Annotated in this window: 58 protein-coding genes and 1 pseudogene; 37 read left to right on the top strand and 22 right to left on the bottom strand. The window is 70.5% G+C overall.

Translation table 11 applies throughout. The annotated features are described in order from the left end of the window. Positions 1-245 precede the first annotated feature (245 nt). The 11 genes and pseudogenes from OHT21_RS42285 (at position 246) to OHT21_RS42235 (ending at position 16,186) form a co-directional block, all read left to right on the top strand. Complete coding sequence (locus OHT21_RS42285) at positions 246-1,748, top strand: ABC transporter substrate-binding protein (RefSeq protein WP_328773540.1); 1,503 nt, start codon at positions 246-248, stop codon at positions 1,746-1,748. Between the two features lie 15 nt (positions 1,749-1,763). After that, entirely contained in the window at positions 1,764-2,690 is a 927-nt protein-coding gene (locus tag OHT21_RS42280) for an ABC transporter permease (RefSeq protein WP_328773539.1), read from the top strand. Between the two features lie 14 nt (positions 2,691-2,704). Continuing rightward, positions 2,705-3,616, top strand: a pseudogene (locus OHT21_RS42275) (ABC transporter permease); the annotation flags it as partial. A 351-nt stretch (positions 3,617-3,967) separates the two neighbouring features. Beyond that, a complete protein-coding gene (locus tag OHT21_RS42270; protein WP_443050699.1) occupies positions 3,968-5,053 on the top strand; it encodes an ABC transporter ATP-binding protein in 1,086 nt (361 codons plus the stop codon). Then, entirely contained in the window at positions 5,046-6,071 is a 1,026-nt protein-coding gene (locus OHT21_RS42265; RefSeq protein WP_328773538.1) for an ABC transporter ATP-binding protein, read from the top strand. The genes OHT21_RS42270 and OHT21_RS42265 overlap by 8 nt, the downstream gene beginning before the upstream one ends. Before the next feature lie 264 nt (positions 6,072-6,335). Further along, positions 6,336-7,517, top strand: a complete 1,182-nt coding sequence (locus OHT21_RS42260; RefSeq protein ID WP_328773537.1) for a S1 family peptidase — start codon at positions 6,336-6,338, stop codon at positions 7,515-7,517. A 201-nt stretch (positions 7,518-7,718) separates the two neighbouring features. Beyond that, positions 7,719-9,395 (top strand): FAD-dependent oxidoreductase, encoded by a 1,677-nt coding sequence (locus OHT21_RS42255; RefSeq protein ID WP_328773536.1) that lies wholly within the window; start codon positions 7,719-7,721, stop codon positions 9,393-9,395. Further along, positions 9,392-10,912 carry an ATP-binding protein gene (locus OHT21_RS42250; RefSeq protein ID WP_328773535.1) on the top strand — a complete coding sequence of 507 codons (1,521 nt, stop codon included), beginning with the start codon at positions 9,392-9,394 and terminating at the stop codon, positions 10,910-10,912. Before OHT21_RS42255 ends, OHT21_RS42250 begins: the two co-directional genes overlap by 4 nt. Then, positions 10,909-11,259, top strand: coding sequence for a UBP-type zinc finger domain-containing protein (locus OHT21_RS42245; protein WP_328773534.1), 351 nt, complete (start codon positions 10,909-10,911; stop codon positions 11,257-11,259). The genes OHT21_RS42250 and OHT21_RS42245 overlap by 4 nt, the downstream gene beginning before the upstream one ends. A 20-nt stretch (positions 11,260-11,279) precedes the next feature. Then, a complete protein-coding gene (locus OHT21_RS42240; protein ID WP_328773533.1) occupies positions 11,280-13,142 on the top strand; it encodes a glycoside hydrolase family 15 protein in 1,863 nt (620 codons plus the stop codon). A gap of 56 nt (positions 13,143-13,198) precedes the next feature. Further along, positions 13,199-16,186, top strand: a complete 2,988-nt coding sequence (locus OHT21_RS42235; protein ID WP_328773532.1) for a helix-turn-helix transcriptional regulator — start codon at positions 13,199-13,201, stop codon at positions 16,184-16,186. Positions 16,187-16,224: 38 nt separating this feature from the next. Here OHT21_RS42235 and OHT21_RS42230 read toward each other — a convergent pair whose 3' ends face one another. Together OHT21_RS42230 and OHT21_RS42225 are read right to left on the bottom strand one after the other, a co-directional pair. Beyond that, positions 16,225-16,836, bottom strand: a complete 612-nt coding sequence (locus OHT21_RS42230; protein ID WP_328773531.1) for a DUF6624 domain-containing protein — start codon at positions 16,834-16,836, stop codon at positions 16,225-16,227. Further along, positions 16,833-17,096 carry a hypothetical protein gene (locus OHT21_RS42225; protein ID WP_328773530.1) on the bottom strand — a complete coding sequence of 88 codons (264 nt, stop codon included), beginning with the start codon at positions 17,094-17,096 and terminating at the stop codon, positions 16,833-16,835. Before OHT21_RS42225 ends, OHT21_RS42230 begins: the two co-directional genes overlap by 4 nt. Positions 17,097-17,393: 297 nt before the next feature. Between OHT21_RS42225 and OHT21_RS42220 the strand changes: the two genes are divergently transcribed. The 4 genes from OHT21_RS42220 to OHT21_RS42205 all read left to right on the top strand — a co-directional run bounded on the left by OHT21_RS42220 (position 17,394) and on the right by OHT21_RS42205 (position 19,936). After that, positions 17,394-18,221, top strand: coding sequence for a helix-turn-helix domain-containing protein (locus OHT21_RS42220; protein WP_328774432.1), 828 nt, complete (start codon positions 17,394-17,396; stop codon positions 18,219-18,221). Then, the gene (locus OHT21_RS42215) at positions 18,218-18,463 is read left to right on the top strand and encodes a DUF397 domain-containing protein (RefSeq protein WP_328773529.1); all 246 of its coding nucleotides are present in this window, start codon (positions 18,218-18,220) and stop codon (positions 18,461-18,463) included. Before OHT21_RS42220 ends, OHT21_RS42215 begins: the two co-directional genes overlap by 4 nt. A gap of 86 nt (positions 18,464-18,549) precedes the next feature. Beyond that, complete coding sequence (locus OHT21_RS42210) at positions 18,550-19,092, top strand: hypothetical protein (protein WP_328773528.1); 543 nt, start codon at positions 18,550-18,552, stop codon at positions 19,090-19,092. A gap of 34 nt (positions 19,093-19,126) precedes the next feature. Beyond that, positions 19,127-19,936, top strand: coding sequence for an SAM-dependent methyltransferase (locus OHT21_RS42205; protein ID WP_328773527.1), 810 nt, complete (start codon positions 19,127-19,129; stop codon positions 19,934-19,936). A gap of 20 nt (positions 19,937-19,956) precedes the next feature. On the opposite strand, the gene OHT21_RS42200 is transcribed toward OHT21_RS42205, so the two are convergent. The 5 genes from OHT21_RS42200 to OHT21_RS42180 all read right to left on the bottom strand — a co-directional run bounded on the left by OHT21_RS42200 (position 19,957) and on the right by OHT21_RS42180 (position 24,160). Further along, on the bottom strand, positions 19,957-20,727 hold the full coding sequence (locus tag OHT21_RS42200; RefSeq protein ID WP_328773526.1) for a BBE domain-containing protein: 771 nt from the start codon (positions 20,725-20,727) through the stop codon (positions 19,957-19,959). Continuing rightward, positions 20,724-20,990 carry an ATP-binding protein gene (locus OHT21_RS42195; protein WP_328773525.1) on the bottom strand — a complete coding sequence of 89 codons (267 nt, stop codon included), beginning with the start codon at positions 20,988-20,990 and terminating at the stop codon, positions 20,724-20,726. The genes OHT21_RS42200 and OHT21_RS42195 overlap by 4 nt, the downstream gene beginning before the upstream one ends. Before the next feature lie 148 nt (positions 20,991-21,138). After that, the gene (locus OHT21_RS42190) at positions 21,139-21,921 is read right to left on the bottom strand and encodes a pectate lyase (RefSeq protein WP_328773524.1); all 783 of its coding nucleotides are present in this window, start codon (positions 21,919-21,921) and stop codon (positions 21,139-21,141) included. A 91-nt stretch (positions 21,922-22,012) separates the two neighbouring features. Continuing rightward, the gene (locus OHT21_RS42185) at positions 22,013-22,993 is read right to left on the bottom strand and encodes a pectate lyase family protein (protein ID WP_328773523.1); all 981 of its coding nucleotides are present in this window, start codon (positions 22,991-22,993) and stop codon (positions 22,013-22,015) included. Positions 22,994-23,281: 288 nt separating this feature from the next. Next, the gene (locus OHT21_RS42180; protein ID WP_328773522.1) at positions 23,282-24,160 is read right to left on the bottom strand and encodes a peptidoglycan-binding domain-containing protein; all 879 of its coding nucleotides are present in this window, start codon (positions 24,158-24,160) and stop codon (positions 23,282-23,284) included. 138 nt (positions 24,161-24,298) lie between these two features. On the opposite strand from OHT21_RS42180, the gene OHT21_RS42175 reads away from it, so the two are divergent. Further along, positions 24,299-25,300: a zinc-binding alcohol dehydrogenase family protein gene (locus OHT21_RS42175; RefSeq protein ID WP_328774431.1), complete on the top strand. Its 1,002-nt coding sequence runs from the start codon at positions 24,299-24,301 to the stop codon at positions 25,298-25,300. A gap of 10 nt (positions 25,301-25,310) precedes the next feature. Here OHT21_RS42175 and OHT21_RS42170 read toward each other — a convergent pair whose 3' ends face one another. Next, the gene (locus OHT21_RS42170; protein WP_328773521.1) at positions 25,311-25,745 is read right to left on the bottom strand and encodes a VOC family protein; all 435 of its coding nucleotides are present in this window, start codon (positions 25,743-25,745) and stop codon (positions 25,311-25,313) included. 90 nt (positions 25,746-25,835) lie between these two features. Next, complete coding sequence (locus tag OHT21_RS42165) at positions 25,836-26,228, bottom strand: PPOX class F420-dependent oxidoreductase (RefSeq protein ID WP_328773520.1); 393 nt, start codon at positions 26,226-26,228, stop codon at positions 25,836-25,838. Between the two features lie 110 nt (positions 26,229-26,338). Between OHT21_RS42165 and OHT21_RS42160 the strand changes: the two genes are divergently transcribed. The 3 genes from OHT21_RS42160 (at position 26,339) to OHT21_RS42150 (ending at position 29,259) form a co-directional block, all read left to right on the top strand. Beyond that, a complete protein-coding gene (locus tag OHT21_RS42160; protein ID WP_328773519.1) occupies positions 26,339-26,872 on the top strand; it encodes a hypothetical protein in 534 nt (177 codons plus the stop codon). Positions 26,873-27,038: 166 nt separating this feature from the next. Continuing rightward, on the top strand, positions 27,039-28,442 hold the full coding sequence (locus tag OHT21_RS42155; protein WP_328773518.1) for an MBL fold metallo-hydrolase: 1,404 nt from the start codon (positions 27,039-27,041) through the stop codon (positions 28,440-28,442). Positions 28,443-28,506: 64 nt separating this feature from the next. Next, positions 28,507-29,259 carry a sulfite exporter TauE/SafE family protein gene (locus tag OHT21_RS42150; protein WP_328773517.1) on the top strand — a complete coding sequence of 251 codons (753 nt, stop codon included), beginning with the start codon at positions 28,507-28,509 and terminating at the stop codon, positions 29,257-29,259. Between the two features lie 134 nt (positions 29,260-29,393). Here the strand turns inward: OHT21_RS42150 and OHT21_RS42145 are convergent, their stop codons facing one another. Then, positions 29,394-29,675 (bottom strand): metal-sensitive transcriptional regulator, encoded by a 282-nt coding sequence (locus tag OHT21_RS42145; RefSeq protein WP_328773516.1) that lies wholly within the window; start codon positions 29,673-29,675, stop codon positions 29,394-29,396. A 93-nt stretch (positions 29,676-29,768) separates the two neighbouring features. On the opposite strand from OHT21_RS42145, the gene OHT21_RS42140 reads away from it, so the two are divergent. Further along, positions 29,769-30,335, top strand: coding sequence for a rhodanese-like domain-containing protein (locus OHT21_RS42140; RefSeq protein ID WP_328773515.1), 567 nt, complete (start codon positions 29,769-29,771; stop codon positions 30,333-30,335). A gap of 93 nt (positions 30,336-30,428) precedes the next feature. Beyond that, on the top strand, positions 30,429-31,463 hold the full coding sequence (locus tag OHT21_RS42135; protein WP_328773514.1) for an iron-containing redox enzyme family protein: 1,035 nt from the start codon (positions 30,429-30,431) through the stop codon (positions 31,461-31,463). 87 nt (positions 31,464-31,550) lie between these two features. On the opposite strand, the gene OHT21_RS42130 is transcribed toward OHT21_RS42135, so the two are convergent. The 5 genes from OHT21_RS42130 to OHT21_RS42110 form a co-directional block, all read right to left on the bottom strand. Beyond that, positions 31,551-31,766, bottom strand: a complete 216-nt coding sequence (locus OHT21_RS42130; RefSeq protein WP_328773513.1) for a CDGSH iron-sulfur domain-containing protein — start codon at positions 31,764-31,766, stop codon at positions 31,551-31,553. Beyond that, positions 31,741-32,403 carry a HemK2/MTQ2 family protein methyltransferase gene (locus tag OHT21_RS42125; protein ID WP_328773512.1) on the bottom strand — a complete coding sequence of 221 codons (663 nt, stop codon included), beginning with the start codon at positions 32,401-32,403 and terminating at the stop codon, positions 31,741-31,743. Before OHT21_RS42125 ends, OHT21_RS42130 begins: the two co-directional genes overlap by 26 nt. A gap of 36 nt (positions 32,404-32,439) precedes the next feature. Continuing rightward, positions 32,440-33,111: a dienelactone hydrolase family protein gene (locus OHT21_RS42120; RefSeq protein WP_328774430.1), complete on the bottom strand. Its 672-nt coding sequence runs from the start codon at positions 33,109-33,111 to the stop codon at positions 32,440-32,442. Between the two features lie 44 nt (positions 33,112-33,155). Continuing rightward, positions 33,156-34,301 carry a baeRF2 domain-containing protein gene (locus tag OHT21_RS42115; RefSeq protein ID WP_328773511.1) on the bottom strand — a complete coding sequence of 382 codons (1,146 nt, stop codon included), beginning with the start codon at positions 34,299-34,301 and terminating at the stop codon, positions 33,156-33,158. Between the two features lie 516 nt (positions 34,302-34,817). Beyond that, entirely contained in the window at positions 34,818-35,447 is a 630-nt protein-coding gene (locus OHT21_RS42110) for an NADPH-dependent F420 reductase (RefSeq protein WP_328773510.1), read from the bottom strand. A gap of 348 nt (positions 35,448-35,795) precedes the next feature. Here OHT21_RS42110 and OHT21_RS42105 point away from each other — a divergent pair, with 348 nt between their 5' ends. Both OHT21_RS42105 and OHT21_RS42100 read left to right on the top strand, forming a co-directional pair. Then, a complete protein-coding gene (locus tag OHT21_RS42105) occupies positions 35,796-36,491 on the top strand; it encodes a DUF4142 domain-containing protein (protein ID WP_328773509.1) in 696 nt (231 codons plus the stop codon). A 152-nt stretch (positions 36,492-36,643) separates the two neighbouring features. Then, on the top strand, positions 36,644-37,396 hold the full coding sequence (locus OHT21_RS42100; RefSeq protein WP_328773508.1) for a YqjF family protein: 753 nt from the start codon (positions 36,644-36,646) through the stop codon (positions 37,394-37,396). Between the two features lie 3 nt (positions 37,397-37,399). Here the strand turns inward: OHT21_RS42100 and OHT21_RS42095 are convergent, their stop codons facing one another. Then, positions 37,400-38,401 carry an alpha/beta fold hydrolase gene (locus OHT21_RS42095; RefSeq protein ID WP_328773507.1) on the bottom strand — a complete coding sequence of 334 codons (1,002 nt, stop codon included), beginning with the start codon at positions 38,399-38,401 and terminating at the stop codon, positions 37,400-37,402. 396 nt (positions 38,402-38,797) lie between these two features. Here OHT21_RS42095 and OHT21_RS42090 point away from each other — a divergent pair, with 396 nt between their 5' ends. The 3 genes from OHT21_RS42090 (at position 38,798) to OHT21_RS42080 (ending at position 42,390) form a co-directional block, all read left to right on the top strand. After that, on the top strand, positions 38,798-40,213 hold the full coding sequence (locus tag OHT21_RS42090; RefSeq protein ID WP_328773506.1) for a S1 family peptidase: 1,416 nt from the start codon (positions 38,798-38,800) through the stop codon (positions 40,211-40,213). Positions 40,214-40,248: 35 nt separating this feature from the next. Further along, the gene (locus OHT21_RS42085; RefSeq protein WP_328773505.1) at positions 40,249-41,457 is read left to right on the top strand and encodes a damage-control phosphatase ARMT1 family protein; all 1,209 of its coding nucleotides are present in this window, start codon (positions 40,249-40,251) and stop codon (positions 41,455-41,457) included. A gap of 108 nt (positions 41,458-41,565) precedes the next feature. Next, entirely contained in the window at positions 41,566-42,390 is an 825-nt protein-coding gene (locus OHT21_RS42080; protein WP_328773504.1) for an ankyrin repeat domain-containing protein, read from the top strand. 12 nt (positions 42,391-42,402) lie between these two features. On the opposite strand, the gene OHT21_RS42075 is transcribed toward OHT21_RS42080, so the two are convergent. Then, positions 42,403-43,578 carry a helix-turn-helix domain-containing protein gene (locus OHT21_RS42075; RefSeq protein WP_328773503.1) on the bottom strand — a complete coding sequence of 392 codons (1,176 nt, stop codon included), beginning with the start codon at positions 43,576-43,578 and terminating at the stop codon, positions 42,403-42,405. Between the two features lie 258 nt (positions 43,579-43,836). Here OHT21_RS42075 and OHT21_RS42070 point away from each other — a divergent pair, with 258 nt between their 5' ends. Then, a complete protein-coding gene (locus OHT21_RS42070) occupies positions 43,837-44,889 on the top strand; it encodes a helix-turn-helix domain-containing protein (protein ID WP_328773502.1) in 1,053 nt (350 codons plus the stop codon). Positions 44,890-44,959: 70 nt separating this feature from the next. Next, the gene (locus OHT21_RS42065; protein ID WP_328773501.1) at positions 44,960-45,841 is read left to right on the top strand and encodes a poly(ethylene terephthalate) hydrolase family protein; all 882 of its coding nucleotides are present in this window, start codon (positions 44,960-44,962) and stop codon (positions 45,839-45,841) included. A gap of 5 nt (positions 45,842-45,846) precedes the next feature. Here OHT21_RS42065 and OHT21_RS42060 read toward each other — a convergent pair whose 3' ends face one another. From OHT21_RS42060 to OHT21_RS42050, 3 genes are all read right to left on the bottom strand, one after another. Next, positions 45,847-46,851, bottom strand: coding sequence for an endonuclease/exonuclease/phosphatase family protein (locus tag OHT21_RS42060; protein WP_328773500.1), 1,005 nt, complete (start codon positions 46,849-46,851; stop codon positions 45,847-45,849). Positions 46,852-47,050: 199 nt separating this feature from the next. Beyond that, complete coding sequence (locus tag OHT21_RS42055) at positions 47,051-47,242, bottom strand: antitoxin (protein ID WP_328773499.1); 192 nt, start codon at positions 47,240-47,242, stop codon at positions 47,051-47,053. 83 nt (positions 47,243-47,325) lie between these two features. After that, positions 47,326-48,003: a ribonuclease H family protein gene (locus OHT21_RS42050; RefSeq protein ID WP_328773498.1), complete on the bottom strand. Its 678-nt coding sequence runs from the start codon at positions 48,001-48,003 to the stop codon at positions 47,326-47,328. A 136-nt stretch (positions 48,004-48,139) separates the two neighbouring features. Here OHT21_RS42050 and OHT21_RS42045 point away from each other — a divergent pair, with 136 nt between their 5' ends. The 6 genes from OHT21_RS42045 (at position 48,140) to OHT21_RS42020 (ending at position 52,132) form a co-directional block, all read left to right on the top strand. Further along, positions 48,140-49,063, top strand: coding sequence for a MurR/RpiR family transcriptional regulator (locus OHT21_RS42045; RefSeq protein ID WP_328773497.1), 924 nt, complete (start codon positions 48,140-48,142; stop codon positions 49,061-49,063). A 195-nt stretch (positions 49,064-49,258) separates the two neighbouring features. Continuing rightward, positions 49,259-49,642 (top strand): hypothetical protein, encoded by a 384-nt coding sequence (locus tag OHT21_RS42040; RefSeq protein ID WP_328774429.1) that lies wholly within the window; start codon positions 49,259-49,261, stop codon positions 49,640-49,642. Between the two features lie 150 nt (positions 49,643-49,792). Next, positions 49,793-50,458 carry a TetR family transcriptional regulator gene (locus tag OHT21_RS42035; protein ID WP_328774428.1) on the top strand — a complete coding sequence of 222 codons (666 nt, stop codon included), beginning with the start codon at positions 49,793-49,795 and terminating at the stop codon, positions 50,456-50,458. Between the two features lie 144 nt (positions 50,459-50,602). Continuing rightward, positions 50,603-51,010: a Zn-ribbon domain-containing OB-fold protein gene (locus OHT21_RS42030; RefSeq protein ID WP_328773496.1), complete on the top strand. Its 408-nt coding sequence runs from the start codon at positions 50,603-50,605 to the stop codon at positions 51,008-51,010. A gap of 79 nt (positions 51,011-51,089) precedes the next feature. After that, a complete protein-coding gene (locus OHT21_RS42025; RefSeq protein WP_328773495.1) occupies positions 51,090-51,599 on the top strand; it encodes a mycothiol transferase in 510 nt (169 codons plus the stop codon). Positions 51,600-51,709: 110 nt separating this feature from the next. Next, positions 51,710-52,132: a DUF2267 domain-containing protein gene (locus OHT21_RS42020; RefSeq protein ID WP_328773494.1), complete on the top strand. Its 423-nt coding sequence runs from the start codon at positions 51,710-51,712 to the stop codon at positions 52,130-52,132. A 179-nt stretch (positions 52,133-52,311) separates the two neighbouring features. Here OHT21_RS42020 and OHT21_RS42015 read toward each other — a convergent pair whose 3' ends face one another. Continuing rightward, on the bottom strand, positions 52,312-52,671 hold the full coding sequence (locus OHT21_RS42015; RefSeq protein ID WP_328773493.1) for an STAS domain-containing protein: 360 nt from the start codon (positions 52,669-52,671) through the stop codon (positions 52,312-52,314). A gap of 215 nt (positions 52,672-52,886) precedes the next feature. Between OHT21_RS42015 and OHT21_RS42010 the strand changes: the two genes are divergently transcribed. From OHT21_RS42010 to OHT21_RS42000, 3 genes are all read left to right on the top strand, one after another. Beyond that, on the top strand, positions 52,887-53,531 hold the full coding sequence (locus tag OHT21_RS42010; protein WP_328773492.1) for a phosphoribosyltransferase: 645 nt from the start codon (positions 52,887-52,889) through the stop codon (positions 53,529-53,531). Next, on the top strand, positions 53,528-54,454 hold the full coding sequence (locus OHT21_RS42005) for a polysaccharide pyruvyl transferase family protein (RefSeq protein WP_328773491.1): 927 nt from the start codon (positions 53,528-53,530) through the stop codon (positions 54,452-54,454). Before OHT21_RS42010 ends, OHT21_RS42005 begins: the two co-directional genes overlap by 4 nt. A 77-nt stretch (positions 54,455-54,531) precedes the next feature. Continuing rightward, complete coding sequence (locus tag OHT21_RS42000) at positions 54,532-54,840, top strand: DUF3040 domain-containing protein (RefSeq protein ID WP_328773490.1); 309 nt, start codon at positions 54,532-54,534, stop codon at positions 54,838-54,840. A gap of 57 nt (positions 54,841-54,897) precedes the next feature. Here the strand turns inward: OHT21_RS42000 and OHT21_RS41995 are convergent, their stop codons facing one another. Then, a complete protein-coding gene (locus OHT21_RS41995; protein ID WP_328773489.1) occupies positions 54,898-55,350 on the bottom strand; it encodes a YbhB/YbcL family Raf kinase inhibitor-like protein in 453 nt (150 codons plus the stop codon). Between the last annotated feature and the right edge of the window lie 87 nt (positions 55,351-55,437).

Below are 55,437 nucleotides of genomic sequence, written 5' to 3'. Positions count from 1 at the left end.
ACCCCAGCGTTCACAGCCAACAGACCCCTGAGAAACGCCTGTTCGCCGACGAGTTCAGTCTCTTTCCGCCACATGTCTTGACGCGTTCGGCGCGGTCGACCTCATAATGGCGCGTCCACATATCTAAACGTCGTTTCTTCTTGTGGACACAGCGCGAACAGCACGGAGGATCAGTGACCGGTCCAGGCTTATTACGTACGCGTTCGGCGGCTCGTTCTCGCCGGGGGCGGGCGGCGGGTGCGTTCATGTCCGTATGCGTGCTGCTGCTCGCCGCCTCGGGGTGTTCGGTGGCGGGTGCCGACCCCATCGGTGAAGGCCCGGACACGTTGCGTGTCGTCCTGCCCGAGGAGCCGCCGACCCTCGAGCCCTGCGATGCCTCGCTCACCGCGACGGGACGGGTGACGCGGGCCAACATCACGGAGGCGCTGACCGAGCGCGAGCCGTCCACCGGGCAACTGGAACAGGCGCTGGCCACCAAGTGGACCCGTACCTCGGCCACTTCATGGACTTTCACGCTGCGCGAGGGCGTCACCTTCCATGACGGCACACCGTTCACGGCCGAAGCAGCCGCGTTCTCGATCAAGCGCGCCACGGACTCGGACATCGACTGCAACGTCGACGGCTATATCTTCACCGACAGCGAGGTCACGGCAACTCCCGTCGATGACACGACACTTGAGGTCAAGACGGCGAAGCCGGACCCGATCCTTCCGCTGCGCCTGTCCTTCGTCGAGATCGTGCCGACGAACACGAACCCGAGTGCCAGGGTGCGCGAGCCGGTCGGCACCGGCCCGTACCGGGTCGACGAATGGAGCCAGGGCCGCTTCCTTCGCCTGAAGCGCTACCCCGGCTACTGGGGCAAGGCCCCCGAGTACGCCGCGGCGAAGTACGTATGGCGGGCGGAGGGCAGCGTACGCGCGGCCATGGTCACCAACGACGAGGCGGATGTCGCGATCGGGCTCGCTCCCGAGGACGGCGCGGGCGACCGGGCGGTGGAGTTCGCCACCAACGAGGTCTCGTTCCTGCGAATGGACGCCGACAGGCCACCGCTCGACGACATCCGGATCCGCCGGGCCATCAACTACGCCATCGACCGCGAAGGCCTGGTCACGGCGGTCTTCGCGGGCCGACCGAGCGGCCAGCTCGTCGCGAAGGGCGTCACCGGACACAACCCCCGGGTGCGGCCATGGCCGTACGACCCGGAGCGCGCGAAGAAACTCGTGGCCGAGGCCCGCGCCGACGGAGTCCCGACCGACCGGACCATCACGATCATCGGCCGCAACGCGATCTACCCGAAGGCCGCCGAGGCGATGGAGGTCGTCCAGGACGGTCTACTCAAGGCCGGGCTGAAGGTCGAGATCAAGATGCTCGACGTCAACGCCTGGCTGGAGTACCTGCTGCGGCCCTTCCCCAAGGACATCGGTCCCACCCTCCTCCAGGCGCAGCACGGCAACCAGGCGGGGGACGCCGCGTTCACGATGGGGCAGATCTACGGCAGCAAGGGCGCGCAGAGCAGTTACGGCACCCCGGAGCTGGACGCGTTGATCGACGAGGCCCAGCTCGCCGGGGGCGAGGCGAGGCAGAAGGCGTTCGCGGACACCTTCGCGTACCAGAACGACGAGGTCGTACGGGACGCCGTCATGGCCAACATGACCGGCATCATGGCCCTTTCCCCGAACGTCCGTTACGAGCCCGACTCGGCCACCAATGACGAGATGCGGCTCGCCGACATGCACCGTACGGACTGAGGGAGGGGCACGCCCATGCTCACCATGCTGCGCCGTCGCGCGGTCTCCAGCGTGATCCCCTTGCTGGTCGTGGTTCTCGGGGTGTTCTTCCTCGCTCGCCTCACCGGGGACCCCGCCAATCTGTATCTGCCGCTCAGCGCGACGCCCGAGCAGCGGGCCGAGTTCGCGGCCCGCAACGGGCTCGACGACCCTCTGGTCGCCCAGTTCGGCGACTACCTCGGCCAGGTCTTCCACCTGGACTTCGGTGAATCGCTGCGCACCGCTCAGCCGGCGGGTGAGGCGGTGCTGCGGGCCTTCCCCGCCACGCTTCAGCTGGCCGGCTGGACGATGCTGCTCGCCATCCTGGGCGCCGTGGTGATCGGCAGCCTGGCGGCGTACCGGCCCAACTCGGCGACCGACCGGTTCGCGAGCTTCCTCTCCTCCACGGCCGCCAGCGTCCCCGACTTCTGGTTCGCGATCATGGGCGTGCTGGTGTTCGCGGTGACGCTCGGCTGGCTGCCGACCTCCGGCACGAGCGGCGCGGCGGCGTGGGTGCTGCCCGTGGTGACGCTGCTGATCCGCCCGTTCGGGGTGCTGGTGCAGGTGGTACGCGGCGCCATGGTCTCCGCGCTGTCCGCCCCGTACGTCAAGGTGGCTCGCAGCAAGGGCGCGAGCGAGCCGCGGGTGGTCTTCGGGCACGCCCTGCGCAATGCGGCGGCACCGGCGCTCACCGTCGCGGGCGACCTCGCCGTCGGGCTGGTCAACGGGGCCGTCGTCGTCGAGACGATCTTCGGCTGGCCCGGCATCGGCAAGCTCATGATCGACTCGGTGCTGCAGCGCGACTTCGCGGTCCTGCAGGCCGCAGTGCTGCTGACCGCGCTGGTGATCTTCGCGCTCAACATCCTGGTGGACATCTGTCACGCGCTCCTCGACCCACGGGTCCGGCAGCAGGCGGCGGCGTGAGTCAAGGAGGTGACATGCTCCCGAAGGACGACGTGCTCCGGATGGACGCGGACAAGGGGCAGGACAGGGACAAGGGTGCGGAGAGTGGTCCGGGTTCCGGGACCGGCCGCGTGGCGGGGTTATGGAGGAAATGGCCGGCTCTGCTGCTCCAGGACCGGTTCGCCTTCGCGGCGGCGCTGGTTCTACTGCTGGTCGCGCTGTGCGCCGTACTGGGCCCGCTCCTGATCGGGGACCTGGCGACGCGTCAGAACCTGCGTGACCCCGGCCGGTCACCGTTCAGCCTCGATGACGGCTGGGCGTACGTACTCGGCAGCGACTCCCTCGGCCGCCCTGTCGCCGCGCGGCTGATCGCCGCGGCCGGGACGACCTTGTCGGTGGCCGTACCCGCTGTTGTGTGTTCCCTCGTCGTCGGCTCGGTGTGGGGCATGTGGGCGGGTTTTCACGGGGGTTGGCGCGAGAACGTGTCCCTGCGGATCGCCGATGTGATCCTCAGCTTCCCCTCGCTGCTGCTGGCCGTGGTCGTGTTGTACGTGTTCTCGCCGAGCGCCGCGAACATCGTGCTGGTTCTGGCCGTCGCCCGGATCCCCGTATATCTGCGCACAGCGCGCGCCGAGGCCGCCGAACTCCGCAGCCGGCTGTTCATCGACGCGGCCCGCACCTTCGGCACCAGCGGCTGGGCCACCATCCGGCGCCATGTCGCACCCAGCGTGCTGCCCACGCTGCTCACCGTCGCCGCCCTCGACTTCTGCTTCGTGATGCTGACCGAGTCCTCGCTGAGCTTCCTGGGGATCGGCATCCAGCCGCCGGACGTGAGCTGGGGTCTGATGGTGGCCCAGGGCCGCCAGGAGTTGCAGAGCTCCTGGTGGATCGCGGTCTTCCCCGGCCTGGCCATCGTCATCACGACGGTCTCGGCAACCATCCTCGCCGCCTGGGCCCGCCTCGCCACCGACCCGGGGCAACGGTGGCGGCGGGGGCTGCGGGTTGGAGGACGGCGCCTGCGGCGTCCTCGCCCGGCTCCCGTCGGCGGCACGGGTACGCGGCCCGGTCCGGGGGTCGAGCACGGCGCGACCGCGCCGGGGACGACAGACGAACCGATCCCGGCTGTCCCGGGGACGACAGACGCAGCGACCCCGGCCCTCCCGGGGACGAGGGCCGAACCGACCCTCGCCACCACAGGGGCAACGGGCCAACCGGCGCCGACCGCCCCGCCGACAGGAACCGAACCGACCCCCGCCCCGCCAGGAACGGAAGTCGAGCCGACCTCGGCCGTGCCGGGGATGAGGGCAGAACCGGCCCTCGCCTCTCCGGGGACGACGGCCGAATCGGTCCCCACCCCCGAAGTGGCAAAGGCTGAATCCACCGTCGGTGCCGTGCCGCCCTCAACTCAACCCGCCACCCTGGCCGTTGACGACCTGTCGGTCGACATCCGCACCTCCGCCGGGCCCATCCCCGTCGTGCACGGCGTGAGTTTCGCCGTGCGCTCCGGCGAGACGCTGGCCCTCCTGGGCGAGTCCGGGTGCGGCAAGAGCATGACCGCGCACGCGGTCGCGGGGCTGCTCGATCCGGCCGCAGAAGTCGTGGGTGGGCAGGTGCGGTTGGAGGGTGAGGACGTGCTCGCGCTGGGCGCGCGGGCGCGGCGTCGGCTCGCCGGGCCGGGGCTCGCCATCGTCTTTCAGGACGCGCTCAGCGCACTCAACCCCGTTCACACCGTCGGCGCGCAACTCGCGGAACCGTTCCGTATCCACGAGCGGCTGTCGCGGCGCGCCGCGCGAGCCAAAGCCGTCGAGCTCATGGAACGCGTCGGCATCCCGGAGGCACGGTCGCGCGCGGACGCGTACCCGCACCAGTTCTCCGGAGGCATGCGCCAGCGACTGCTGATCGCGATGGCCGTCGCGCTGCGGCCGAAGGTGCTGCTCGCCGACGAGCCGACGACGGCGTTGGACGTCACCGTGCAGGCCCAGATCATGGACCTCCTGCAGGAGTTGCGCAGCGAGCAGCAGATGGCTCTGGTCCTCATCACGCACGACCTCGGGCTCGTGGCCGAGCACGCGGACCGGGTCGCCGTCATGTACGCGGGTACGGTCGTGGAGACCGGACCGGTGGCCGAAGTGTTCGCCAAGCCCAACCACCCTTACACCCGAGGCCTGTTGGAGTCGGTACCGGCCGAGCAGCACAAGGGCTCTCGGCTGAGCTCCATCCCCGGAGGCCCGCCCGACCCACGCGCCGTGCCCTCCGGCTGCGCCTTCCGTACGCGCTGTCCGATGGCCCGCGACCTGTGCGCCACCCACCGGCCCACGCTGTCCGCAACCGGAGCCGACCGCGCCGCCGCCTGCCACTTCGGGAAGGAGCTGGCCGATGCCTGAGTCCGGGACACTGCTGGAGGCCACCGGCCTGGCCAAGAGCTTCAGGGTGCCGCGCACCGCGAAGGGCAGCACCAGACTGCGCGCGGTCGACGGGGTGGACCTCACCCTGGGGCGCGGTGAGACCCTCGGCCTCGTCGGCGAGTCCGGCTGCGGCAAGTCCACGCTGGCCAGGATGCTGCTGATGCTGGAGCGTCCCGACGAGGGCACCGTGCGTTTCGAGGGCGTGGACCCGTTCTCGTTGTCGGGTGCGGAGCTGCTCGCCTGGCGCCGCAAGGTGCAGATGGTCTTCCAGGACCCGTTCGGCTCGCTCAACCCCCGCCTGTGCGCGGCGGATCTGATCGGCGAGCCCTGGCACACCCACCGCGACCTCGTGCCTGCCCCGAAGCGTGCGGCGCGCGTCGCCGAGTTGCTGGAGATGGTCGGGCTGCGCGCGTCCGACGCACGCCGCTACCCACAGGAGTTCTCCGGAGGCCAACGGCAGCGGATCGGGATCGCCCGCGCCCTGGCACTGGAGCCCGAGGTCATCGTCTGCGACGAGCCGGTCTCCGCACTGGACCTGTCGGTACAGGCCCAGGTGCTCAACCTCCTGGGCGATCTGCGGGACGAGTTGGGCCTGTCGTACGTGTTCATCTCGCACGACCTGTCCGTGGTGCGCCACGTCGCCGACCGCGTCGCCGTGATGTATCTGGGCAGGATCGTGGAGACGGGCCCGGCGGAGGAGGTCTTTGAGCAGCCGCGCCACCCTTATACGGCTGCGCTGTTGTCGGCGGCCCCATCCCCGGTGACCGGGGGCAAGGCGAAGAGGCAGCGCATCCTGCTCAGCGGCGAGATCCCGTCACCGGCCGACCCACCGTCCGGGTGCCGGTTCAGGACCCGGTGCTGGCGCGCGGAGGACGTATGCGCCGAGCTCGTTCCGACGCCGACGCCGACGCCCGCGGCACCGGACCATACGGCGGCCTGCCACTTCCCCCTGGAGGAGGCCGCGCTCACGGGAGATCACCGGGCGAGCGCCTCCTGAGCCGTGATATCGGTCCGGTCCGCCAAAGACCGCTCCGGAGTCCGGCCCACTGAAGACTTCTCCGGAGTCGGGCCCCCTGAGGGCCGGTGCGGACGACCGGCAAGCCGCCAACTCGCCCCGCACGCCCACTCGTTCACCCGTCACGTCATTGGTGTGGACCTGCCCATGATCACCGGTTAGGCTCTGCCCCGGCACGCACCGAGAGCGCTCTCACCGTTCTGCTGTTCCACCCCCACCTTGCTGGAACAACGAAGGGCTACTGCCTTGAGACGCACCACAGTCATGCGTACCGGCCTGGCCACACTCCTCCTGCTCGGCACCTGGGCCGGCGCGGGCACCATGCCCGCCTCCGCCGACGATGCCTCCGACCCCTCCGGAGCCGTCCGCTCCTCCGAAACCCCGGCCTCCCCCGCCCTCCTCTCCGCCATGCAACGCGACCTGGGCCTGACCAAGTCCCAGGCCAAGGCACGGCTGGCCGACGAGAAGGCGGCGGCAGCCGTCGAAACGAAGGCACGGCGAGCAGCGGGAGCGGCCTACGGAGGCTCCTGGTTCGACGCCGAGAGCGGCAAGTTGACCGTCGCCGTGACGGCCGCCGCCCCCGACGCCACCGTCGACGCCGTACGAGAGAGCGGCGCGAACGTCCGTACCGTCACCGTCAAGCACAGCGCCCGACAGCTCGACGCGGTCAAGACGCGTATCGACAAGCTGCCCGCGCCGGACGGCGTCAGCGGCTGGCATGTCGATCCCAGGACCAGCGCGGTCGTCGTGAACGTCGTCGGCGCACAGCGTGCCGACAACGATGTCCAAGAGTTCGTCGAGCGAGCCCGCGCCGCAGGTCCCGTCACCGTCGAAGAGACCGCCGAGGCACCCCGGACCTTTGCCGCCGGTACGGTCGGCGGCGACCCCTACTACACCGGCAACGTCCGCTGCTCCATAGGCTTTTCGGTGCACGGCGGCTTCGTCACCGCCGGGCACTGCGGCGGGGTCGGAGCCGGCGTCAGCGGCTGGGACCGGTCGCACATCGGCAACTTCCAGGGGTCGTCGTTCCCGGAGAACGACTACGCCTGGGTCAACGTCGGCAGCGGCTGGTGGACGGTGCCCGTCGTGCTCGGCTGGGGCACCGTCCCCGACCAGCTCGTCCGCGGCTCCGCCGAGGCACCCGTCGGCGCCTCCATCTGCCGGTCGGGGTCGACCACGCACTGGCACTGCGGCACCGTGCTCGGCAAGAACGAAACCGTCAACTACAGCCAGGGCGCGGTCCACCAGATGACCAGGACGAGCGTCTGCGCCGAACCGGGCGACTCCGGCGGCTCGTACATCAGCGGCGACCAGGCCCAGGGGGTCACCTCCGGTGGTTCGGGCAACTGCACCAGCGGCGGCACGACCTGGTACCAGCCGGTGAACGAGATCCTCAACCGTTACGGCCTCACCCTGCACACGGCCTGATCGCGCGCACGCCCCGACCCAGCGCACCACGGTCGACGGGCTCCGTCACCGAGCCGGTGACGGAGCCCGGAGCCCGGAGTCGGGCGATACGCCCCGGTTCTGGAGCAGTCCGCGGCGATCGAACATACGATGGGCCCGTGGCGTCGGCCGGTGCTGCGGTCAGGCCGCGCCGGGACGCCGACCGCTCGGGGTGGGAGACGTATGGCGCAGGGCACCGACGCAAACCGGACCGTCATCCTGACCGTGGACGACGACCCGGGGGTCTCGCGTGCCGTGGCCCGCGACCTGCGGCGGCGTTACGGCGAGTCGTACCGCATCGTGCGCGCCGAGTCCGGGGAGAGCGCTCTGGACGCCTTGCGCGAGCTGAAGCTGCGCGGTGATCTCGTGGCGGTGCTCCTGGCGGACTACCGCATGCCGCAGATGAACGGGATCGAGTTCCTGGAGCAGGCCCTGGACGTGTACCCGAGCGCGCGGCGGGTGCTGCTGACGGCGTACGCGGACACGAACGCGGCCATCGACGCGATCAACGTCGTCGACCTCGACCACTACCTCCTCAAGCCCTGGGACCCGCCGGAGGAGAAGCTCTACCCCGTCCTGGACGACCTCCTGGACGCCTGGCGGGCCAGCGATCACCGGGCGGTGCCGATCACCAAGGTCGTCGGGCACCGCTGGTCGGCGCGTTCGTCGGGGGTACGGGAGTTCCTGGCGCGGAACCAGGTGCCGTACCGCTGGTACTCGTGCGACGAGCCGGAGGGCCGGCGGCTGCTGGCCGCCGCCGGGCAGGACGAGCAGCGGCTGCCGCTGGTGGTCACCGCGGACGGCACCGCGCTGGTCGAGCCCGAGGATCCGGAGCTGGCCGACCGCGTGGGTCTTGCCACGACGCCGACGGCGGACTTCTACGACCTCGTCGTCATCGGCGGCGGCCCGGCCGGGCTCGGCGCGGCCGTGTACGGCGCCTCGGAGGGGCTGCGGACCGTGCTCGTGGAGCGGACGGCCACCGGCGGACAGGCGGGACAGAGCTCACGTATCGAGAACTATCTCGGCTTCCCGGACGGCGTGTCCGGCTCCCAGCTCACCGACCGGGCCCGGCGTCAGGCGGCGAAGTTCGGGGCCGAGATCCTGACCGCGCGCGAAGTGACCGGCCTCGAGGTCAACGGCGCGGCGCGCACCGTGCGATTCTCCGACGGCTCCGCGGTCGCCGCGCACTGCGTGATCCTGGCGACCGGCGTGACATACCGGCAGCTGGCGGCGCCCGGAGTGGACGACCTGACCGGTTGTGGGGTGTTCTACGGCTCGGCGCTGACGGAGGCCGCCGCCTGCCAGGGACACGATGTGTACATCGTCGGTGGCGCCAACTCCGCCGGGCAGGCCGCCATGCATCTGGCCAAGGGCGCCAAGTCGGTCACGCTGCTGGTCCGCGGCGGGTCCCTGGCCGACTCGATGTCGCACTACCTGGTCCAGCAGATCGCGGACGCTCCGAACATCTCGGTGCGTACGGGCACGGTCGTCGAGGCGGCCCACGGCTCGGACCATCTGGAGCAGCTCACCCTGCGCGACGTCGAGAGCGGGCGCACCGAACTCGTCGACGCGCAATGGATGTTCGTGTTCATCGGCGCGGCCCCGCTCACCGGCTGGCTGGACGGCACGGTACTCAGGGACAACCGCGGGTTCATCGTCGCCGGGCCCGACCTGACCGCCGACGGCCGGCCACCGGCGGGCTGGGAGCTGGACCGGCCGCCGTACCACCTGGAGACCAATGTGCCCGGGGTGTTCGTGGCGGGCGACGCGCGCGCCGAGTCCGCCAAGCGTGTCGCCTCCGCCGTCGGAGAGGGAGCCATGGCCGTGATGCTCGTCCACCGGTATCTGGAGCAGTCGTGAGCGGGCAGCCGATGCCGTGCGACGCGGCGGAGCTCGGCACGCTGTTCCTGTTCGAGAAGCTGGACGCCGATCAGCTGGCGCGGCTGTGCCGGGAGGGCCGGGTGGAGAAGTTCGAACCCGGCTATGTGTACCGGGAGGGCGAGCCGGCCACCTGCTTCTTCGTACTCCTCGAAGGCACGCTGGTGATGTCCCGGCGGGTCGGCGCCGACGACGTGGAGATCAACCGCACGTCCCAGCGCGGGGTGTACGCGGGCGCCATGCAGGCCTATCTGGCGATGCCGGATCGGGCCCACTACAAGGGCTCCCTGCGGGTCACCGAACCCTCGCGGTTCTTCGTCCTGCCCGCCGAGACGTTCGCCGCGATCCTGCAGGACTGGTTCCCCATGGCCGTACATCTGCTGGAGGGGATGTTCTTCGGCAGCCAGAACACGCAGCGGACGATCAACCAGCGTGAGCGGCTGCTGGCGCTCGGCTCGCTGTCCGCGGGGCTGACGCACGAGCTCAACAATCCGGCGGCGGCCGCGGTGCGGGCCACCTCGACGCTGCGGGACCGGGTCGCGCACATGCGGCACAAGCTCGGGATCATCGCCTCGGGCCCGTACCACCGTGAGGCGTTGAAGACGCTGATCGACATCCAGGAGAGCACGGCCGAACGGGTCGCCAAGGCACCCGCCCTCAGCCCCCTCGAAGCCTCCGACCGCGAGGACGCGCTCTCCGACTGGCTCGACGACCACGGCATCGACGGCGGCTGGCAGATCGCCCCGACGTTCGTGCAAGCCGGGCTCGACACCGACTGGCTGGAGCGGGTCGCGGCGGCCGTGGACCCGGAGATGCTGCAGGGGGCCGTGGGCTGGCTCAACTACACCGTCGAGACCGAGCTCCTCATGAACGAGATCGAGGACTCCACGACCCGTGTCTCGAACCTCGTGAACGCGGCCAAGCAGTACTCCCAGCTCGACCGGGCGCCCTACCAGGTCTGCGACGTGCACGAACTCCTCGACAGCACGCTGCTGATGCTGTCGGGGAAGTTCGGCTCGCGGATCACGGTCGTCAAGGAGTACGACCGTACGCTGCCGAAGATTCCCACGTACCCCGGCGAGCTCAACCAGGTGTGGACGAACATCATCGACAACGCGGTCTCCGCGATGAACGGCACCGGTGGCGAAGGCACGTTGACCGTGCGGACGGCCCTGGAGCGGGAGCAGTTGCTCGTCGAGTTCCGCGATACGGGACCGGGGGTGCCGGAGGAGATCCGCGGCCGCATCTTCGATCCGTTCTTCACGACGAAGCCCGTGGGCGAGGGCACCGGTCTCGGTCTGGACATCTCCTGGCGCATCGTGGTGAACAAGCACCACGGGCACCTGGAGGTGCACTCCGTGCCTGGCGACACCCGTTTCCGGGTCTTCCTTCCGCTGACGGCCGCGGATCCCGAACCCGCTGCCGTCGATCCCGGGACCCCTGCCGTGGATTCCGAGGCCTCTGCCGCGGATTTCGAGACCCCTCAGGAGGCGTCATGACCACACCGGCCGGAATCGACCCCGGCGCTGTGCCGAGCGGCACCGGATGCCTCGAGTGCGGTGAAGTCGGCGGCTGGTGGGTCCATCTGCGGCGGTGCGCCCAGTGCGGCCACATCGGCTGCTGCGACAGCTCCCCCGCCAAGCACGCCACGGCCCACTTCCGGAGTGCGGGCCATCCCATCATCCGCAGCTTCGAACCGGGTGAGAGCTGGTTCTGGAACTACGAGACTTCCGAACTGTACGAGTCCGGCCCCGAACTCGCTCCCCCGGTCAGCCGCCCTCCGGACCAGCCCTCGCCCGGGCCCGTCGGCCGGGTTCCGGCGAACTGGGCGGACACGCTGCGCTGATCAGGAGAAAGGCCGCAGGGATGATCGATCCGCCAGATCCGCAACAGGCGCACACGTACCCGGGATCGGACGGGTCCGCCGGTTACCTGCCCATCGCCGAGCACGGGCTGATCGGCGATCTGCGTACCGTCGCGCTGGTGGGTACCGACGGCACGATCGACTGGTACTGCTGTCCGTCCTTCGACGCTCCGAGTGTTTTCGGATCGATTCTCGACGCGGATCGCGGCGGGTCCTTCGAGCTGGCCGCCGCCGTGCCGGCGTCGACGAAGCAGTTCTACTTCCCGGACACCAATGTGCTCATCACCCGCTTCCTCACCGAGGACGGCGTGGGCGAGGTGCAGGACTTCATGCCGGTCGCCGACGAGACGACCGCGGCGGCCGAGGCCGACCGGCACCGGCTGATCCGGCGGGTGGTCTGCGTACGGGGGTCCATCCCGTTCCGCGCCCGGATCGCACCGCGGTTCGGTTACGGGGCGCAGCCGCACAGCCTGCGGCAGCTCGATGACGCGACGCTGTTCGAGTCCGCCGATCTCTCGCTGGCGCTGACCGCCACCGTTCCGGTCGAGTGCGACGACCTCGACGTGACCGCGGAGTTCAAGCTCGGCCAGGGCGAGTCCGCGGTGTTCGCGCTCGACCGGGTCGACGGCGCTGTCGAGGCGCGCGGCTGCCCGCACTTCGAGGCGGAGGAGCAGTTCGCCGCCACGGTGGCGTTCTGGCGGCGCTGGCTGTCCGCCTCTCAATACCGCGGCCGGTGGCGGGAGATGGTGCACCGTTCCGCGTTGACCCTCAAGCTGCTCACGTACGCCCCGACCGGCGCGATGGTGGCCGCGCCGACGACCAGCCTGCCCGAGCAGATCGGCGGCGAGCGCAACTGGGACTACCGGTATCTGTGGGTCCGGGACGCCGCCTTCTGCGTCTACGCACTGCTGCGGCTCGGCTTCAGCAGCGAGGCGAAGGCGTTCATGGACTTCCTGACCGAGCGCGTCGACCACAACGGCGGCGGGCCCTCGGGTCCCCTGCAGATCATGTACGGCATCGACGGGCGCACCGAGCTGCCCGAGCGCGAGCTGCCCCACCTGGAGGGACACCGCGGCTCCTCCCCCGTACGCGTCGGCAACGGCGCGGCCGGCCAGCTGCAACTCGACATCTACGGAGCCCTCATCGACTCGGTCTACCTCTACGACAAGTGGGGGCAGCCAATCCACAGCGACCACTGGGACGCGGCCTGCGCCCTGGTCGACTGGGTCTGCGAGCACTGGGACCAGCCCGACGAGGGCGTCTGGGAGACTCGGGGCGGGCGCAGGAAGTTCCTGTACTCCCGCCTGATGTGCTGGGTGGCCATCGAACGCGCCATGCGGATCGCCCGCCGCCGCGGTCTGCCCGCCGAGCTGACCCGCTGGGGGCAGGTCCGCGACACGATCTACCGGCGGATCATGGACAAGGGCTGGTCCCCGGCCCGGCAGGCGTTCGTCCAGCATGAGGACGACCATGTGCTCGACGCCTCGGTGCTGATGATGCCGCTGGCGAAGTTCGTCTCCCCCAGCGACCCGAAGTGGCTCTCCACCCTGGACGCGCTCACCGCCGACCTGGTGTCCGACTCGCTCGTCTACCGCTACGACCCCCGGGTCAGCCCGGACGGTCTGCGCGGCGAGGAGGGCACCTTCTCCATCTGCTCCTTCTGGTACGTCGAGGCCCTCACCCGGGCCGGCCGGCTGGACGAGGCCCGGCTGACCTTCGAGAAGATGCTCACCTACGCCAATCACCTCGGCCTGTACGCGGAGGAGATCAGCCACACCGGCGAGCAGCAGGGCAACTTCCCGCAGGCTTTCACCCACCTCGCCCTGATCAGCGCCGCGTTCAACCTCGATCGGGCGCTGGGCTGAACGGCTGGGCTGAATATTCGCCGGGCCGTGTCAGTGGCGCGTGCCAGGATGGTTTCGTGCCGACCACCGCATTCACCACGCCGTTCATCGGCCGCGAGGACGAACTCGCCCGCCTGACCCGGGTATTGGAGCATGCCCGGGCAGGTGAGGCGCGTGCCGTGCTGGTGGCCGGGGACGCCGGTGTGGGCAAGACGCGCGTGCTGGCCGAGGCCGCAGGGCACGCGGTGGAGAGCGGCACGACCGTGCTCACGGGACACTGCGTCGACCTCGGTGACGTCGGCCTGCCGTATCTGCCGTTCACCGAGGTCCTCGGCGTGCTCGCCGCCGACGACCGGTTCTCCGCCACCCTGGCAAAGCATCCCGTGGTCGGCCGACTGCTCGGCGACGGCGGCGGTGCCGTACGGGACGCGGGCAGCCGGCTGCAGCTGTTCGAGGACATGGCCGCTCTGCTGGCCGACCTCTCCGAGGTCACGGCCCTGCTGCTGGTCCTCGAGGACCTGCACTGGGCCGACCAGTCCTCCCGCGACCTGCTGCGTTTCCTGCTGAGCCGGGGCATTCTCCAGCGGCCGGCGGGCGGCTCCCCCGCCCACCGACTGGCGATCTTCGCCTCGTACCGGGTCGACGATCTGCACCGCCGCCACCCGCTGCGCCCCCTGCTGGCCGAGCTGGTGCGGCTGCCCGCCGTCAGCCGTCTCGAGCTGCGGCCGATGCCCGATGCCGAGGTGGCCCGGCTGGTACGCGCCCAGCGGGCCGCTCCGCTGCCGGAGGCCACCGTCCGCCGTATCGTCGAGCGCGCCGAGGGCAACGCCTTCTACGCGGAGGAGCTGCTCGCCGCCACCGCCGACACCCTGCCCGGCCCCGGCGGATCCGATCCGGCGTCCGCCGTGCCCAGCGGCCTCGCCGACGTCCTCCTCATCCGCTTCGAGCAACTGGCCGCCACCGCCCAGCAGGTACTGCGCACGGCGGCAGTCGCCGGGCGCCGCGTCGAGCACGAGCTGCTGCGCGACGCCGTCGGCCTGCCGGAACAGGAGCTGGAGTCGGCGCTGCGCGAGGCCGTCGGCCGGCAGCTCCTCGTGCCCGGCGAGGACGACACGTACTCCTTCCGGCACGCACTCATCCGCGAGGCCGTCTACGCCGATCTGTTGCCGGGCGAGCGGGTGCGGCTGCACCGCGAGTTCGCCCGGCTGCTGGCCGCGCGGGGCCACAAGCCCGAGAGTGCGGCGGAGCGCGCCCACCACTCCCGTGAGAGCCACGACCTGGCCGACGCGCTCGCGGCCTCCCTCGAGGCAGCCGACCACGCCGCGCGAATCGGCGCGCCCGCCGAGGAACTCCGCCACCTCGAAGCCGCCCTCGACCTGTGGCCGGCGGTGCCCCGCTCCGCACTGCCGGACGGCGCAGACGACACGGTGGCGCTCACCCTGCGCGCCTCGGCCGCGGCAGCGCACGCCGGCGAGACCCACCGTGCGGTCGCGCTCACCCGTTCCGCGCTCGCCCGTGTCGGCTCGCACACAGACGCCGAACTCGCCGTCCGCGTCCGGTACACACTCGCGGGCAATCTGATACGGGCCGACAGCCTCAAAGCGGCGTTCAGGTACAGCAGCGAGGCGCTCGACCTGATCTCCGCGGAGCCCGAGTCGCCGACCTGGGTGTGGGCCGCGGCCACCCATGTCAAGGCGGCGTTTCAAGTGGGCGAGTACGAGGTCGGCCGCCAGGTCGCGCGCCAGTCCCTGCGCGTCGCCGAGGAACTCGGCGTGGCCGACGCGCAGGCCGATCTGCTGATCTCCCTGACCAGTCTCGAAACACACAACCGCCGCACTCCGGAAGGACGTTCCCGGCTACGGGAGGCACGGGAGCTGGCCCGTCAGGCCGGCAGCGTCCCCGTCGAGATGCGTGCGCTCTTCAATCTCGCCATCGGGTCCTACGAATCCGGCGACCCCGACGAGTGCCTCACCTGGCTCTCCGACGGACTCGGGCGCGCGGAGCGCACCGGGCTCCACTACTCGCCGTACGCACTGGAGATGCTCTACCTGCGCACCGTGGTGCTCTACACCGTGGGCCGCTGGGACGAATGCGTGCAATCGGCGGCCACAGAAGCCGAACGGCTGCCGACGGCGAGCGGTTTCGCGATCGGTCCCGCGCTGCACGTGGCTCTGGCCCGCGGCGAACGGACGGCCGCCGAGCGGGCCCGCGCCCTCCTCGACGGACCGTTCGACTGGATGGCCACCCTCGTCGCGGGCGTCGTGCTCACCGACGCCGCGGCCCTGCGAGGTGAGCCGGAAGAGGCCGTCGAGCGGGTGCGTACGACGCTCGAAGCGCTGACCGACGAATCCGGCGCGGAGCGGCCCGATGTCGCCGTCCGGCTCGCGGCCCTCGCCCTGTCCGCCGTCGCGGACACGGCGGTTCAGCTGCGGCTGACCGGCGACGAAGCGGCCGCTCTCCGCTGGACGGACACGGCCACGGAGCTGGTGGAGCTGGCCCGGGCCACGGCTACCAAAGGCGAGGACGGTGAACGGCAGGGCCCGGAGGGTCTGGCCTGGCTCGCCCGCGCGGAGGCGGAATGGGCCCGGGCCACCAGCGGGCCGGATGTCGAAGCCTGGGAGAAGGCCGTCGCCGCGTTCGGCTACGGGGACGTCTACGAGCGGGCCCGCTGCCAACTCCGCCTCGCGGAGGCGTTGGTGGCGGCCGACCGCCGCGAAGAGGCCGCCGAGCGGGCGCGCGCCGCACGGGACACGGCCGACCGGCTCGGCGCCGTGCCGCTGCGCGACAGTGTGGACGCACTCATCCGGCGGGGCCGCCTCGCGGAGACCCCACCCACGGCGGCCGGGATTCCTGCGCTGACCGCCCGCGAGAACGACGTCCTACGGCTCCTCGCCCTCGGCCGCACCAACCGCCAGATCGGCGAGGAGCTGTTCATCAGCGGCAAGACGGCGAGCGTCCATGTCTCCAACATCCTCGCCAAGTTGGGCGCCGCCAGCCGCACCGAGGCCGTGGCCCTCGCCTACCGCGAAGGCCTGATCGAGCCGGGGGCAACCACGTCCGGCTGAGGGGTCGGGGCCGTCGGAACCTGGAAATGGCCGCCGACTCATGCCCCGTGACGCAGCATTCGCATCTGCTCTTCCAGCGGGGCCAGACCGACGTCCCGGCGGCGCTCGTCGAGGGTGTCCGGGCAGCGGGTCGGGTACGGGCGGAACGTCGCCGGGTTGATGCGCGTGCCGTAGTACTGCGGCTGGCCCAGTTCGACGGCGCAGTGGTCGGCGATGTAGGCGTGATGCAGCGCGGGGCAGCGGCCGTCCGCCGTGGCCTGGGCGATCAGATCGCGGCAGCCGAGCTGGAAGTCGAGCTCCGGGGCGTGCAGCAGGATCATCAGGGCCGCCGTCGAGGCCTGAGCGCCCACCAGGTCGGCGGTCGGCCAGCCGTGCCGGCGGACGATCGCCTTGAGCGCCTCGGCGTTGTCCCTGCGGCAGTCGAGGATGCTGCGGCGCAGGCCGGGCGTGCGATTGCGCTGCGCCTGCCGCATGAGCCGCTGTTCCTCCTCCGCCCTGCGGACGAGCTCGCAGGCGAGGGCGGAGGCCAGCGCGGGAAGCACCTGCGTGCCCGGGTCCTGGGGTGCCTCGTGCGTGAGGGCGGTGTGTTCCTCGTGCTCCTCGTGTGGCGCGTCCTGGGTCAAGTGCCTTGAAGCACCGATGCCGTTCATGAGGGCTCCCGAAGCGTCAGCGTGAACCACACGCTCTTGGAGGCACGCGACGGCTGGGCCGTGACCACGGTGCGCAGATGGCCGGCAGGCTCGCCGACCGCGACCGGGACGACCTCCTCAAGCCGTACCCGGCGGCTCGGTTCACCGACCCGGAGCGCGACAGACGCGTACGAACTGCCACCCTCCAAAACGGCGGCGGCCAGCACCTTTTCGGCCCTCGCGGGGCCCTTGGCCGGACTCCTTGATTGTCCGTCGGTCACGGTGGCCATCCCGGTCTCGCATCACGGTGCGCGGCATCCCGTACCTGCCGGGCGATCAACTCCCGTGCGACCGGGCACGGTTGACCGCCGTCGCCGCTGACTGTGCGACAGGTCACTCCGCCACTATGACGGCCTCCACACACAACTCGCAACACGCGTTCTGATAATTTCAGAACTATCCGCATCGCCCTGTCTCTGTCAGCGGCGACGTGACACACTGCTCGCTGTGACGGCCGTTCCGGGAGGGTGGACGTGAGCGACAACCGCTCTGGCGGCAACGCGCCGACAGTCCTGCGGATGGTCCTCGGCAAGCGGCTCCGGCAACTGCGGGAGCAGGCCGGGGTGTCGTTCGAGGACGCGGCACGGGCCATCGAGGTGACCCCTCTGACGGTCCGGCGGATAGAAAAGGCCGAGGTCGGCCTACGTATCCCGTACGTAAAGGAGTTGCTGCGCACCTACGGGGTTCCGGCGGAGGAGATCGACGACTTCCTCAATCTGGCCAGGGAGGCCAACCAGCCCGGCTGGTGGTACAAGTACCGCGACGTACTGCCCGAGTGGTTCAGCGCCTACGTGAGCCTGGAGAGCGAAGCCAGCGTCATCCGCCTCTACGAACCCCACTACGTCCCGGGCCTGTTGCAGACCCACGACTACTCCACCGCCCTGATGCGGGTGGGGTTCCCCAACGAGTCGAAGGAGGACATAGAGCGCCGGGTCACCCTGCGCCTCAAGCGCCAGGACCTGCTCGCCAAGCCGGAGTCACCCGCCATCTGGGCCATCCTGGAGGAGTCGGTGCTGCGCCGCCCGGTGGGTGGACGCCAGGTGATGCAGGCGCAGATCGACCGGCTGGAGGAGGCGCTGGACCTGCCGAAGGTCCGGATCCAGATCATCGGCCTCGACGCGGGAGCACATCCCGGCGCTTACGGCCCGTTCCACTACTTCCGTTTCGGTTTCTCCGAGCTTCCCGACGTCGTCTACACCGAAAGCCTCGCCGGCGCGGTCTATGTCGATCAGCCCGCCGACGTCGTCACGTATCTCGAAGTTATGGACCGGATGTCCGTGCAGGCGGAACCGGTCGCTCGAACCAGGGACATCCTGGGCAAATTGCGCAAGGAGTTGGACGAATGAACGCCAAGGACCCCATCTACAGCGGCATGCCGGCCACCGACCTGGGCACCGAGGGCTGGCACAAGCCCTGGAGCGGCACGAACGGCGGGAGCTGCGTCGAGGCCAAGCGGCTGCCCGACGGCAGCGTCGCCGTCCGCCAGTCCACCGACCCCGAGGGTCCCGCGCTGATCTACACCCGGGACGAGATGCTGACGTTCCTGGAGGGCGCGAAGTCCGGCAAGGCGGACTTCCTCGTCGCCTGAGGCACCACGGGAAAACCCGCACGCGGACTCCCCTCGTGCGGGTCGCCCGGTCACACTGAGGAAGTCGGTCGCCCGGAGGGAGTGGTATGCACACGCTCCATCACGCCGTCGCCCACTGCCGAACGCTGGTCGTCGATGGCCCTGACGGCATCTGCAGGAGCGGTCTGCTCACCGAACTCGCCCGCCACGGATTCCTCATCCGCCGCGCAGAGGCACAGCCGCACCATGTGGACCCCTGCCGCCCGTACCGTGAACTCCTCGCCGCACCGGGCCTGTTGGCCGTCGACGGCAGCATCATCCACGAACTCGTCTACGGGCCGATGCGCCGGGGCCAGTCCCGGGTGACCTGGATCCAGGCCCTGGATTTCGCCGAGGCGATCGCCGAACGCGACGGGGCCTTAGTGCATCTGACGCTGACTCATGGACAGACGGCGCCTCAGAAACAGCAGAACGCGGAGAACACAGAAGGCGCCCGTGCGGTCAGCGCGTACGAACGCGCGTTCCACACTCTCGCCCAGCACGTCCCCGTCATCACCGTGGACGTCGGGGGCCTCGGCCCTCCGATCCGTGCGCCTGACTCGTCCCCTTTTCAACTGGGGCAATTCACAGGGAAGTTGACGGTAGGTTGAGCACAGACCCGTGACGCACGGCAGGAGAATTCTGATGGCAGAAGCCCAGTCCCATCCCGACCAGGACGCCCTGTCCAAGATCGACACCACGGTGCCGCATTCGGCCCGGATCTGGAACTACTGGATGGGCGGCAAGGACAACTACGAGGTCGACCGGGTGGCGGGCGACGCGTACCGCGAGACCGCGCCGAACATCGAGACCATGGCCCGCGCCTCCCGTGACTATCTGATCCGCACGGTGACCTTGGTGGCCGGCGAGCTCGGCATCCGCCAGTTCCTGGACATCGGCACGGGCCTGCCCTCGTACGACAACACCCACCAGGTAGCCCAGCGCGTGGCACCCGAGTCCCGCATCGTCTACGTGGACAACGACCCGCTGGTGCTCCGGCACGCCCAGGCCCTGCTGACCAGCACTCCCGAGGGCGTCACCAACTACATCGACGCGGATCTGCACGAGCCCGAGAAGATCATCGCGCAGGCGGGCGAGATCCTGGACTTCACCAAGCCCGTCGCCCTGATGCTCATGGGCATCCTCGGCCACATCCAGGACTACGAGGAGGCCAAGTCGATCGTCCGCCGCCTCCAGGCCGCACTCCCCTCGGGCAGTTACTTCGTGCACTACGACAGCACCGACACCGACGCCGCCCTCAAGGAGGCCCAGGAGGGCTACGACGACACGGGCGCCATCCCGTACGTACTGCGCAGCCCCGAGCAGATCTCCGCGTACTACGAGGGTCTCGAACTGCTGGAGCCCGGCATCGTCTCCTGCCCGCTGTGGCGCCCGGAGCCCGGGACGTCGCCCGAGCCCACGGACGTCTACGGAGGCGTGGCCCGCAAGCCGTGATGCGGCACGCTGACTGATCGTCAGCCCTCGGCCGGCTGGATGTTCTGGTTGAGCCGGAACAGGTTCTCCGGATCACGGTCGGCCTTCACGCGGGCCAGGCAGGCGTAGTTGTCGCGGTAGCTCGCGCGTACGCGTTCCTGGCCCTCGTCCATCATCATGTTGACGTAGGCGCCGCCCGCCGAGAACGGGTGCAGGGCGTCGAAGTAGTCGACCGTCCATTGTTTGATGGCCTCGGCATTGGCCGGGTCGGAGTCCACGCCCGCGTAGACGGATGCCCAGCGTGCGTCGCGGTAGCTCCAGGCGGTGTCCGTCGGTGCGAGGTCGTGGACGGCGCCGTCGATCGGGTACAGGTGCATCGTCGACTTCCAGGTCGGCAGTTCGGCGCCGAACTTGGCGTGCGGGCCGATCGCGTCGCCGGGGATGTCGTTGACGAAGTCCGCGCGCCAGTACCACTGGTCGCCGGGCGGGTAGAGGCCGTCGAACGCCGACTGGATCGCGGGGTGCGGCATCGGCGCGGGGGCGTGCAGCAGGGGCGTGGGCAGTGCGTCGAGCAACGGTGCCATGACCCGTGCCGCCGCGTCCGTGTCCTCGCCCGCGTAGTACCAGACGACGCCGGCGATCTTGCGCAGGTGCAGTTCCTCGGGGAACGGCGGGGCCGGCGGGACGGAGCCGAAGAGGAAGAAGGCGTTGAGGTCGCGGGGCGCGTGCGGGATGAAGTCCCGGTAGGCGGTGAGGACTTCGGCGCCGAGTTCGACGGGCCAGAAGGTTGGCCCGGCGACGACCGTACTCACCTCGTGCAGGCGGAACAGGAACGAGGTGACGACGCCGAAGTTTCCGCCGCCGCGGATCGCCCAGTACAGGTCGGTGTTGGCGCATCAGGCGCAGACGCCGTGGCAGCCCGCGGCACACTCGGCATGGCCTTCACCAGGCTCGACTTGCCGATACCGGCCTCTCCGAAGACGAGCGCCACCGAACCGGCTCCGTCCGCCGTGTCCCGCGCGGCGGCGGCCAGTCGCTCCAACTCGTGGCCTCTCTCGAGGACCCCCCGATCCACGGTGCGATTCTGGCACGTATACGGGCGTTCAGGACCGCACGCGTACGTATCTCCTGGCCCGCTCACGCGAGGGCGGCCGTACGAAGCGCCGTGCGGGGGCGCTTCGTACGGCCGCCGTCACCGTGGCAGGGCTACCTGCCAGCCGGGCCTACCTGTAGGTGATGTCCGAGTTGCTGTACTTGCAGTTCGTGCTGTCGGGGCCCGTTCCGACGGCGGAGTTGTTGTTGTACTTCTGGCAGGGGATGACCTTGCGGCTGCCATCGTTGAGGATCGTGATGCCGCGCAGGGTCGCCACGTCATTGCGGTTGACGTTGATGCCGACCAGGCGGGCGGTGGATCCGGTGCCGGTCACCTCGATGTTGCTGAGGTTGACCTTGCGGGTGTGCTGCGTGGAGCAGTCTCCGCACGAGCGGTACAGGGTCTTGAACTCCTGGACGGCGAAGTTGGAGATGTTCACCGTGCCGGGCCCGTTGTGCTGGAAGACCTTGTCGGCGGCCTTCTTGGCGCCACCGCCGATCACGTTGTACGTCGAGCCGCCGCGGAAGGTGGCGGCGTCCTCGCCGACGTCCGCCCACCACACGTTCTGCAGGGTGCAGTTGCCCTCGCAGTGGATGCCGTCGGCGCCGGGCGCGCCGATGATGACGTTCTTCAGCGTCGCGCCGGGCGCGAGCTTGAAGATCGGGTCCTGGCCCTCTTCCTGGCCGTCGCCGGCCAGGTCACCGGTGCCGTAGAACTGCTTCATCCCGTAGTCCTTGGTGCCGGACACGGAGATGGTGGAGGAGGTTCCCTGGCTGCCGTTGGGGGTCGGCCACGTGGCGGCGGCCGCCGGGGAGGCGCCGGTGGTCATGATCATGCCAACAGCTAAGCCGAGTGCGGCCAGCGCGCCGGTCGCCGCGCGCCCGTGAGCGCGCGATCGTGTCGCAGAAGTCATGTCCCGATTCCTTCTGTCGTGGTGAGGGGTTGAGTGTGGTGCGGGGTTGGGTGCGAGGTGTTGCGGTGCCGGGCTGCCGTGGCGCGAGGCGTCAGAGCTTTCCGGCGCCCGCCCCGGACGTCACCGAGGCGACGACGGACGACGCGGGCTCGGCGGTGTAGCCGTAGGGCGGACTGGTGAAGCTGCCGACCCGCGAGATCTCGGTGGCGGCTCCACCGAGGTCGTTGCCGCGCAGGTTGGCGTATCCGTCGACGTCGCTGCTGCGGTTCGTGGTGACCGCGATCTTCGTCGAGCGGAAGACGTTGTTCTCGACGAGCATCTGGGCGCCCATGCGCGAGTGGCAGGCGGTGTCGGCGCCGGACACGTAGTTGTTGTAGAAGTGCCCGGTGCCGAAGCGCAGGCTGGGGATGCGCGAGTAGACGTTGTTGAAGTGGTTGTGGTGGTACGTCACCTTCAAGTGGCCGGTGTCTTCTGAGGCGTTGTTGTCGCTGTGGCCGACGAGGGAGCCCTTGAAGTGGTCCTTGAAGGTGTTCCAGGACACCGTCACATGGTCGGAGCCGTGGTTGATGTCCAGCAGACCGTCGTAGTAGTCCTTGTCGTGATCGCGGTCCGCCGAGAAGGAGTTGTGGTCGATCCACACCTTCGTAGACTCCTGGACGGTGATCCCGTCCGAGGGCTTGAGCGGCTTGCTGATGTTGAGGTTCCGGACGACGACGTTTGTCGCCTCCTTGATTCGCAGCCCGCCACCGGTGAACCCGGACGACGAACCGACGCCCAGCACTGTGGTGTTGGAGCCGATGTCGACCTGACCGCTCAACGAGATCAGGCCGTTGACCCGGACCACCTTCGCCGATCCGCCCGCGACGGCCGTCTTGAACGCGGCCAGGCTCGACACGGTCACCGCGCTCGCGTTGCCGCCGCCGGTGGTGCCGGCACCGAAGCCGATGGGGGCGGTCTCGGCGGCGCCGGCCGACTGGGGAAGGGCGAGCACGGTGACGGTCGCCAGGGTGGCCGCGGCTGCCGCGGCCAGGGTGGATCTGTGCACTCGGGTACGTGGGGGACGAGTACGCATGCGGGTGCGTCCCTTCAGGAGAACCTGGGATCATGTATGTGACTTTTGTTCACTGATCTGATCGCTACACACAGACAGAGGCCCACCCGATGCGTGGGGCATAGGGCTCTGGAATGTGTAGTTCCGCAGGTGGTACGGACCATGGCGCGGCTATCTCATATACGAGATACCTGATACCAGGTCACTGTTCTGAACGGACCGTAGAGGGTAAGCGCTTTCTGGTCAACGGTTCCGGCAGAAAGAGTTCCGGAGGACCTGGGAGCGATCCCACACGTGTCGACGTGCAGGCTAGGAAGCGGTGCGGGACTCGAGGTCGCGGCGGGTGTCGTTGCCGTAGACGCCGGTCTCGTCGCCGCGGATGCCGTACCAGAGCTGGAATCGGGCGACGGCCTCGGTGAGCGTGGCGTCGTACTCGCCGCTGGTCGCGCCGTCCTGGTACACGTTCGGGATCTTCCGCAGCCGTTCCTGGAGTTCGGTCACTTCGGGGCCGGTGGCGCCCTGGCGGAGTACGCCGGGGCCGTCCGGGTCGGCCGCCGCGGGCGGAGCGGCGGGCGCGGAGGCGGAAGGGGCCGGGGGCTGCTTGGCCTGCGATTCGGTGCTGCCCCTGTCCCAGGTGAGCAGCAGTGCGGCGGAGAAGCCCGCCAAGGCGATCGCTACAGCGGCGACGGCGAGCGCCGCACGACGCAACCATGGCGTGCGCCCGTCCCCCGCCCGAGGTTTGCGTCGCGGTCCCGGGCGCTCCTCGTTCATGACGGGCGGCAGTTCCTGGGTGTCGTCCTCGGTCGTCCAGGCAAGCGCGTTGGGTCCGGGTGTCCAGGCGGGTTGGGTGCCCTCGGTCGCCGAAGGAGAGTGGGGGGACTCGGCGGCCGGAGGGAGCGGCGCGGTCTCAGCCGCCGAAGGAGGCGGGGCGGTCTCAGCCGCCGGAGGGAACGGAGCAGTCTCGGCCGCCGAAGGCGGCGGGCCGGCTTCCGTCACCGGAGGGAGCGGGGCCGTCTCGGCCGCCGACAAGGCGGTGGCTTCGTGCCGCTCCTCGCGTCGCTCGCGCTCCACCGCGTCGACCAGCCGCACGAGTTCCGACAGGGCGCCTGGTCGGCGGCGGGGCAGGACGTTGGTGGGCTCGAGCGCCGGGCGGCTCGGCTGCGGTTCGGGGTCGTACGGTGTCGACACGCTGCTCTCCTACCGGTCGTACTGGGGATTGATACGCGTCATCGCGCCCGGAGGTTCAACGCCCGTGCCAGTCCATGGAGGGAGGCCGGTGAGGGCGCCGTCGGGCCGCGTCGGCGGGAACATGTCGACATGACGACGATGCGTGCATGGGTGGTGGCCGAGCCGGGTCCGATCGAGCGGGAGCCCTTGCGGTTCGTCGAGAAGCCGGTTCCCGTGCCGGGGCCCGATGAGCTGCTCGTCCAGGTGAGCGCCTGTGGAGTCTGCCGTACGGATCTCCATGTCAGCGAGGGCGATCTTCCGGTGCACCGGCCACGGGTGACGCCGGGGCACGAGGTGGTGGGGCGGGTGGCGGGCATGGGTGACGCGGTGACCGGATACACGGTCGGGGACCGGGTCGGTGTGGCCTGGCTGCGCCGTACCGACGGCAGTTGCGGGTACTGCGCGCGCGGGAACGAGAACCTGTGCCCGGACTCGGTCTACACCGGCTGGGACGCCGACGGCGGCTACGCGGAGTACACCACCGTTCCGGCCGCCTTCGCCTACCGGCTGACCGGTGACCTCGATGACGTCGCCCTGGCCCCGCTGATGTGCGCGGGCATCATCGGCTACCGCGCACTGCGCCGCGCCGCGCTGCCCGAGGGCGGGCGCCTCGGTCTGTACGGATTCGGCGGCAGCGCCCACCTGTGCGCGCAGGTGGCGATCGCCCAGGGTGCCACCGTCCACGTACGGACTCGCGATGTGGCCGCCCAGCGTCTCGCACTCGCCCTGGGCGCGACCTCGGCGGCCGGTACGTACGATCCGCTGCCCGAACCGTTGGACAGCGCGATCCTGTTCGCCCCGGTCGGCTCCCTGGTCCCCGTGGCGCTGCGGGCTCTCGACCGTGGCGGCGTCCTGTCGATCGCGGGCATCCATCTCAGCGAGATCCCGCCGCTCGACTACGAGCGGGAGTTGTTCCACGAGAAAGAGGTACGCAGCGTCACCTCCAACACCCGTGAGGACGGCAGGGAGTTCCTGACGCTGGCGGCGCGCTACGGCGTACGCGCCACCACTCACACGTATCCACTGTCGGGAGCCCAACTGGCGCTGCAGGACCTGAAGTCGGGCCGCTTCGACGGGGCGGCGGTGCTGGTCAACGACTAGGGCAAGATGCCTAGAGCGCGCCGAAGTCGGGGAGGGTGAGCGAGCCGTCGTCGGCGAGGGCGAATCCGGGGTTGTGTGCGATCTCCCAGGCGTGGCCGTCCGGGTCGGTGAAGGCGCCGGAGTAGAAGCCGATGGCGTTGGTGGCGGCGGGCTTGGTGATGGTGGCCCCGGCCCGTTCCGCGGCGGTGAGGAGAGCGTCGACCTCGGCGTCGGAGCGTACGTTGTGCGCCAGGGCGATCCCGCCGAAGCCGGTAGCGGCCCCGTCCGTCAGCCCGCAGTCGGCGGCGAGCTTCTCGCGGCCCCACAGGACGAGGGCCAGGCCGCCCGCCTGGAAGAAGACGGTCTCTTCGACCTCCTGACCCCGCCAGCCCAGGGCTTCATAAAAGGTCCGGGAGCGCGTCACATCGGAGACTCCCAGCGTGACCAGACTGATGCGCTGTTCCATGCCAGGACATTAAAGGCCGCCGGAAGGGACGACAACGCGACGGGACGACAGGACGGCAAGACGACAGGGACGACAACGCGACCATCGGTCTCAGTCGGTCGGCGCCAGGGAGATCCGTATCCCCACCGTCCCCGTCTTCCCGCGCCGCAGTCGGCTGCCGAGCAGGATGATTCGGCCGGTGATGCCGTATTTGCGGGCGATGAGCGCGCGGTAGCGATCGGTGACGTCCTGGTCGCAGATCTCGGCGGTTGCCGGGATCTGTTCGCCGGTGGGGTTGCCGCGCGCGTCGCACGGGCCCACGAGGACGTCGGCGCGGTTGCGGATCCGCTTGACCTTCCACGCGTCCGCGGCCGACCAAGCGCCGAGTTTCTCGCCGTCGCGCACGACCCATACAGGGGTCGCGACCGCCGTACCGTTCTTCCGATAGCTCGTGATCAGCAGGTACTTGCCGGCACCGAGCCGCTCGAGCGGTGTGTTCTCCACGCTGGGAGTCTAGGCCGCCAGCGTGTACGGGCGGTGCGCTGCGTCGGCTCCTTCTGCCGTACGCTCCCACGGCCCGTAACGCCGTGTCAGACTCCCGCGGAGGGGGAGCCTTGGCTGACAACACTCTGTGGGTGGCGGCGCTGACCGCCGGGACCGCCGTGCTCGCGAGCTGGGTGACCAGCCGCGGTACCGCCCGGGCCGCGCGCATCCAGGCCGACGCGGCGGCCGCGACGATGCAGGCGGACCGGCTGCGGGCGGCGCGGCGGGCGGCGTACGTCGACGTCATCGAGCAGGCGCAGCGCATGGGCGACCTCTACTGGAAGGTGACCGACGCGCACCAGATCACGGACGCCGGCGAGCGCCTCGCCGCGCTCGAGGAGCTGCGGCTACGGCTCCGCGGCGAGTACGCCGTGCTGCGGCAGCGTGTGTGGGTGGTGGATCTGGAGGGCCCGGCGGAGGTGGCCTCGGCCGCGGACCGGCTCCGGGAGTCGACCAGCGAGAACTGGCGGGCACTTGGCGCGATGATCGCCGGTGAGACGGACGCGGCCCAGCGGTTCGACGACTGCTTCGCACCCTTCTGGGAGTCGGTCGTGACCTTCGTCGAGGTCGCTCGCCGCGCCCTCCATGAGACGCGTACGGACTGATTCCTCTCCGGCCTTCGGGTACTCGCTCAGCGACACACAAAAGCTTCGGACGAGGGGCTCTTCGCGTCAGCCTCTGTTCTCGCTTGGATACCCCCCTGGGTATTTCTGCTACGGTGAGATCTCTAGATACCCCCCGGGGTACAGCATCCTGTGAGGAGTCGTAGTCGTGTTCTTCGTCGACACTCTGGAATTCGAAGGGCTGGGCAACCGCAGTTACCTGGCCGGAGGCGCCCGGGCCGCCGTGGTGGTGGATCCGCCCCGCGATATCGATCAGGTCATCGCCGCTGCCGCCGGGCGCGGGGTGCGGATCGCCTACGTGGCGGAGACCCACGTGCACAACGACTACGTCAGCGGCGGCCTGGAGCTGGCCCGTGTCACCGGTGCCCATTACCTGGTGCCGGACGGGGCGTCGGTGTCCTTCGCCCGCACTCCTGTCGCCGATGGCGACACGGTCGCCGTGGACGAGGGCCTGGTGCTGCGCGCCGTGGCCACGCCCGGCCACACCCCGCACCACACCTCGTACGTACTGGAGGAGGACGGCCGGCCGGTGGCGGCGTTCACCGGCGGCTCGCTGCTGATCGGGGCGGTGGGCCGGCCGGATCTCGTCGAGCCGCGGCTGACCGAGCGGCTGGCCCGTGCACAGCACGCCTCGGCGCATCGGCTGGCGGACGAGCTGAACGACGAGGTCGCGGTGCTGCCCACGCATGGCTTCGGCAGCTTCTGCTCCAGTGGGCAGGCCACGGGTGACGCGAGCACGATCGGCGCCGAGCGCAAGAACAACGACGCGCTGACGCAGGACGTGGACGCATTCGTCGCATCAATGCTCGCCGGACTGGACGACATACCCGCGTACTACGCGCATATGGGCCCCGTGAACGCGGCAGGACCGGCACCGGTGGACCTCACCCCGCCGCGCCCCGCGGACGCCGAGGAGATCGCGTCCCGGCTGGCCGCCGGGGCATGGGTGGTGGACCTGCGCAGCCGCGTCGCGTTCGCCGAGGGCCATGTCGCCGGTTCGTACAACTTCGAGGGCGAGGGCAAACTCGCCACCTATCTGGCCTGGTTGATCCCCTGGGGCAAGCCCGTCACGCTGCTCGCCGACACCGCCGAGCGGATCGCCGAGGCGCAGCGCGAGCTGGCCAGAGTGGGCATCGACCGCCCGGCCGCCGCCGCGAGCGGCGATCCCTCCGCGTGGATACGGGACGGAGAGCGGCTCGCCTCCTTCACGCGCGCCCGCTTCGCCGAACTCGTCGGCGTACGGGACGACGTGGTGGTCCTGGATGTGCGGCGGGACTCGGAACGGGCGGGCGGTTTCATCGAGGGTTCGGTGCATATCCCGATCCATCAACTGCACGGCCGTGTGGGCGAGGTGCCGCCTGGTGTGGTGTGGGTGCACTGTGCTGGTGGGATGCGTGCGGCGATCGCCGCGTCGCTGCTCGATGCCGCCGGGCGGGATGTGGTCGCTGTCGACGATGGGTTCGAGGCCGCCCGCGATGCGGGACTTGTCGTCGTCCGTCCGGCGGCCGGGGACACCTCTGACGCGCGCCGGCCCGCCTCCGCCTCCGCATGAAGGTGATCGGTTCGTGGGCGGGCGCGGGTGTACCCGTCACCGGCTCGGGCGGCGGTGTCACTGCGTGAGCACGCTGATTCTGGCGTTGGTCGCCGGAGGGGCGGTCGGACTGGCGCTCGGTGCGCTGGGCGGGGGTGGCAGCATCCTGGCCGTACCCGCGCTGATCTACCTGCTCGGTTTCTCGCCGGCTGCCGCCACGACCGCCGGGCTCCTCATCGTCACCGCCACCTCCGCCACCGCCCTGTACGCGCATGCCCGGGCCGGGCATGTCCGGTGGAAGGCGGGCGCGTTGTTCGCGGCGGCCGGGCTGCTGCCGGCCGCTGCGGCGGGGGCAGCGGCGGCACGTCTGCCGCAGCCGCTGCTGACCGCCGCGTTCGCCGGCGTCGCAGCCGTCGCGGGCTTGCGGATGCTGCGGCCGGCCGGCGGCACGGTCGTACGGGACGTGGCAGGGCTACGGCCCGGCAGGGCGGCCGGAGTTGGCGCGGGTCTAGGTGCGCTGACCGGGCTGCTCGGAGTCGGCGGGGGCTTCCTCGCGGTGCCGGCGCTCGTCACCGTGCTGGCCTTCGAGATGCAGGCCGCCGTCGGTACCAGCCTGCTGGTCATCACGACCAATTCCCTGGCCTCCCTGACCTTGCGTGGCGCCTCCGCCGCGGCGGTTGACTGGGCGGCGGTCGCGCCGTTCGCGGCGGGGGCGGTGCTGGGTGCGTGGGACGGCAAGCGGCTGGCGGGGAAGGTGTCTGGTCCGCTGTTGCAGCGTGTCTTCGCGGGGGTGCTCCTGGCGGTGGCCGCGCTCATGCTCGTGGACGCCGTGGCGTGAGGGGACGCCGCGGGCATGAGCGGACGCGCGGCAAGGGCTGACGATCGCCGTTCGCGAACGGTGCCCTGACCGCTTCGGACCGGGCCGCCTCGGATCGGTCCGCTTCGGACTCGGGCGAGTGATCAGGCCGGCAATCAAGCAAGCGAGAGGAAGAGCTTCTCCAGGCGGGCCCGCATCTGCTCGCGGTCACCCTCGGCAGCAAGGTTCGAGTCGGCCAGGCAGTGCTGCAGGCCGGTGGCGATGATCGCGAAGCCCGCCTTGTCCAGGGCTCGGGAGACCGCCGCGAGTTGGGTGATCACCTCCTCGCAGTCGCGACCCTCCTCGATCATCCTGACCACACCCGCGATCTGACCCTGCGCCCTGCGCAGACGGTTGACCACCGTCTTCAGCTCCTCGGCCGCCATCGCCAGTTCCACAGCCACTCCTTCGTACTTCGACACACAAATTTCACATACCCCTACGGGTATCCTACCCGCAGGCCAACCCCTCGAAAGAAGAGGTAACTCCACGTGACCGCGACCACCGTCCTCGCCCCGGAACAGGCGCACGCCCGCCTGCACGAGCTGACCGTCATCGACGTCCGCACGCCCGGCGAGTACGCCTCCGGGCATCTGCCCGGCGCCCACAACATCCCCCTCGACCATCTCGACCAGGCACTGTCCGCCCTCCGGACCGCCGCCGACCGCGGAGACCTCCTCGTCGTGTGCGCCTCCGGCGCCCGCTCCGCCCGGGCCTGCGAACGGCTCGCCGAGCACGGCATCACCGCCGCCACCCTCAGCGGCGGCACCGGCGCGTGGACTCAACTCGGCCACGACGTCCACCGGCCTGCGGGCGCCCGCGCCGTTTGGGCCATGGAACGTCAGGTCCGCCTGGCCGCCGGTTCGCTCGTCCTGGCCGGGCTGGCGGCCGGACGGCGGTGGCCGCGCGCCCGCCTCTTGTCCGCGGGCATCGCGGGCGGCCTGGTCTTCTCCGCCGTTACGAACACCTGCGGCATGGCCCGCGTCCTCGCCAAACTCCCGCACAACCGCCCGCGCGCGACCGACCTCGACGCGACGCTCGCCACGCTCACCGAGTGAGGCGTCCCTGAGGCGGACTCGGTGTCGGTTACGCACGGGGGCGGCGGGTACCCGCACGGCTCGATGAGTACGCCGCCCCTTTCGAGGTGACCCATGGACTCCGGCGTCGCGACGCCCGTCAGCGCACGTGGGAGTGGGCCCGTCGTCCCCGAGCCGCGCGGGCCGCTGTCCTCCGCCGTGCTGTCCGCCCTCCGCCGGCAGCCACCGGGCGGCCCGCTGCCTCTGCACGAGGTCCCGCATTCAGATCCGTACGGCGAAGACCTCCAACTCGCGCTCTACGCCTGCTACGAGCTGCACTACCGCGGCTTCTCGGGCGTCGACGCGGGCTGGGAGTGGGACCCGGAGCTGCTGCGGTTGCGGGCCGCCATGGAGTCCGTCTTCCATGAAGCGCTACGTGCGGACGTGGCCGGCGGCGGCAGCCCCGACGACCTCGATCGCGAGCTGGACGCCCTCCTCGCCGAGCCTCGGGAACCGCGCGGCGTCTCCCAGTTCCTGAAGCGGGACGGCACCCGGGAGCAACTGCGCGAATACTTCGCCCATCGCTCCGTCTACCAGCTGAAGGAGGCCGATCCGCAGGCCTGGGTCATCCCGCGCCTGGAGGGCGGCCGCGCCAAAGCGGCTCTCGTCGCGGTCGAGTACGACGAGTTCGGCGGCGGCCGGGCCGAACGCGTGCACGCCCGGCTGTTCGCCGACCTGATGGCCGAGGCCGGCCTCGATGCGACGTACGGGCGTTACGTGGACGCCGTCCCGGCGGTCACGCTCGCCACGGTGAACCTGATGTCGTACCTGGGCCTGCATCGCGCCCAACGCGCCGCGCTGGTCGGCCACTTCGCGGCGGCGGAGATCACCACGGCCCCCGCCGCGCGCCGTATGGTCGACGCGATCGACCGCCTGGGCGCGGGCCCGGCCTGCCGTTTCTTCTACAACGAGCACGTCGAGGCCGACGCCGTGCACGAACAGGTCCTGCGCCGCGATGTCATCGGCGGCCTGCTCGCCGCCGAGCCCGGCCTCGTCGGGGACGTGGTCTTCGGTATCCAGGCGACCGGACTGCTCGACGACCGCATGGAGCGGCACCTGCTGGATTGCTGGCGCAAGGGGAGGACATCGCTGCGCGGGCGTGGGCTGTGACAGCCCTTTCGAGGACGGTCCTTCCGAGGCGGCCCGGTCGAAGGCCGCCCTGCCGAAGACGATGGCGTCACGCCGAAGACGATGGCGTCACGGGCGGCGGCTCCGGTGGCTCGTATCGCACCACGGGTACGTACCGCTGCGTCGGCAGGCGCACAGCGCCACCACGAAGCGGTCGGAGACGAGGCGGCGGCCGTCGTCGAGTTCGACCTCGACCGGGCCCTCGATGAGGATCGGGCCGTCCGGTACGACAACGACGCGACGCGGGCGTCGCGGACGCTCAGAGTCGGCGTGGTTGGTCGGCACGGATCACCACCAGCTCCTCCGTGTCCTGTCCAGGGTCGATCAGCCCGTGGGCGCGGAGTTCGGCGGCTCGAGAGCGCAGCACCGGGCCGAACGGGACCGTGGCGCGGTCGACCGCCGCCGCCTTGAGCCCGTCGTCACGCAGGCGGGCGAGCGTCTCTTCGACGCCGCACAGGGCCGAGTGCACCATCAGCAGCATCCCGCCGGGCGCGAGGCATGGCGGGGCGGCGGTGCAGATGCGGTCCACCAACGCCCTGCCGTCGGGCCCCGCGTCCCACGCCAGGGCCGCTCCCCCGCGCGATACCGGACCTCCGGGCGCGGGCACGTACGGCGGGTTGGCCAGGACCACGTCGAACGTCTCTCCCGTGACCGGACGCGTCAGATCGCCCCTGAGCACACGCACCGGGACCCGCCGCACCGTCGCGTTGAACCGGGCCGCCAGCACCGCCCACGGCGAGAGGTCCACCGCCGTCACCCGGCCCGCGCCCGCCTGTGCCGCGGCAAGGGCCAGCGCGCCGGTGCCGGTGCCGATGTCCAGCACCCGGGCACCGGGCCGCATCGCCGCCAGCCGCAGGGCCCTGGCCAGCAGCCAGGTGTCGCCCTGCGGCGCGTAGACGCCGGGAGGTCGCAGCAGAAACACGGGGCTCGGGTACCTCGGCCCGGCCCCCGGAAACCGTCACCGCTGCTCGCCGGCCTCCCCCGCGGTCCGTACGCGCTCCACGCACCACTCCTTGGCGGTCCGCGCGACCTCTTCCAGCGTGCCCGGCTCCTCGAAGAGGTGCGTGGCGCCCGGCACCACATGCAGGGAATGCGGGGCCCGCAGCCGCCCGGCCGCCTCCTCGTTGAGCCCGAGCACCTGGCGGTCCCGGCCGCCGACGATGAGCAGTACTGGAGCTCGTACGCGTTCCAGGGCGTCGCCCGCCAGATCGGGCCGTCCGCCTCGCGACACGACAGTCAGTACACGCTCGGGTCGCTCGGCCGCGGCCACCAGGGCTGCCGCCGCGCCCGTACTGGCGCCGAACAACGCGATCGGGAGCCCTCTCGCCTCGGCCTGTCCGTCCAGCCAGTCGATGGCGGCGACCAGGCGTCGCCCCAGCAGCGGGATGTCGAAGCGGTGCTCGGCCGTCAGGGCGTCCCGGGCGTCCTCGCGTTCGCTGAGCAGATCCATGAGCAGGGTGCCGAGTCCGGCCGTACGCAGTTCCGTGGCCACCATGCGGTTGCGCGGACTGTGCCGTGAGCTGCCGCTGCCGTGCGCGAACAGCACCATCGCCCTGGCCTGCGCGGGAAGTACGAGGTCACCGGCCAGCGTCACCTCGTCGGCCGGTATCGCAACCAACTGGGAGATCATCGGGATCATCTTCTTCCTGTACGCCGAGACCCTTACTCCGCGCCTCACTCCACGGCCATGTCCCCCGGCTCGCGATAACGCAGCAGCACACCCACCCCGTCGGTCAGCGGGACCCGGTCCGGGTCCACCACGATCAGCTCGGCTCCGGTGCGGGCGCTGGCGTGCAGCAAGGCGGCGTCGGCTGGCTGATCACGTACGGACTTCACCCCGAATGCCGCCAACTCCTCGGCAGACAGGGCGATTTGGTACGGTTCCGCGCCCACCCACAGCCGCTCCGGGAGCCGTGGGGAGCGGGCGAGCAGGAGGGCTCGGGCGCGGCCGCGTTGCAGGGCGGTGACGGCGGCGGGGACGCCCTCGGACTTCTGGCGGTGCCTGGCGCGCTGGGCGAGGAAGGTGTCCAGCTGGAGGCGGTCGGGTCCGCTCAGCCGGCCGTCCAGGGTGCGGGCCACTTCCGTCTCCATCAGGGGCCGACCGGGGGTGGTGTCGGCCGCCGCGCCGGGGCTGCTCTCGATGACGGTCGTGCGGTTCTGGAGGTGGATGGGCATGCGGTTGACCAGGACGCCCGACAGCCAGGCGTCGCCCTCGTCCCGGCGGAGCACTACGAGCTCGGCCCCGTGCCGTCCGGCGAGTTCGTCCACTTCCTGGGCGATACGGGGTGCCGTGCGCGGCCAGTCCTCCACCGGCACCACGCGGTCGAGCCGTGGTCCCGGCGCGACCCGGCTGACGGGCCACCGACCGCTTTCGGCGACGACCGAGACGCACTCGCCCTTCTTGTCCTTCTCGCCCTTTCCGTCCTTCACGTCCGAGACGCGTCGGGTGAGGGCGACGGCCACGTACGGGATGTCCGGTGCGCGCTGCAGCGCCAGCGGCAGAGTGTCGGGCAGGTCGTCGAAGCGGGCCGTGTCGCGTACGGGCGGGTCGGGCAGGTCCGCCACCAGGACGAGGCGGCCGTGCGCGGCGAACAGGGCCTGCCCGTACCGGCCGGGCAGGTCACGGCCGGTGCCGACCGCCGCGTCCAGGGCGGAGACGGTGGCCGCGTCCGTCCCCTGGTCGCGCAGCGAGTCCCGCAGGTGGCGCCAGCGCAGATCGATCGCCTTGTCGGGTTCGTCGATGTCCCGGGAGGTGTCGAGGTGGACGCTCGCCCACGGGCCGGGGCGGGAGAAGAGCGGGTCCAGGAACGAGAGCTTCACGGTGGCTCCCTGAGCGGTTCGGCCGTGCGGGGGCGATGGGCGCGGAACCGAGTCACGTACGCGTCCTTGCGTGTACCCGCGCGGGCTCGGCGCCATGCGCGGGCGGCTGCTGGGTACTCGACGGGCCCGTACCACTTGGACGCCTTGGCCGCCTGGCGGATCCGGCGGCCGAGGCCAGGAGGAGGACTTCATGGGCGTGCAGGGCCTGCCCGATCCCGTCATGAGCAGGCGGCCCGGTCCGCCGGTCGACCCTGCGGCACTGGCGGCGGCGCTGCGCGAGCGGGTCGACGGCGAGGTGCGGTTCGACGCGGTGCGAGCAGTCGCAGGTTTTTTAGGGGCGCGGGGAACTGCGCGACCAGCCACAACGCACCCGCAGCCGCACACGATCCCAACATCCCACCCCAATAGGCGCCCCACCCACCGCCGGTGGGTTCCGCACCCGCCGGAGGCAGGGGGCCTGGGGGCGCAGCCCCCAGTTTCGGGAAGGGGCGGGGCTGGGGAAAAGAACCCCCGCCTTCAGACGGCGGCGTGCACCAAGGCGTCCAGCTCCGCGGCGGAGAGTTCGGCGCTGAAGGCCGTGGCACCAGGCTGGTGCCGGCGACCACCGCGGCCCAGGTAACCGGCGTCCACCGGATCGAAGCCAAGGTCCCGGATCAGCCCCGCAACCACCGCCTTGGCCTCCTCGTCGTCCCCGGACAAGGGAATGGCCAGCCGAGCGGGGTCCCCCTTCGGGCGCCCACGGTCGCGCAGGTTCTCCCAGTGAACGGCGTTGAAGGCCTTCACAAGATCGGCCCCGGTAAGAGCCCGCAGCTTCTCGCTGGAGGTGGTCCGATCCTCGTCCAGATCGGGATCGTGACCGTCCCGCTCAGGAAAGTAGTTGCAGGCGTCGACGACCACCTTGTCGCGCAGGTCAGCGATTGGCAGCTCGCTGATCCGCCCATAGGGAATCGCGACGACAACCAGTTGCCCGTACCGCGCGGCCTCCTGAGCCGTAACGGCCGTGATCGGCCCGCTGATCCCCGAGACCAGGTCCTTCAACGTCTCGGGGCCACGCGAGTTGGCGATGGCGACCTCATGGCCGATCCCGGCCAGCTTCCTGGCGAGTGTGGAGCCGACGCGACCGGCTCCGATAATCCCGATGCGCATGGTGTTTCCCCCTGCCGGTCGGAGTCTGCGGGCGGCCGCTGGAACCTCCCGCGATCTGCAGACGGAGTTTCCGGATAAGCGCCGCCGAAACGACCGCCGACGGGCGACAGACGATCGCGACGAGCGATGGCGTCGCGTGCGTCGGGCGTCGGGCGTCGGGCAACGGGCGTCGGGCGTCGGGCGTCGGGCAACGGACGGTCGCCCGAGGCTCACGCCACCGAGCCCGTCCCCGCACCCCCATTTGCGCCACCCAAAGTGACGCACCGACCACCTTGCGTGTGAATGGTCATCACCAGCCCCTTGCGGGCGCACCGCACCAGCCCCACAGCCGAGACGAACGGATGCACCATGCAAGCGAAGCGCTGGGCTCCCGCGGTCCTCACCCTCCTCGCCCTGTCCGGCGGAGCATCCGCCGCCCCCGCCATCGCCGACGAGCGCCCCTGGCTGTCCAGGCCCGACCACGCATTCCTGCGCGCGGCGCATCAGGCCCACCTCGCCGAGGTCGCCGCCGCCGAGGACGCCCGCCGGGACGCTTCCACCGACTGTGTGAAGAAGGCAGCCGCAACCCTGGTGGAAGACCACACCCGGCTTGGCCGTCACGACTGGGCCCTGGCCGACAGGCTGGGCGTCCACCTGCCCGACAGGCCTACCGCCGACCAGCGGCAGGAACTCACCGAGGTCAAGGCCGACGTCGGCACCCCCGAGTATGACGAGGCCTGGCTCGACGCCCGGCGGGCCGCGCACCAGAGGACCCTGGCGCTCATCGACCAGCAGCTCGAGTGGGGCTCGACCCCCGAGGTCAAGGCCGCGGCGTGGGCCGCCCGGCCGGTGGTGGCCGGGCATCTGCGGATGCTACGGGCGGCAGCCACCTGCCGTACGGAGTCGAGCCCCGGGGCCGAACACGCGGAGGCCGGCGGGCAGCGGGACACCCGCGACGACCGCCAGGCCCTCCTGGGTGTCGCCGCACTCGGCAGCGGTGGCGTGCTCATGGTCATCGGCTGGCGCATGGCCGTCGCGAACCGACGCTCCACGGACGAACGCTGAGCCGATCACCGGGAGGTGAGGAGAGCGGCTGGCGCGGGTGGTCGACTCCGCGGCCGAGTTCGAACGCACCCGACTCACCAGAGCGCTCAACCACTACCGCAACCCCGACATCGTCACCCGCCGCCACCACCCCCCTCTGCCATCCTGACCCCGTGCAGAAGCCGACCCCCGTCACCCCCGACGCCCCCACCCTCATACGCACTCCCCTCCTCACCCAGCAATGGCTCGACCTCGCCTTCGTCCACTGGGCCGTCGAACCGGCCGTCGTGGCGGGGCTGTTGCCGAGGGGAACCGTTCCCGACACGCATGACGGAGTGACGTATGTCGGGCTCGTCGCCTTCCGGATGCACCGGGTCGGCTGGCTGCGGCTGCCCGGGGTGCCGTATCTGGGGACCTTCCCGGAGACCAATGTGCGGCTGTACTCGGTGGACGCGCACGGGCGTCGCGGTGTCGTCTTCCGCTCGATGGATGCCTCGCGGCTGATCCCGGTGGTGATGGGCCGCCTTGGCTTCCGGCTGCCGTACCTGTGGTCCCGGATGACCGTCCGCTCCGCCGGCGACATCGTGACGTACAGCAGTTCCCGCCGCTGGCCCGGCCCGCGCGGCGCGTACAGCCGGATCGCCGTACGGGCCGGTGAACGCATCGAGGAACCAACCGAGTTGGAGCATTTCCTCACCGCCCGCTGGGGCATGCACAACGCCTTCTTCGGCTCGGCGTCGTACCTCCCGAACGACCACCCGCGCTGGCCGCTGCACCGCGCCGACCTGCTCACCTGCGAGGAGAACCTGATCACCGCGGCCGGCCTGCCGGCACCCACCGACGCCCCGGTCAGCGTCCTCTACTCCCCCGGCGTCCCGGTCCTCCTCGGCCGCCCGTCCCGCCCGGCGGGCATCCCGACTCCGTAATGATCACCGAACGGCGAGGCGGAGTGAACCCAGCCACGCCACCAGGAGCCGGCCCACCTCCTCGGGGCGTTCCTGCTGCACCCAGTGGCCGCAGTCCTCGAGGATGTGGGACGAGACCAGGCCGGGGAGCGTCGTCGGGAAGGCCTTGACCGCGTCGGCCAGCCAGGCGAGGGAGGCGTCCTTTTCGCCGGCGAGGAAAAGGGACGGCTGGGTGATGGGGGCCCCGTCCCACTCGGCGAGGTCCTCCCAGTCCCGGTCGACGTTGCGGTAGCGGTTGAGTGCTCCGGTGAGTCCGGTGCGCTCGAACTCGCCCGCGTAGTAGTCGAGTTCCGCGTCGGTGAGCCAGGACGGCCGGTCCTTCACGAATCGGTCGGAGAACTGTCCGCCTTTGGGGATGAAGAACACGCTGCCGTCCCCTGACGTGGGCATCGTGTCGGCGGACAGCGTGGCGTAGAAGCCCGCCAGCCAGTCCCGTACGTCCGGCTCGATCTCCGCCTCCGCACGGCCGGGCTCCTGGAAGTAGCTGACATAGAACTCCTCGTCCCCGCCGATCTTGGCGAAGACGTCGGTCGGCCGCATCGCGCTCCGTGGTGCGTACGGGACGCCGAGCAGGCCCACGGCGGTGAAGACGTCCGGCCGGAGCAGGGCGGAGTGGGCCGCGATGGTCGCGCCCCAGTCGTGGCCGACGATCACCGCGGTCTCCTCACCGAGGGCGCGTACGACCGCGGCGTTGTCCTCGACGTGTGCCGTCATCCGGTACGCCGCGATGTCATGCGGCTTGGAGGAACGCCCGTACCCGCGTACGTCCACGGCGACGGCCCGGTAGCCCGCCGCCGCGAGCGCGGGGAGTTGGTGGCGCCAGGAGTACCAGGACTCGGGGAAGCCGTGCACCAGGAGGACGAGCGGGCCTGTGCCCTGCTCGACCAGATGGATACGGCCACCGGGCACGTCCACCAGCCGATGCTGAGCGCCGGCCGGCGTGTACGGGTCCGTGACCTGCGACATACGTCCTCCTCGGGATCTGGAATCATCCACTGATCTCGATCGTCGTGGGCATGGCTGCAACGACGCGACCAAAATTGCCGCTTCGGCAACAACACGGGTGCGATACCGCGCCCCTAAAGGGCCCAAAAGGTGGCCGCAGGCCCCTTTTGGGCCCTTTAGGGGCGCGGGGCTGTATCGATTTGCGGCTCCGCCGCGTGGGCGCGACCAGCCCCACCGCCCCGCAGCCGAACAACAACCCCTCCAGCGGAGCGCAACGACCGGATCCAGCCGACTCCGAAACGAAAGCGCGTCCGGTGAACCGGACGGTATGCCCGCACGTACTGATGGAGGGCGTCCACCCTGTGTGGGCGCCTGCGCGGATGACGCTGTGTCAGGACAGGCGTACGGGAGCCATGGATGAGGCATGCACGACGGAACGTTCAGCGGTTCGCGCGGTTCGCCGCCATTGGCGGGCTGCTCTGCGGAGGGCTGATGGTCTCGCAGGCCATGGCGAGTGACACGTCTGCCGAGTCGGACCTGCCGGGCGCCGTGACCCGGTCCGCCGAAACGGGCCGCGGTCTCGTCTCCGAGCTGGGCACCGAGCGTACGGCGGGTACGTGGCTCGACGCCGACGGGCGCCCGGTGGTCGCCGTGACGGACGAGGAGGCGGCGGCCGACGTACGCAAGGCGGGCGCGCAGGCCAAGATGGTGAACCACAGCATGAGCGAACTGCGGTCCGCCACCGCCACGTTGAAGGATTCGCCCCGGGTGTCCGGCACCTCGTGGTCGATGGACTACGCCAACAACCAGGTGGTCGTCCGCGCGGACAGAACCGTCTCCGCCGACGAGTGGTCGCGGCTGACCAAGGTCGCCGAGAGCATCGGGAAGTCCGTACGGATGGAACGTATCGACGGCGAGTTCACGCCACGCCTGAACGGCGGCGAGCCGATGCTCGCCGGCGCGGGCCGCTGCTCGGCGGGCTTCAACGTGACCAACGGCCGGAACAACTTCATTCTGACGGCGGGGCATTGTGGGCCGGAGGGCACCACGTGGTTCTCGGACACGCAGGGCACCCAGCAGGTCGGGACGACCGTGGACGGGGAGTTCCCCGGCAGTGACTACTCCCTCATCCGGTACGACCAGGGCACCGTGCTCGAGGGACCGGACGTGGTGGCCGTCGGCAACGGCGAAGGCGTGCGGATCACCGGTGCGGCCGATCCCGCCGTCGGTCAGAAGGTCTTCCGCAGCGGGAGCACCACGGGGCTCCGGTCCGGCGAGGTGACCGGCCTGGACGCGACGGTGAACTACCCGCAGGGCACGGTCACCGGGCTGATCGAGACCACGGTGTGTGCCGAACCGGGCGACAGCGGCGGCCCGATGTTCGCCGACGGTACGGCGCTGGGCATCACCTCGGGCGGCAACGGGGACTGCGACAACGGCGGTACGACGTTCTTCCAGCCGGTGACCAAGGCGCTGAACACGCTCGGCGTGCAGCTGGCCGCCGATCCCGATGCGGCGGGCGGCCAGCAGGCCTCACCGTCGGCCCGGGACGACAACGCGGGCGCGGGCAACGACGCCGACAACGGGGCGGGCGCGGGCGTGCCGCCCGGCGGGGCCTCGCCCTCGCCCGGCGGTGTGGGAGAGCTGGAGACCGTGCCCCAGGGCGGGTCGGACCAGGCCTCGTCGACGTTCGCGCGGCTCGCGGAGTACCGGAATCTCGGGCCGGGGCTGCTGGTCATCGCCGGAAGCCTGATCGCGCTGGTGGCGATCCAGATCCGTATGGAGCGGGGACGCAGGCAGTACCGCAACGAGTACTCGCAGAGCTGGGGCTGACATGAGCGCCGTACGGTGAACGGTTTACTGGAGGGATGACGCTTCCCGGCCCACCAGTACCTGATGACCACGACCGCGCTCCTGTCATCGTCAGCACCGCCGGCTCCTTCGCGCGGAGTGTGCTGGACGAGCGGCATCCGGCGCTCATCGAGCGGGTACGGCAGTCCACGCCGTACCCGCCCGCGCAGCAGCGCGCGCTGGACGCCCTGTTGGCGGAGATCACCGAGGGCGTGATCGAGCCCCTGGACGACGGCGAACCGGGTGCCGAGGTGTGGCGGGACGAGCCCTACTACGGGCGACGCTGGCCGGACGTCCCCTTCCTGTGGGCGGAGAGCTTCTTCTACCGCAAACTCCTCGCCGCCCTGGGCTACTTCACGCCCGGCCCATGGCAGGGCGTCGACCCCTTCGCCCCGTTCAAGAACGCCGAACTCGCGAGCTCCAAGGTCGATGACGAACTCTCCGCGCTCGACCGCCTCCCCCAAATCCCCGCGGAGGAACAGGACCGCACGGTCCTGCACTCCTCCCTCTGGGGCAACCGTGCGGATCTCGGCTTCCAACTGTCCGCGGGCGCCGAGGGGTTGGGCGACCGCGTACCCGGCCTGGTGGTGGACGACTCCGCCGAGCTGTGGCGGATCCTGCATGTGGCTCGGCCCGGCAAGGTGTGCCTGGTGGCCGACAACGCCGGACCCGAACTGCTCCCCGACCTCGTCCTCGCCGACCATCTGCTGACCACCCGCCGCGCGGCCACCGTCGTGCTGCACCTCAAGCCGTACCCGTACTACGTCTCCGACGCCACCACCGCCGACGCCCTCGCCTGCCTGGACCGGCTGACCGCCGCGTCCGGTCACGCTGCGGACGTCGGCAAGCGGCTGCGGCAGGCGATGACGAGCGGCCGCCTGATCCTGCGCACCCACCCGTTCTCCTGCGCACCACTCCCCTACGCGGACATGCCGGACGACCTCCGCCGCGACTTCGCGACCGCCAGGCTTACGATCATGAAGGGCGACCTCAACTACCGCCGCCTCGTGGGCGATCGGCACTGGCCCGCCACGATCCCCTTCGCCGAGGTCACCGCGTACTTCCCGGCCGCGGTGGCGGCGCTGCGCACCCTCAAGTCGGACGTCGCCACGGGCCTGCCACCCCGCACGCTGGAGCAACTGGACGCGACCGGGGAAGCCTGGCGCACCAGCGGAACGCACGCTCTGATCCAGGTCAGCGTCGGACCGTTCGCCTCAACAGCCTGAAACCCGGCGGCACTTCGGGCGCACCCGCGAGTCGGCGTCGCGTGGGCGTTCGATTTCTGGCAGGCTCAGGGGCATGTGTGACAGATGGCGCTGGGCTGGAGGCGTGTGATGGAGCCGCTCGACTCGCAGGATCCTCTGGCCGTCGAGGTGACCGAGGCGATCCGTGCAGGTGACGTGGCCGCCTTGCGGCAGTGCCTCGCCGAGCATCCCGGCCTTGCCACCGCGCGGATCGTCCAGCGCGGCCCTGGTGCCGGAAGCCGGACGCTGCTGCATATCGCCGCGGACTGGCCCGGTCACTATCCGCACGGTCCCGCGGTGGTCGCCACGCTGGTCGCGGCGGGTGCGGATCCCAACTCCCGTTTCGAGGGCGCCCACTCGGAGACCCCGCTGCACTGGGCGGCGAGCAGCAACGACGTCCCCATGCTCGACGCGCTCGTCCAGGCGGGCGCCGACATCGAGGCCCCGGGCGCCGTGATCGGCGGCGGCACACCGCTCGCCGACGCGCGCGGTTTCGGCCAGTGGCGGGCCGCACGCCGGCTCCTCGAGCTTGGGGCGCGTACGACGTTTGAGGACGCCGCGACGCTCGGGCTGCTGGACCGGGTGAAGGTCTTCGTCGAAGGCCCTGGAGTCAACGGCCCCCGAGTCGACGACCCCGGAGTCGCAGGGCACGGAGTCGAAGGTCCCGAACCGGCCGACGACAAGCCGGCGGATCCGGAGCCCGTCGACCACGCCGCCCTCACCCGCGCCTTCTGGGGCGCCTGCCACGGCGGCCACCTGGCCACAGCGGAGTACTTGTTGGCCCACGGCGCCGATCGTGACTGGATCGGCTACGACGACCAGACGCCGCTCGACATCGCCCGTGCCGCGGACGCCGACGCCGTCGTGCGCTGGCTGCGCGAGCAGGGGGCTAAGTCGCGCGCCCAACTGCCGTGAGCGCGGGCGCGATCAGCGGGCTTCCGGCGACAGCAGCCAGGTCAGTACGAGCATGGTCTCCAGGTGGCGTTCGGGATCGGGGCAGGTGCCGTCCGTCAGTTGGCTGATCTGGCGGAGGCGGTAGCGGACGGTCTGCTCGTGGACGTGGAGGCGTTCGGCGGTGAGGACCGCGTTGTCTCCGCAGCGGAGGTAGACGAGCAGGGTTTCGAGGAGGGGTTCCCGGCGGCGGGGCGGGAGTTCGAGGAGCGGACCGAGCAGGGTGGTCGCGGCGGCTTCGAGGAGGTCGCCGGACTGGAAGGCGGTCAGGACGGCCAGGTGGTCGACGCAGCGCAGCGGCGCCTCGGCGGCCAGCACCCCGCGGTCGACCAGGTCCAGTGCACGCCGCGCCCAGCGCAGCGACACCGCGCCCTGGTCGACGGGGACGACGGGCCCGAGCACCGCGCCCTTGGCCTTCGGCAGCCAACCTCGCCCGGAGATACGGGGGTTGGGCACGATGAGGTACGGCGCGGCGGGGTTGCGGTCGGCGAGGACCTCGGGCGGCAGTACGTGGGTCTGCGGGTGGTCACCCGGTGGCAGGGCGAGCACGGCGAGGGTGGGCGGCAGCCGCCACCCGGCGGCCGCGGCCAGCTCGGCGAGCGGCCGCGGGGCCTGTCCGGGCTCGGCGATCAGCGCGTCGCGGAGGCGGTCCCGCTGTACGTCGACCGGGGTCTGGCCGCATACGTCGTCGAACCCGCGTGAGGCCGCCGCGATCGCCATACTCATCAACTCGAAGGCATCCTCGGTGAGTTTCGTCAGGACGGGCTCCGGCCACTTCTCGCGGTACGCGTCCTCGATGAGCCGGCGGCACGCCACCCGCCCAGCGAGGTCGAGCGCGTCTCTCAGTACGTCGAGAGGGCGGCCGAGGCGGCCGTGCTGGGCGCCGATGGCCTCGTACAAAGCGATGAGCTCGGAAACGGCGGCGGGGCTGGGCCGTGTCACGTCGTGGAGCGAGACGAAACAGCTCACAGTCTGGTCGATGACCTGCCGTACCGAAAAGCCGCCCATGCCCTCCGCGATGTCCATGTAGTCCGGCAGCCCGGAACGTACGGCCTCCTCCATCTCGTCGACGACGGCCGGGACCTGCCGCAGCAGCATCCGGCGCAACCCGATGGGGAGCGGAGCGGCGTCCTGTGCGTTCGCGAGGGTCAAAGGTGCCTCCCGTGGATTCCCGTGGGGCTGGACAATCCTGCGGGACTCCTGTGACGTACGCCAGATTTCGCGCGCGAGCGCACGGCGAAGGTGTCATCCGCCTTACACTCCAGTCCACGATGACTCACCTGCCGGTGCTAGTAAGGGAGTTGCCACGTGACAGCTGCCGAGCCGTTCTTATCAAGGCACCCGTGGCATGAGCTGCCGCCGGCCCTCGCCCCGCGTCTGCGCGACCGGCTTCCGGAGCTCACCACGGAGATGGTGCAGGCGATCCGCCGGGAGGTTCGGGGCTACCGGCAGCCGATCGGTTCCGCCGTCGCGCGTGATCTCGCCGAGGCGGTGCGTCTGGCGGCCACCCAGTTCACCGAGCTGGTCGAGGAGCCGGACGCGCCGCAGCAGCACTATGTGCCGCGCTTCAGAAGGCTGGGCAGGCTGGAGTACCTGAGCGGGCGCGGCATGGACGGGCTGCAGGCCGCGTACCGGATCGGCGCCCGGGTGGCATGCCGCCGCTATGTGGACGTGGCGCGGGACGCGGCGCTGCCGGGTGACCTCGCCGTTCCGCTGAGCGAGGCCGTGCTCACGCATATCCATGTGATGGCCGGGGAGTCGGTGGCGGGCTTCGAGGAGGCGCGGGCCGGTGCCGCCGACGACGTACTGCGCAGCCGTCGGCTGCTTGTGGCACGGCTGCTGCAGCGCCGCCGCGATCCGCTCGCGGAACCGCTGCCGGACCTGGCCCGCAGGGCCGCCTGGCCGCTGCCGGAGCGGGTCCGCTGCGTACTGCTGCCCGCCTCCGTGAAGGTGCCCGGTCTCGACGCCGACGTACTGCGGGTGACCAGGGACGATGAGCTGCACCTGGTGGTGCCCGACGAGCGGCTGCTGACGGTCTTCCAGGGCACCGAAGCGGCGGTGGGCCCGGCCGTCCTCCTGGACGAGGCCTGGATCTCGCTGCACTGCGCCCGCCTGGCCCGGCGCCTTGGGCGGACCAGCGCCCAGGACCACCTCGCGGAACTGCACCTGTTGCACGGCGCCCCGATAGGAAGTCTCCTGGCCGACCAGGTACTTGAGCCCTTACGAGGCCTCCCGCCGGGCAAGGCTGAACGGCTCACGGACACGCTCGACGCGCTGCTCGCCTCCACCGGGCGTACGGCTCCGGAGGTCGCCGCCGCGCTGGGCATCCATCCGCAGACGGCCCGCAACCGGCTGCGTCAGCTGACCGCCCTGTACGGCGAACGGCTCGACGACCCGGCGTTCCGCTTCGACGCGCAGCTCGCGCTGCGCAGCAGGTCGGCACGGCGTTCCACGCCGCACTGACAAACTTCCGTTCAGAATTCAGCAGTTGAACGAGAAGCGGTACTGACTTTCTGTCAGCATGCTCAGCCGCATGAGACATGCGAGCACCCGCACCGCGAAACGACTCGGACTCCTTTCCGGCGCCGCCGTCCTGGCGGTGACCGGTGCGAGCCTCCTCCCCCAGCAGGCGCAGGCCGGACCCGGGGACTTCCAACGGGGCCCCGACCCGACCGAGCAGTCCATCACCGCCGAGCGCGGCCCCTTCGCCACGGCCCAGACGACGGTCGACGGCCCGAACTTCAACAAGGGGACCGCCTATTACCCGACCGACACCAGCCAGGGCACCTTCGGAGCCGTGGCCATCAGCCCGGGGTTCTTGTCGCCGGAGGCCGTCGTCAGCTGGTACGGCCCGCGCCTGGCGTCCCAGGGTTTCGTCGTCCTGACTCTGGAGACCAACTCCGGCACCGACCAGCCCGACGACCGGGCGACTCAGTTGGTCAACGCGCTGGATTTCCTGGTCCAGAGCAGCTCCGTGAAGAACCGTATCGACCCCAACCGCCTTGCCGTGATGGGTCATTCGATGGGCGGGGGCGGCTCACTCAGGGCCTCGGAGCTGCGTCCTTCCATCAAGGCCGCCATTCCCCTGATGCCCTGGCACAACGACAAGACCTGGCAGGGCGACCGCGTCCCCACGATGATCATGGGCGCCCAGAACGACGCCATCGCATCGCCGGCCTCGCACGCGAAGCCGTTCTACGACAGCCTCACCTCGGCACCGGAGAAGGCGTACCTGGAGCTGAGGGGCCAGGGCCACCTGGTGGCGGTCTCCCCCAATGTGACGATCGCGAAGTACAGCATCGCCTGGCTGAAGCGGTTCGTCGACGAGGATGTGCGCTACGACAAGTTCCTGTGCCCGGCTCCGGCGCCGAACCAGCAGATCAGCGAGTACCGGAACACCTGCCCCACGGGGTAGGGGCGCTACCCGGACCGGCTTTTGTCTCCGGAGGGCTGGTCCCGGTCTCCGGGCCGGTCCGGGAGCACGATCTCCGCCCAGAGGGAATCGTGGTCGGAGAAGTCGCTGTGCACGGTGTCACTCCACTTGACGGTGACGGACGGCGGGACGAAGAGGTAGTCGATCTTGTTCACGCCGTAGGTCGCCTCACCGGCCCGGCAGGGCACCGTCCAGTTGTTCATGTAGTTGCCGCAGGGACTGCCCGCCTCCTTGAACTCCCCCGTCGCCCCGCCCTCGTAGTTCCGGTGGTAGAAGCTGTCGGTGGGCGGCTCCTCGGCAGTCGTGTTGACGTCGCCCATGAGGAACTTCCGGTAGCCGCCGTAGGTGGTGGCCAGGAGTCGCTTCGCCTCGGCGGCCTCCGTCTCCCGGGCTTTCTGAAGAAAGGGAGCGGAACCGCTCGACATATGGATCGAGCACACCGCCAGCCGCCGTTCCTGCGAGCGTATGCAGAGCATTTCGCGCTGTTCGCGGCCGGGCGGTGAACCGAGGTCGTGTCCACCGCCCGCCGTCGGCGTGAAACCGAGGTCGTCGCGGTAGAGGAGGGCGTTGCCGAAGTCCGAGTCGTGCCAGCACGACGCCGGGGTTCCGACTTCCGGCACCACCGTGTCGAACACCGTTGAATAGCCAGGCAGTTGGCTGTCGAGCCGCTCCGTCCAGTCGCGGCATCCTTCCTGGATGGTCACAAAGGCCGGCCGGCGTTCCTTGACGGTGCGTACGAAATCGTCGGCGGCCTCGACTCCGGCCGTCCCGTACTTCGAGTTGCCGCCCGCCATGTTGAAGGTGGCGATCCGGTACGTCGTCGCGGCCGGGCCCGCCTGTATGGGAGCGGGGCCCGGCGGTGCGGGATCCGGGTTTTCCCGGAGGGGCGCCGCGCTCGGGGACAGTCCGAAGAACAGCAGCACGAGAGAGGCCGCCGCCAAGACGACCCGACGGCGGGACGAAGGCGGGGCGAGTTTTGTCGACGCTGCCATGAACGCAGTGCCCCCCTCTTGCCTACCGCTGCCCCACAACCATGGCACAGCGCCATCCTTCGCCAGAACAACAGGAGTTCTGGTCAGGTGATCCACACGGCGGCCGAAACTCGCCGTTACCGCGGGTCAGCGGACATGCGCGGCCCCCGTCACCCCGGAGATATCGCTCCAGGGCCGCGGGGGCCGGGGTCAGGCAGGGTCACTGCTGCGGCGGGCGGTCCTGGCGCTCGCTGCCGAACTGGTCCTTGAGCTTTTCCTGGGCGGTGTCGACCTGGCCGCTGTACTTTCCCTGGGTCCGCTCGTCCACGAAGTCGCCGCCCTTGTCGACGCCCTTGGACGTCTGCTCGGGGTGGCCCTTCAGCATGCTCTTGATCTTGTCCATCATGGACATGAGACGTCCTCCTGATCAGCTCACCCCCCACATCTCCAGGGTCACGTCAGGTGGGGGGTTTCGCATCCCAGGGAGGTGGCGGGCTACGCGCCCGTACGACACTCCGGGTGGCCCCAGCCGTCGGGATTCTTGGCGATCGTCGCGCCGGCCTCGTAGGAGCGGCCACAGCGGCAGCGGCCCGGGAACTTGGCCTTGAGCGTGCGGGACGACGAGGCGCCGGAGGTGCGCTTCTTAGGGGCCGCGGCCTTCTTGCCGCCGGACGACGGGGGCGGCTCCGGTGACCCCTGTTCGCTGCCCGCGGGTTCCTGGACGAAGGCGGCCTGGCTTGCGGCGCGGTCGGCGAAGTCGTTGAGCGGGTCGCCGCCGACCTGGTGCGCGGGTACGTAGCGGAAGTCCACCTCGCGGCCCTCCAGCAGCTCGTCGATCCGCACGACGAGGTCCTGGTTGGCCACCGGCTTGCCCGCCGACGTCTTCCAGCCGTTGCGTTTCCAGCCGGGCAGCCAGCTTGTGACCGCCTTCATCGCGTACTGCGAGTCCATCCGGATCTCCAGCGGCACGCCCGGCTCGACGGCCGCCAACAGCCGCTCCAGCGCGGTGAGTTCGGCGACGTTGTTGGTCGCCGTGCCCAGCGGTCCGGCTTCCCACGCGACGGGGGTTCCCGTCGCGTCGGCGATCACCCAGGCCCAGCCGGCGGGTCCTGGGTTTCCCTTCGACGCCCCGTCACACGCGGCGATAACGCGTTCAGCCATGCGTCCGATCATGTCACGGCGCTCCGCCGGGTTCGCCGGTCCAAGGGGTGGGTTCGTCGGGGCTGGTCGCGGGCCTGAGCAGATCACCGTCCGTCCCCCATGGCTCGCTGTATGTTGAACCACTGTGGGAGACGAAGGAAGCGCACCGGTGTCATCGCCTCAGCGGGCACGCGCGCAGGCGTCCGCGATCAGGTCGGGGAAGGCGGTTCCTGAGGCGGAGGCCGCCCCGTCCTCGCGGCTGCGGGCGCTGTTCGACGGGCCCCGGCTCTCCCCTGGCCAGCGGCGTATCGCTCAGTATCTGATCGAGCACATCACCGAGGCCGCGTTTCTGTCGATCACGGAGCTCGCCGACCGGGCGGGCGTGAGCCAGCCCTCGGTGACGCGTTTCGCGACGGCGGTGGGCTTCAGCGGCTACCCCGCGCTGCGCGAGCGGCTGCAGTCGATCGCGCTCAGCACGCTCGCGGCCGCGCCCGACGCCGCCGAGGAGGCCCGCCCTAACGAGCTCCAAGCAGCCGTCGACGCCGAGATCGACAACCTGGAGAACCTGCGGCGCGACCTCGCCGATCCCGGGCGGGTGATCGAGATCGGCCGCGCGCTGTCGCAGTCGACGCCGCTGACAGTCCTGGGCCTGCGGATCTCGGGCTCGCTGGCCGAGTACTTCGCGTACGCCGCCCGCCGTATCCACCCGGACGTCCGGCTCGTGACACGGGGCGGCAGCGTCGCGTACGACGCACTGCTGCAGTCGCGCGAGGCGGGCGGCACCTGGCTGCTGGCCTTCTCCATGCCCCGGCACGCACACGAGACGCTCACGGCACTGCGGGTGGCCAAGAGCGCGGGCCTGCGCGTCGCCCTGATCACCGACCTGGCGCTCGGCCCGCTCGCCGACGAGGCGGACGTGGTCTTCGCCTCCGGCACCGGTCCCCGCCTCGTCTTCGACTCGTACGCCGCGCCGGGGGTGATGTCCGCGGCCCTTCTCCAGGCCATGACCGACGCGGACCCCGAACGCACCCAGGCCCGCCTCGACGAGTACGAACAGGGCGCGGAACAGCACGCGTTCTTCCTCAAGGACTGAGCAGGGACCAAGGGGCAAAGGTCCGGTGTCCACCGGTACGCGGTGGTCGCCTCCCGCAAGGCATGATTCGGCCGTATTCAGCAAGCCCTGCACATGAATTTTTTCATACGCTTGCCTACCCGACGGTATATATGAATACTGCTCGCTGATCGGGAGCCCCCCGAACCGCCCGCCGCCTCGGAAGCGATGACGACGATGTCCCTGACGTACTCACCGATCAGCACGGACTGGCCCAGCCAGGTAAAGACGCCCGGCAACCGGGACTGGGAACGATCGGCGGCCAAGTGGCTGCGCGAACTGGTGCCGTCCCGCTACGGCAGCTATCCCCTGCTGATCCGCGAGCCCGTTCTGCTCGCCCGCCATGCGCAGATCCAGCTCCAGCAGGAGATCCGGGTCGTCCGCACCGCGCTGCACAGCGCCCGGGCCGAGCTGCCCTCCATGGGGATGCCGGAGTCCGTCATCGAGCACACCATCAAGCTGTACGCCGCGGAACTCACGCAGCTGAACCACATCGCCCGCGCTGTACGCGTCGTCAGCCAGGCCCTGGTGGACGGCAACAGCGGGCGCACCGGACGCTGAGCGGCCAGGCGCTGCTCGCCACTCGCCGCTCAGCCGGCCGGCACGCGCATTCGCGCCCGTATGGCACTGAGTTCCCCAAACACAGCGCACTGAGTGCCATTTCGCCTGGCCGGTGCTAGGTTTCCGCGCATGACCGTTGGCAAGCCGCCGATGCGGGACGCGCTCGTGGCGGCGGCGTTCCAGTTGTTTCTGGAGCGGGGGTACGAGCAGACCACCGTCGATGACATCGTGGCGCTCGCCGGGGTCGGACGGCGGTCCTTCTTCCGGTACTTCCCGTCGAAGGAGGACGTGGTCTTCCCTGACCACGAGCGCTGCCTGGCCGATATGACCGAGTTCCTGGCCCGCGGCGGCGACGAGCACGATCCGGTGGCGCGGGTCTGCGACGCGGCGCGGCTCGTACTGCGCATGTACGCGGAGAACCCGACGTTCTCCGTTCAGCGCTACCGGCTCACCAAGAAGGTCCCGGGGCTGCGCACATACGAACTCTCGGTGGTCTGGCGGTACGAGCGGGCTCTCGCCGAGTATCTGCGCCGGCGCTTCGCGGGGCAGCCCGACGGGACGCTGCGTGCCGATGTGATCGCCGCGGCCGTCGTCGCCGCGCACAACAACGGGCTGCGGTCCTGGCTGCGTTCGGACGGCGAGAGCGACGCGAGCGCGGAGGTCGATCACGCGCTCGCCCATGTGCAGCGGACCTTCGCCCCGGACCAGGGGCCCGAACCCGCGGAGGACGTGGTCGTGCTCGTCTCGCGGCGTGGGGCGCCGATGTGGCGGGTGGTCCAGGAGATCGAGGCGACGCTGGACCGCCGTACCGACTGACCAACTGACCGCCTGAGGCAAATCGAGGGAACTGAGTGCCTTTACGGGTGGCACTCCGTGCCATACGCTGGTTTCCATGTGGCGCACAACAGTTGTGTGCGCATCGGCACTTCAGATTCCGGCCCAGTGCAGGGAGATGACATCGTGTTCCACCCGGGAAGCCGGTTCACGGCGGGCGTACTCGACGCGGCGACGGCGACAACCACGAAACCGGCCGAAGAGGGGCTCCACTTCCAGCGCTGCCGCTGGTGTGGGACCGCCATGTTCCACCGGCTGCTCTGCCCGGTCTGCGCGGGCAGCGACCTGCGTACGGAACGCAGCGCGGGCCTCGGCGTCGTACGCCACGCCAGCATCGTCCAGCGCAACACCCCCGCCGCCCGCAATGTGTCCATCGTCGAGCTGGCGGAGGGTTTCACCGTGCGAGGACGGGTGCAGGGCCCGCTCATCGCGATACGGGTCGGCGACCGCGTACAGCTGACCACGGCCGCGGACCCGGTGCGCCGTGAGCCGGTGTTCAAGCTCTGCGAGGAGCCGTTCTCCGGCTGGTTCTGACCGGCTCCTGACGCGCGCGGGCGGGCTTGCGCGGGAACACTGGCAGGGTCAGCTGCCCGCGCGGAGCGTGGAGGAACCCATGCAAGCCAAGGACGTTCTCGTCGACGCGTACGGTCGTATCCAGGAGGAGGTCCATGCCGTCGTCGAAGGACTCTCCGCGGACGAACTGAACGCCCGCCTCGACGACGAGGCAAACTCGATCAGCTGGCTCGTCTGGCATCTCACCCGCGTCCAGGACGACCACATCGCCGACGCCTCCGGCCTCAAGCAGCTCTGGCTCGCGCAGGACTGGGCGGACCGCTTCGGCCTCAACCTCCCCCGCAGGGACACGGGTTACGGCCACACCGCGTCGAAGGTCGCCAAGGTCCGCGTGGACTCGGGCGAACTGCTCCTCGGCTACCACGACGCCGTCCACGAGCAGACGCTGGGCTTCCTGCGCGAACTGGACGACGGCGATCTCGACCGCGTCGTGGACGAGAGCTGGACCCCGCCCGTGACCCTGGGCGTCCGCCTGGTCAGCGTCCTCTCCGACGACTTGCAGCATGTCGGGCAGGCGGCGTTCGTCCGGGGCATTCTGCGGGCGCGATGAGGGCCGTACGTCCCGTGTATTCGGCTGCTCCCGGGACACTCGCCTGAGATACGGGTCCGTCGGCGATGCCGGAGGAACACGGGACCACGTACGCAGAGGAGTCGGGAACCATGCGGCACGACGAGCTGATCTCAAAGGTGCGGGAGCGGGCCGAACTGCCCGACCGGGGTTCGGCCGAGCGGGCCACGCGGGCGGTGCTGTCGACGCTGGCGGAGCGCATACCCGTCGGGCTGGCCGATCATCTGGCCGCCCAACTGCCCGCGAAGCTGGCGGAGTCGGTGCGGGTGGACTCGCCGGCCGGGGGTGATGAGCGGCGCGCCTCCGGTGAGCGCTTTGACCTGACCGCGTTCGCGGGGAGGGTCGCCTGGCGGGCCGGGGTGCCCGAGGATGACGCCATTCGCGAGGCAGTCGCGGTCTTTGAAGTCCTGGATGCGGCTGTCGCACCGGAGGAGATGGAGAAGCTTGCCCGCGTCCTGCCGTCGGACATCCGGACGCTGCTGCCCGTCGCCCGGGCCGACATCACCGAGGTGTAGCGCGTAGGCGCTGCGCCGGCTGGTCGGTTCTAAGCTGCGGGTTCGTTGGGGCTGGTCGCGCCCACGCGGCGGAGCCGCAAATTGATGCAGCACCGCGCCCCTGGAAGGGGCCTGCGGCCGCCTTTCAGGGGCGCGGTGCTGCAGCGGATTTCGGCAAGTCCCCATCGCGATGGAGCCCCTCAGGCAATGTCGTCCCGGGCGACGGCGGCGTTCACGTCCGTAGCTATGTCGAACGTGTCCGAGAGGCGGGTCAGGCGCAGTAGGCGTCTGTGGCGGGGGTCGTCGAGGACCAGGAGCAGGCGGCTTCGTTCACCCCTGAGGCGGTTGCGGATTCGGCACAGTAGGGACAGGCCGCTGCAGTCCAGGAACGTGACTTTGCGCAGGTCCAGCACCAGGCGCGGGGGCCGGGTGTCGCACACGGCGTCGAGGGAGGTCATCAGCTCGGTCGTGGCCAGCAGGTCCAGCTCTCCGGAGAGTTCGATGACCGTGCTGCCGCTGAGCGTTCGCTCCCGGAGGCCGTACGTCGGTTGCTGCACCATCGTCCCCAACCCCTTCGGGGTGCGGCTACCCCTTGTGAGCCGCACCAATCGGGTCGTACACGCGAGGTCCTTCCTTCCGCGTCCTCCGCGCCTTTCCTTCCGCGCCTCTCCTTCCGCTCCTTTCGCATGGCCCACGATCGCCGGGGTACTCGGCGTTCGCCCTGCCCCCTCATCACCAGGGAGAACGCACTCGGAGGGCGGAAGGAGTGGAGTTCATGCGATTCCGTGACCGACAGCAGGCCGGTGCCACCCTGGCCGAACGGCTGCTCGTGCGCCGGGAAGAGGGCGCCCTGCCCGATCCGGTCGTGCTCGCCCTGCCCCGCGGTGGCGTCGTGGTGGCGGCCGAGGTGGCGCGGGCGCTCGACGCCCCGCTGGATGTGCTGGTCGCCCGGAAGATCGGAGCTCCGTTCCAGCCGGAGCTCGGCGTCGGCGCGATCGCCGGGGAGGACGAGCCGTTCTTCGACGAGCGGGCGCTGGACCGGCTCGGGCTGAGCAAGGCGGCCCTCGAACCGATCGTGGAGCACGAGCGGGACGAACTGCACCGGCGCGAACAGCTCTACCGCAAGGGCCGGGCGATCCCCGAACTGACGGGCCACACCGCTGTCGTGGTCGACGACGGCGTGGCCACCGGAGTCACCGCACTCGCCGCCCTGCGTTCCGTACGGCGCCACGATCCCGGCCGCGTCACGCTCGCCGTCCCGGTGTGCTCGCCGGAGGCGGCCCTGCTGGTGCAGGAGCAGGCGGACGAGGTGGTCTGTCTGCACGAGCCGGTCGCGTTCATGGCCGTCGGGCTCTGGTATGAGGAGTTCGACCAGGTCACGGACGACGAGGTGCTCGACGTCCTGCACGGGTTGTCGTGACCGGACAGCGAATCCTGCTCACCGGGTGGTTCAGCTTCCTGGACGGGGAGGCCACGGCCGGTGACGTACTCGCGCTGCGGCGGGTGGAGCAGGCGCTGGACCGCGCAGGGCTGTCGTACGACACGGTGTGGAGCCCCGGTTTCCATCCCGAGGCCGTGCATTTCGCGGACGTACGGCCGGATGCGTACTCCCATCTGGTGTTCGTGTGCGGGCCGCTGCATGGCCCCCAAGTCGCCGGGCTGCACGAGGAGTTCAGGTCCTGTCGGCGTATCGCGATCGGTGTCTCCGTGGTCGATCCCGAGGATCCGGCCGCCACCGGGTTCCATCTGGTGCTGCCGCGGGACGCTCCGGGTGCGGCTCCAGCGTTGGACCTGTCGGCGAGCGCTCCGATCGGCCGGCCCACGCCCGTGGTCGGGGTGATCCTCACGCACGGCCAGCAGGAGTACGGGCCGCGTCGGCGGCACGACGAGGTCGCCGAAGCCGTGACGCGGTGGCTCTCGGGCAAGGACTGTGCGCCGGTCGAGCTGGAGACGCGTCTTGATACGCGGGACTGGCGGCTGGACTCGACGCCCGAGCAGTTCCAGTCCGTGCTCGCCCGCCTGGACTGCGTCGTCACCGACCGGCTGCACGGGCTGGTGCTCGCGCTGCGGACCGGGATCCCGGTACTCGCCGTCGATCCGGTCGCCGGTGGCGCGAAGCTGACCGCGCAGGCGCGCGCCTGCGACTGGCCGGCGCTCGTTCCGGCCGAGCGCCTGGACGACCGCCAGCTGGACCGCTGGTGGGACTGGTGCCTCACCTCGGGGCGGGCCGCGGCCCGGCAGAGCCGGGACGAGTTCCTGCACGGGCCGTCCCGGAGCAACGTGCAGGCGCTCGTCGAGGCGCTGTCGGCCCGGCCTCTTCGGTCGGGGCGGTCGTCCCGTTAGTTCGTCCCGTTAGTTAGTTCGCCGGAGCGCGGGGCACCCGTGGTCACCGAACACCGCCCGTCGTAGAGGGAACGAAGATGGCGACTGGCCGACTCCCCGATCATGAACAGCGCATTCTGGACGCGATGGAAGCGGATCTGCGACGCGACCGACGGCTGCGTCGCAGGCTGCGTACCGTACGGATCAAGCGGCGACTGAACCCGGCACGAGTCGCCGATTATCAACCTCGTGTGCCGACTGTCGCGCTCCTGTTGTCGCTGTCGGTGCTGCTGATGGTGCTGGGTATCCGGACCTCCGAGCCGGTCGTGATCTGGGCCTTCGCCGCGCTGTGGCCGCCGACGCTGTTCGGGGTCTTCCGTCTGTTGTGCCGGTGGACGGAGCCATGAGCGTGGCCCGGCCCCCGGGCCGGACCACGCGTCAGCGCCTGTAGAGCCCAACCCGAGTCAGCGCTGGTAGAGGCCGACCAGGGTGCCGCTGGCCAGTTGCTGCCGGTCGAGGACGTTGTGCACGTCCTCGGCGGTGGCTTCGTCCGGGATGGAGACGGGGCCCGGGAGGGCGTACACGCGGAAGAAGTAGCGGTGCGCCTTGTCGCCGACCGGGGGCTGTGGGCCGCCCCAGCCCGGTTCGCCGAAGCCGTTGATGTGCTGGTGGCCGCCCGGGGGCTTCTCGTCGGCGTCCAGGCCTTGGCTGCGGGGATCGATTCCCGTCACCAGCCAGTGGATGAAGGTCCCGGACGGTGCGTCCGGATCTTCGCAGACGAGAGCCAGCTCCACGGCCTCGTCGGGGACTCCGGACCAGGTCAGCGGCGGGGAGACGTTGTCGCCCAGCTTGGCGTAGCGGTCCGGGATCGTGGCGTGGTCAGTGAATGCGCTGCTTTTGAGTTCGATTCCAGCCATGCGCGCCGCAGTACCCGCGAGGAGCACGGCCACACCTGACGCGGCAGGCATGGTGGTGCGGCGTTAGCGGCGCCCCGCGCGGGGAAC

Origin of the sequence: Streptomyces sp. NBC_00286 (assembly GCF_036173125.1) — a bacterium.
Taxonomy (GTDB): Bacteria; Actinomycetota; Actinomycetes; order Streptomycetales; family Streptomycetaceae; genus Streptomyces.
Note: the sequence above shows the minus strand (reverse complement) of the source record. Positions and strands in the feature narration are given on the sequence as shown.

Excerpts from the sequence above, each read along its gene's own strand:
- OHT21_RS42285 (WP_328773540.1), top strand. The coding sequence starts at position 246 with ATGTCCGTATGCGTGCTGCTGCTCGCCGCCTCGGGGTGTTCGGTGGCG.
- OHT21_RS42280 (WP_328773539.1), top strand. The coding sequence starts at position 1,764 with ATGCTCACCATGCTGCGCCGTCGCGCGGTCTCCAGCGTGATCCCCTTG.
- OHT21_RS42270 (WP_443050699.1), top strand. The coding sequence starts at position 3,968 with ATGAGGGCAGAACCGGCCCTCGCCTCTCCGGGGACGACGGCCGAATCG.
- OHT21_RS42265 (WP_328773538.1), top strand. The coding sequence starts at position 5,046 with ATGCCTGAGTCCGGGACACTGCTGGAGGCCACCGGCCTGGCCAAGAGC.
- OHT21_RS42255 (WP_328773536.1), top strand. The coding sequence starts at position 7,719 with ATGGCGCAGGGCACCGACGCAAACCGGACCGTCATCCTGACCGTGGAC.
- OHT21_RS42245 (WP_328773534.1), top strand. The coding sequence starts at position 10,909 with ATGACCACACCGGCCGGAATCGACCCCGGCGCTGTGCCGAGCGGCACC.
- OHT21_RS42240 (WP_328773533.1), top strand. The coding sequence starts at position 11,280 with ATGATCGATCCGCCAGATCCGCAACAGGCGCACACGTACCCGGGATCG.
- OHT21_RS42230 (WP_328773531.1), bottom strand. The coding sequence starts at position 16,836 with ATGAACGGCATCGGTGCTTCAAGGCACTTGACCCAGGACGCGCCACAC.
- OHT21_RS42220 (WP_328774432.1), top strand. The coding sequence starts at position 17,394 with ATGGTCCTCGGCAAGCGGCTCCGGCAACTGCGGGAGCAGGCCGGGGTG.
- OHT21_RS42215 (WP_328773529.1), top strand. The coding sequence starts at position 18,218 with ATGAACGCCAAGGACCCCATCTACAGCGGCATGCCGGCCACCGACCTG.
- OHT21_RS42210 (WP_328773528.1), top strand. The coding sequence starts at position 18,550 with ATGCACACGCTCCATCACGCCGTCGCCCACTGCCGAACGCTGGTCGTC.
- OHT21_RS42205 (WP_328773527.1), top strand. The coding sequence starts at position 19,127 with ATGGCAGAAGCCCAGTCCCATCCCGACCAGGACGCCCTGTCCAAGATC.
- OHT21_RS42190 (WP_328773524.1), bottom strand. The coding sequence starts at position 21,921 with ATGACTTCTGCGACACGATCGCGCGCTCACGGGCGCGCGGCGACCGGC.
- OHT21_RS42185 (WP_328773523.1), bottom strand. The coding sequence starts at position 22,993 with ATGCGTACTCGTCCCCCACGTACCCGAGTGCACAGATCCACCCTGGCC.
- OHT21_RS42175 (WP_328774431.1), top strand. The coding sequence starts at position 24,299 with ATGCGTGCATGGGTGGTGGCCGAGCCGGGTCCGATCGAGCGGGAGCCC.
- OHT21_RS42170 (WP_328773521.1), bottom strand. The coding sequence starts at position 25,745 with ATGGAACAGCGCATCAGTCTGGTCACGCTGGGAGTCTCCGATGTGACG.
- OHT21_RS42135 (WP_328773514.1), top strand. The coding sequence starts at position 30,429 with ATGGACTCCGGCGTCGCGACGCCCGTCAGCGCACGTGGGAGTGGGCCC.
- OHT21_RS42120 (WP_328774430.1), bottom strand. The coding sequence starts at position 33,111 with ATGATCTCCCAGTTGGTTGCGATACCGGCCGACGAGGTGACGCTGGCC.
- OHT21_RS42110 (WP_328773510.1), bottom strand. The coding sequence starts at position 35,447 with ATGCGCATCGGGATTATCGGAGCCGGTCGCGTCGGCTCCACACTCGCC.
- OHT21_RS42105 (WP_328773509.1), top strand. The coding sequence starts at position 35,796 with ATGCAAGCGAAGCGCTGGGCTCCCGCGGTCCTCACCCTCCTCGCCCTG.
- OHT21_RS42095 (WP_328773507.1), bottom strand. The coding sequence starts at position 38,401 with ATGTCGCAGGTCACGGACCCGTACACGCCGGCCGGCGCTCAGCATCGG.
- OHT21_RS42090 (WP_328773506.1), top strand. The coding sequence starts at position 38,798 with ATGAGGCATGCACGACGGAACGTTCAGCGGTTCGCGCGGTTCGCCGCC.
- OHT21_RS42085 (WP_328773505.1), top strand. The coding sequence starts at position 40,249 with ATGACGCTTCCCGGCCCACCAGTACCTGATGACCACGACCGCGCTCCT.
- OHT21_RS42080 (WP_328773504.1), top strand. The coding sequence starts at position 41,566 with ATGGAGCCGCTCGACTCGCAGGATCCTCTGGCCGTCGAGGTGACCGAG.
- OHT21_RS42070 (WP_328773502.1), top strand. The coding sequence starts at position 43,837 with ATGGTGCAGGCGATCCGCCGGGAGGTTCGGGGCTACCGGCAGCCGATC.
- OHT21_RS42065 (WP_328773501.1), top strand. The coding sequence starts at position 44,960 with ATGAGACATGCGAGCACCCGCACCGCGAAACGACTCGGACTCCTTTCC.
- OHT21_RS42060 (WP_328773500.1), bottom strand. The coding sequence starts at position 46,851 with ATGGCAGCGTCGACAAAACTCGCCCCGCCTTCGTCCCGCCGTCGGGTC.
- OHT21_RS42055 (WP_328773499.1), bottom strand. The coding sequence starts at position 47,242 with ATGTCCATGATGGACAAGATCAAGAGCATGCTGAAGGGCCACCCCGAG.
- OHT21_RS42050 (WP_328773498.1), bottom strand. The coding sequence starts at position 48,003 with ATGATCGGACGCATGGCTGAACGCGTTATCGCCGCGTGTGACGGGGCG.
- OHT21_RS42040 (WP_328774429.1), top strand. The coding sequence starts at position 49,259 with ATGTCCCTGACGTACTCACCGATCAGCACGGACTGGCCCAGCCAGGTA.
- OHT21_RS42035 (WP_328774428.1), top strand. The coding sequence starts at position 49,793 with ATGCGGGACGCGCTCGTGGCGGCGGCGTTCCAGTTGTTTCTGGAGCGG.
- OHT21_RS42025 (WP_328773495.1), top strand. The coding sequence starts at position 51,090 with ATGCAAGCCAAGGACGTTCTCGTCGACGCGTACGGTCGTATCCAGGAG.
- OHT21_RS42020 (WP_328773494.1), top strand. The coding sequence starts at position 51,710 with ATGCGGCACGACGAGCTGATCTCAAAGGTGCGGGAGCGGGCCGAACTG.
- OHT21_RS42015 (WP_328773493.1), bottom strand. The coding sequence starts at position 52,671 with ATGGTGCAGCAACCGACGTACGGCCTCCGGGAGCGAACGCTCAGCGGC.
- OHT21_RS42010 (WP_328773492.1), top strand. The coding sequence starts at position 52,887 with ATGCGATTCCGTGACCGACAGCAGGCCGGTGCCACCCTGGCCGAACGG.
- OHT21_RS42000 (WP_328773490.1), top strand. The coding sequence starts at position 54,532 with ATGGCGACTGGCCGACTCCCCGATCATGAACAGCGCATTCTGGACGCG.
- OHT21_RS41995 (WP_328773489.1), bottom strand. The coding sequence starts at position 55,350 with ATGGCTGGAATCGAACTCAAAAGCAGCGCATTCACTGACCACGCCACG.